The 57,671-nt window shown below is 45.1% G+C and carries 53 protein-coding genes, 1 tRNA gene and 3 pseudogenes (2 of these 57 running past the window's edge); 34 read left to right on the forward strand and 23 right to left on the reverse strand.

Features of this window, described 5'->3' with window-relative positions; all coding sequences use genetic code 11:
• A protein-coding gene (gene torD / locus ACWYU8_RS14950) for a molecular chaperone TorD (RefSeq protein WP_457520445.1) crosses the window boundary here: on the reverse strand, positions 1 to 520 show its 5' portion. 128 nt of this gene lie to the left of the window's left edge; only the first 520 of its 648 coding nucleotides appear in the window; it begins with the start codon at positions 518 to 520; the stop codon falls past the left edge of the window.
• Between the two features lie 253 nt (positions 521 to 773).
• Here torD and torR point away from each other — a divergent pair, with 253 nt between their 5' ends.
• On the forward strand, positions 774 to 1,481 hold the full coding sequence (torR, locus tag ACWYU8_RS14955; protein WP_457520446.1) for a two-component system response regulator TorR: 708 nt from the start codon (positions 774 to 776) through the stop codon (positions 1,479 to 1,481).
• Positions 1,482 to 1,578: 97 nt separating this feature from the next.
• Here the strand turns inward: torR and elyC are convergent, their stop codons facing one another.
• On the reverse strand, positions 1,579 to 2,364 hold the full coding sequence (gene elyC, locus ACWYU8_RS14960; protein ID WP_457520448.1) for an envelope biogenesis factor ElyC: 786 nt from the start codon (positions 2,362 to 2,364) through the stop codon (positions 1,579 to 1,581).
• Between the two features lie 114 nt (positions 2,365 to 2,478).
• Here elyC and cmoM point away from each other — a divergent pair, with 114 nt between their 5' ends.
• From cmoM to mukB, 4 genes are read left to right on the forward strand one after another with little or no spacing between them, the layout of a single operon-like run.
• A complete protein-coding gene (gene cmoM, locus ACWYU8_RS14965; RefSeq protein WP_457520450.1) occupies positions 2,479 to 3,270 on the forward strand; it encodes a tRNA uridine 5-oxyacetic acid(34) methyltransferase CmoM in 792 nt (263 codons plus the stop codon).
• Positions 3,271 to 3,272: 2 nt separating this feature from the next.
• Positions 3,273 to 4,610 (forward strand): chromosome partition protein MukF, encoded by a 1,338-nt coding sequence (gene mukF, locus ACWYU8_RS14970; protein WP_457520451.1) that lies wholly within the window; start codon positions 3,273 to 3,275, stop codon positions 4,608 to 4,610.
• Complete coding sequence (gene mukE / locus ACWYU8_RS14975) at positions 4,591 to 5,316, forward strand: chromosome partition protein MukE (RefSeq protein ID WP_457520453.1); 726 nt, start codon at positions 4,591 to 4,593, stop codon at positions 5,314 to 5,316. Before mukF ends, mukE begins: the two co-directional genes overlap by 20 nt.
• A 2-nt stretch (positions 5,317 to 5,318) precedes the next feature.
• Positions 5,319 to 9,782 (forward strand): chromosome partition protein MukB, encoded by a 4,464-nt coding sequence (mukB, locus tag ACWYU8_RS14980; RefSeq protein WP_457520564.1) that lies wholly within the window; start codon positions 5,319 to 5,321, stop codon positions 9,780 to 9,782.
• Between the two features lie 70 nt (positions 9,783 to 9,852).
• Here mukB and ACWYU8_RS14985 read toward each other — a convergent pair whose 3' ends face one another.
• Positions 9,853 to 10,896 (reverse strand): AraC family transcriptional regulator, encoded by a 1,044-nt coding sequence (locus ACWYU8_RS14985; protein WP_457520455.1) that lies wholly within the window; start codon positions 10,894 to 10,896, stop codon positions 9,853 to 9,855.
• Between the two features lie 166 nt (positions 10,897 to 11,062).
• Between ACWYU8_RS14985 and ACWYU8_RS14990 the strand changes: the two genes are divergently transcribed.
• A complete protein-coding gene (locus tag ACWYU8_RS14990) occupies positions 11,063 to 12,550 on the forward strand; it encodes a coniferyl aldehyde dehydrogenase (protein ID WP_457520457.1) in 1,488 nt (495 codons plus the stop codon).
• A 273-nt stretch (positions 12,551 to 12,823) separates the two neighbouring features.
• Positions 12,824 to 14,464, forward strand: coding sequence for a GMC family oxidoreductase (locus ACWYU8_RS14995; RefSeq protein ID WP_457520565.1), 1,641 nt, complete (start codon positions 12,824 to 12,826; stop codon positions 14,462 to 14,464).
• 93 nt (positions 14,465 to 14,557) lie between these two features.
• Here ACWYU8_RS14995 and ACWYU8_RS15000 read toward each other — a convergent pair whose 3' ends face one another.
• From ACWYU8_RS15000 to ACWYU8_RS15030, 7 genes are all read right to left on the reverse strand, one after another.
• Entirely contained in the window at positions 14,558 to 14,710 is a 153-nt protein-coding gene (locus ACWYU8_RS15000) for a hypothetical protein (protein WP_457520459.1), read from the reverse strand.
• Between the two features lie 211 nt (positions 14,711 to 14,921).
• Complete coding sequence (locus tag ACWYU8_RS15005; RefSeq protein ID WP_457520460.1) at positions 14,922 to 15,890, reverse strand: alpha-L-glutamate ligase-like protein; 969 nt, start codon at positions 15,888 to 15,890, stop codon at positions 14,922 to 14,924.
• A gap of 3 nt (positions 15,891 to 15,893) precedes the next feature.
• Positions 15,894 to 17,399, reverse strand: coding sequence for an inactive transglutaminase family protein (locus ACWYU8_RS15010; protein WP_457520462.1), 1,506 nt, complete (start codon positions 17,397 to 17,399; stop codon positions 15,894 to 15,896).
• An 18-nt stretch (positions 17,400 to 17,417) separates the two neighbouring features.
• Positions 17,418 to 18,158 carry a putative ATP-dependent zinc protease gene (locus ACWYU8_RS15015; protein WP_457520464.1) on the reverse strand — a complete coding sequence of 247 codons (741 nt, stop codon included), beginning with the start codon at positions 18,156 to 18,158 and terminating at the stop codon, positions 17,418 to 17,420.
• A gap of 225 nt (positions 18,159 to 18,383) precedes the next feature.
• A complete protein-coding gene (gene cmoB, locus ACWYU8_RS15020) occupies positions 18,384 to 19,355 on the reverse strand; it encodes a tRNA 5-methoxyuridine(34)/uridine 5-oxyacetic acid(34) synthase CmoB (protein WP_457520466.1) in 972 nt (323 codons plus the stop codon).
• Between the two features lie 90 nt (positions 19,356 to 19,445).
• Positions 19,446 to 20,183, reverse strand: a complete 738-nt coding sequence (gene cmoA / locus ACWYU8_RS15025; RefSeq protein ID WP_457520468.1) for a carboxy-S-adenosyl-L-methionine synthase CmoA — start codon at positions 20,181 to 20,183, stop codon at positions 19,446 to 19,448.
• A gap of 136 nt (positions 20,184 to 20,319) precedes the next feature.
• Entirely contained in the window at positions 20,320 to 21,186 is an 867-nt protein-coding gene (locus ACWYU8_RS15030; RefSeq protein WP_457520470.1) for a DUF72 domain-containing protein, read from the reverse strand.
• 271 nt (positions 21,187 to 21,457) lie between these two features.
• Between ACWYU8_RS15030 and aspS the strand changes: the two genes are divergently transcribed.
• From aspS to ACWYU8_RS15130, 20 genes are all read left to right on the forward strand, one after another.
• On the forward strand, positions 21,458 to 23,236 hold the full coding sequence (gene aspS, locus ACWYU8_RS15035) for an aspartate--tRNA ligase (protein ID WP_457520472.1): 1,779 nt from the start codon (positions 21,458 to 21,460) through the stop codon (positions 23,234 to 23,236).
• A gap of 103 nt (positions 23,237 to 23,339) precedes the next feature.
• The gene (ruvC, locus tag ACWYU8_RS15040; RefSeq protein WP_444495685.1) at positions 23,340 to 23,861 is read left to right on the forward strand and encodes a crossover junction endodeoxyribonuclease RuvC; all 522 of its coding nucleotides are present in this window, start codon (positions 23,340 to 23,342) and stop codon (positions 23,859 to 23,861) included.
• 67 nt (positions 23,862 to 23,928) lie between these two features.
• Positions 23,929 to 24,543 carry a Holliday junction branch migration protein RuvA gene (gene ruvA / locus ACWYU8_RS15045; protein ID WP_457520474.1) on the forward strand — a complete coding sequence of 205 codons (615 nt, stop codon included), beginning with the start codon at positions 23,929 to 23,931 and terminating at the stop codon, positions 24,541 to 24,543.
• An 88-nt stretch (positions 24,544 to 24,631) separates the two neighbouring features.
• Complete coding sequence (gene ruvB, locus ACWYU8_RS15050) at positions 24,632 to 25,636, forward strand: Holliday junction branch migration DNA helicase RuvB (protein WP_457520476.1); 1,005 nt, start codon at positions 24,632 to 24,634, stop codon at positions 25,634 to 25,636.
• 667 nt (positions 25,637 to 26,303) lie between these two features.
• The gene (gene cydA, locus ACWYU8_RS15055) at positions 26,304 to 27,890 is read left to right on the forward strand and encodes a cytochrome ubiquinol oxidase subunit I (RefSeq protein WP_457520478.1); all 1,587 of its coding nucleotides are present in this window, start codon (positions 26,304 to 26,306) and stop codon (positions 27,888 to 27,890) included.
• 17 nt (positions 27,891 to 27,907) lie between these two features.
• A complete protein-coding gene (cydB, locus tag ACWYU8_RS15060) occupies positions 27,908 to 29,044 on the forward strand; it encodes a cytochrome d ubiquinol oxidase subunit II (RefSeq protein ID WP_457520480.1) in 1,137 nt (378 codons plus the stop codon).
• 12 nt (positions 29,045 to 29,056) lie between these two features.
• The gene (gene cydX / locus ACWYU8_RS15065; protein WP_000270284.1) at positions 29,057 to 29,164 is read left to right on the forward strand and encodes a cytochrome bd-I oxidase subunit CydX; all 108 of its coding nucleotides are present in this window, start codon (positions 29,057 to 29,059) and stop codon (positions 29,162 to 29,164) included.
• A complete protein-coding gene (ybgE, locus tag ACWYU8_RS15070; protein ID WP_457520483.1) occupies positions 29,157 to 29,459 on the forward strand; it encodes a cyd operon protein YbgE in 303 nt (100 codons plus the stop codon). The genes cydX and ybgE overlap by 8 nt, the downstream gene beginning before the upstream one ends.
• 173 nt (positions 29,460 to 29,632) lie before the next feature.
• On the forward strand, positions 29,633 to 30,052 hold the full coding sequence (ybgC, locus tag ACWYU8_RS15075) for a tol-pal system-associated acyl-CoA thioesterase (RefSeq protein WP_457520485.1): 420 nt from the start codon (positions 29,633 to 29,635) through the stop codon (positions 30,050 to 30,052).
• Positions 30,042 to 30,740, forward strand: a complete 699-nt coding sequence (tolQ, locus tag ACWYU8_RS15080; RefSeq protein WP_457520487.1) for a protein TolQ — start codon at positions 30,042 to 30,044, stop codon at positions 30,738 to 30,740. The genes ybgC and tolQ overlap by 11 nt, the downstream gene beginning before the upstream one ends.
• Before the next feature lie 3 nt (positions 30,741 to 30,743).
• Positions 30,744 to 31,187 carry an ExbD/TolR family protein gene (locus tag ACWYU8_RS15085; protein ID WP_457520489.1) on the forward strand — a complete coding sequence of 148 codons (444 nt, stop codon included), beginning with the start codon at positions 30,744 to 30,746 and terminating at the stop codon, positions 31,185 to 31,187.
• 13 nt (positions 31,188 to 31,200) lie between these two features.
• Positions 31,201 to 32,268, forward strand: a complete 1,068-nt coding sequence (gene tolA, locus ACWYU8_RS15090) for a cell envelope integrity protein TolA (RefSeq protein WP_457520491.1) — start codon at positions 31,201 to 31,203, stop codon at positions 32,266 to 32,268.
• Between the two features lie 12 nt (positions 32,269 to 32,280).
• Entirely contained in the window at positions 32,281 to 33,633 is a 1,353-nt protein-coding gene (tolB, locus tag ACWYU8_RS15095; RefSeq protein ID WP_457520493.1) for a Tol-Pal system beta propeller repeat protein TolB, read from the forward strand.
• A gap of 30 nt (positions 33,634 to 33,663) precedes the next feature.
• Complete coding sequence (pal, locus tag ACWYU8_RS15100; protein WP_457520495.1) at positions 33,664 to 34,188, forward strand: peptidoglycan-associated lipoprotein Pal; 525 nt, start codon at positions 33,664 to 33,666, stop codon at positions 34,186 to 34,188.
• Positions 34,189 to 34,206: 18 nt separating this feature from the next.
• Positions 34,207 to 34,968, forward strand: coding sequence for a tol-pal system protein YbgF (gene ybgF / locus ACWYU8_RS15105; protein WP_457520567.1), 762 nt, complete (start codon positions 34,207 to 34,209; stop codon positions 34,966 to 34,968).
• A gap of 246 nt (positions 34,969 to 35,214) precedes the next feature.
• A complete protein-coding gene (gene nadA / locus ACWYU8_RS15110) occupies positions 35,215 to 36,276 on the forward strand; it encodes a quinolinate synthase NadA (protein ID WP_457520496.1) in 1,062 nt (353 codons plus the stop codon).
• Between the two features lie 117 nt (positions 36,277 to 36,393).
• Complete coding sequence (locus tag ACWYU8_RS15115; RefSeq protein WP_457520498.1) at positions 36,394 to 37,437, forward strand: potassium channel family protein; 1,044 nt, start codon at positions 36,394 to 36,396, stop codon at positions 37,435 to 37,437.
• Positions 37,437 to 37,853 carry a DUF350 domain-containing protein gene (locus tag ACWYU8_RS15120; RefSeq protein ID WP_457520500.1) on the forward strand — a complete coding sequence of 139 codons (417 nt, stop codon included), beginning with the start codon at positions 37,437 to 37,439 and terminating at the stop codon, positions 37,851 to 37,853. Before ACWYU8_RS15115 ends, ACWYU8_RS15120 begins: the two co-directional genes overlap by 1 nt.
• An 8-nt stretch (positions 37,854 to 37,861) precedes the next feature.
• Positions 37,862 to 38,431 carry a DUF1190 domain-containing protein gene (locus ACWYU8_RS15125; protein WP_457520502.1) on the forward strand — a complete coding sequence of 190 codons (570 nt, stop codon included), beginning with the start codon at positions 37,862 to 37,864 and terminating at the stop codon, positions 38,429 to 38,431.
• An 8-nt stretch (positions 38,432 to 38,439) separates the two neighbouring features.
• Positions 38,440 to 39,603 (forward strand): glutathionylspermidine synthase family protein, encoded by a 1,164-nt coding sequence (locus ACWYU8_RS15130; protein WP_457520504.1) that lies wholly within the window; start codon positions 38,440 to 38,442, stop codon positions 39,601 to 39,603.
• An 85-nt stretch (positions 39,604 to 39,688) separates the two neighbouring features.
• On the opposite strand, the pseudogene ACWYU8_RS15135 reads toward ACWYU8_RS15130, so the two are convergent.
• From ACWYU8_RS15135 to ACWYU8_RS15160, 6 genes and pseudogenes are all read right to left on the reverse strand, one after another.
• Positions 39,689 to 40,144: pseudogene (locus tag ACWYU8_RS15135) on the reverse strand (copper chaperone PCu(A)C).
• A gap of 17 nt (positions 40,145 to 40,161) precedes the next feature.
• Complete coding sequence (locus ACWYU8_RS15140; RefSeq protein WP_457520506.1) at positions 40,162 to 41,307, reverse strand: hypothetical protein; 1,146 nt, start codon at positions 41,305 to 41,307, stop codon at positions 40,162 to 40,164.
• Positions 41,304 to 42,467: an MbnH family di-heme enzyme gene (locus tag ACWYU8_RS15145; protein WP_457520508.1), complete on the reverse strand. Its 1,164-nt coding sequence runs from the start codon at positions 42,465 to 42,467 to the stop codon at positions 41,304 to 41,306. Before ACWYU8_RS15145 ends, ACWYU8_RS15140 begins: the two co-directional genes overlap by 4 nt.
• A 5-nt stretch (positions 42,468 to 42,472) precedes the next feature.
• Positions 42,473 to 43,369, reverse strand: a complete 897-nt coding sequence (locus tag ACWYU8_RS15150) for an MbnP family copper-binding protein (protein ID WP_457520510.1) — start codon at positions 43,367 to 43,369, stop codon at positions 42,473 to 42,475.
• A 138-nt stretch (positions 43,370 to 43,507) separates the two neighbouring features.
• Complete coding sequence (locus tag ACWYU8_RS15155; protein ID WP_457520512.1) at positions 43,508 to 43,921, reverse strand: hypothetical protein; 414 nt, start codon at positions 43,919 to 43,921, stop codon at positions 43,508 to 43,510.
• 242 nt (positions 43,922 to 44,163) lie between these two features.
• Positions 44,164 to 44,775: a YecA/YgfB family protein gene (locus ACWYU8_RS15160; RefSeq protein ID WP_457520514.1), complete on the reverse strand. Its 612-nt coding sequence runs from the start codon at positions 44,773 to 44,775 to the stop codon at positions 44,164 to 44,166.
• 52 nt (positions 44,776 to 44,827) lie between these two features.
• On the opposite strand from ACWYU8_RS15160, the pseudogene ACWYU8_RS15165 reads away from it, so the two are divergent.
• From ACWYU8_RS15165 to ACWYU8_RS15180, 4 genes and pseudogenes are all read left to right on the forward strand, one after another.
• Positions 44,828 to 46,996, forward strand: a pseudogene (locus ACWYU8_RS15165) (ATP-binding protein); the annotation flags it as partial.
• 431 nt (positions 46,997 to 47,427) lie between these two features.
• Positions 47,428 to 47,877, forward strand: coding sequence for an L-alanine exporter AlaE (locus ACWYU8_RS15170; RefSeq protein WP_457520516.1), 450 nt, complete (start codon positions 47,428 to 47,430; stop codon positions 47,875 to 47,877).
• Between the two features lie 144 nt (positions 47,878 to 48,021).
• Positions 48,022 to 48,109: transfer RNA gene (locus ACWYU8_RS15175), tRNA-Ser, on the forward strand.
• 313 nt (positions 48,110 to 48,422) lie between these two features.
• Entirely contained in the window at positions 48,423 to 49,646 is a 1,224-nt protein-coding gene (locus ACWYU8_RS15180; protein WP_457520518.1) for a tyrosine-type recombinase/integrase, read from the forward strand.
• Positions 49,647 to 49,691: 45 nt separating this feature from the next.
• Here the strand turns inward: ACWYU8_RS15180 and ACWYU8_RS15185 are convergent, their stop codons facing one another.
• Positions 49,692 to 50,075, reverse strand: coding sequence for a helix-turn-helix transcriptional regulator (locus ACWYU8_RS15185; RefSeq protein ID WP_457520520.1), 384 nt, complete (start codon positions 50,073 to 50,075; stop codon positions 49,692 to 49,694).
• A gap of 108 nt (positions 50,076 to 50,183) precedes the next feature.
• A complete protein-coding gene (locus ACWYU8_RS15190) occupies positions 50,184 to 51,449 on the reverse strand; it encodes a tyrosine-type recombinase/integrase (protein WP_457520521.1) in 1,266 nt (421 codons plus the stop codon).
• Positions 51,450 to 51,795: 346 nt separating this feature from the next.
• Between ACWYU8_RS15190 and ACWYU8_RS15195 the strand changes: the two genes are divergently transcribed.
• Positions 51,796 to 52,170: a hypothetical protein gene (locus ACWYU8_RS15195; protein WP_457520523.1), complete on the forward strand. Its 375-nt coding sequence runs from the start codon at positions 51,796 to 51,798 to the stop codon at positions 52,168 to 52,170.
• A gap of 251 nt (positions 52,171 to 52,421) precedes the next feature.
• On the opposite strand, the gene ACWYU8_RS15200 is transcribed toward ACWYU8_RS15195, so the two are convergent.
• Positions 52,422 to 52,595 carry a hypothetical protein gene (locus tag ACWYU8_RS15200; protein WP_457520525.1) on the reverse strand — a complete coding sequence of 58 codons (174 nt, stop codon included), beginning with the start codon at positions 52,593 to 52,595 and terminating at the stop codon, positions 52,422 to 52,424.
• 256 nt (positions 52,596 to 52,851) lie between these two features.
• Here ACWYU8_RS15200 and ACWYU8_RS15205 point away from each other — a divergent pair, with 256 nt between their 5' ends.
• Positions 52,852 to 53,187, forward strand: coding sequence for a hypothetical protein (locus ACWYU8_RS15205; protein WP_203499831.1), 336 nt, complete (start codon positions 52,852 to 52,854; stop codon positions 53,185 to 53,187).
• A gap of 125 nt (positions 53,188 to 53,312) precedes the next feature.
• Here ACWYU8_RS15205 and ACWYU8_RS15210 read toward each other — a convergent pair.
• Positions 53,313 to 54,355: pseudogene (locus ACWYU8_RS15210) on the reverse strand (DDE-type integrase/transposase/recombinase).
• Positions 54,356 to 54,484: 129 nt separating this feature from the next.
• Complete coding sequence (locus tag ACWYU8_RS15215; RefSeq protein ID WP_457520527.1) at positions 54,485 to 55,363, reverse strand: 6-pyruvoyl trahydropterin synthase family protein; 879 nt, start codon at positions 55,361 to 55,363, stop codon at positions 54,485 to 54,487.
• A gap of 350 nt (positions 55,364 to 55,713) precedes the next feature.
• On the opposite strand from ACWYU8_RS15215, the gene ACWYU8_RS15220 reads away from it, so the two are divergent.
• Positions 55,714 to 55,956 carry a hypothetical protein gene (locus ACWYU8_RS15220; RefSeq protein WP_276424160.1) on the forward strand — a complete coding sequence of 81 codons (243 nt, stop codon included), beginning with the start codon at positions 55,714 to 55,716 and terminating at the stop codon, positions 55,954 to 55,956.
• Between the two features lie 30 nt (positions 55,957 to 55,986).
• Here the strand turns inward: ACWYU8_RS15220 and ACWYU8_RS15225 are convergent, their stop codons facing one another.
• Complete coding sequence (locus ACWYU8_RS15225; RefSeq protein WP_457520529.1) at positions 55,987 to 57,204, reverse strand: DGQHR domain-containing protein; 1,218 nt, start codon at positions 57,202 to 57,204, stop codon at positions 55,987 to 55,989.
• A 3-nt stretch (positions 57,205 to 57,207) separates the two neighbouring features.
• A protein-coding gene (gene dpdA / locus ACWYU8_RS15230) for a tRNA-guanine transglycosylase DpdA (RefSeq protein WP_457520531.1) crosses the window boundary here: on the reverse strand, positions 57,208 to 57,671 show its final stretch. It continues 952 nt past the right edge of the window; 464 of the gene's 1,416 nt are visible here — the last part of the coding sequence; the start codon falls outside the window, past its right edge — the gene reads right to left on this strand; the stop codon is at positions 57,208 to 57,210.

Genomic DNA, 57,671 nt, shown 5'->3' on the forward strand with positions numbered 1-57,671 from the left:
GTTGACGTTCGATGAAATCATTCTGATTTGAGAAGGCTTGTTCCATATGTTTTTCTTGTTCGAGCTCATTGGAACGGATAATCATGCTGCCTAAAAAATCGAGTTCTACGGCTAAGTGATCGGCAGGTTCGTTAAGCTTATCGTCAATTGGTACGCCGAAATCAGCCATCAACTTCTCCATCTCTTGTGTTGATTTGTTATTCAGTAAACCTGTTTCGCAAATGTACAGGGAAGCATAAGGCGGAGCCCCATACTTTTCTGTTTTTAAGAACAGTTCACAAAAGTCGGCGGCGAGTGCGAGTTGGGCATCTTTACGGTTTTGTAATCGGTTCAGTGCATCTACCAGAACGTCAATTGAAGGTTTTAGAGTGTCATTTTCACTTAAGCCAGCTAAAAAACTCCGAATTTCAACACTGTGGTAAGCTTCCAGCTCTTTGTCTGCCAGTTCTTTGACAAACAAGCTAGAAAACCACCAGTAAATTTCGGCGCGTTTTTCATTAAAAGCTTTCACTTCTTGCATTCCAGGCTCCTCAATGATGTTTTATGTGTCGCATCATAAAATCACTAACGGATGTCCTTTAAGTGTAATCAATTAATAACGACAACTATGATGTTTTCTGGCCAATTATGTCCGTTTAATAATGACGTTTCGCAAGCTTGTTTTGAATCAAAAAAAGCGTGAAATCTTGCCTTTAAATCTGCCAGTGACTAGAAATGTGAATAGTTATGAATAGAATACATCTTGGATAAGCAAATGACGGAAAGTGGTGTAAATGAGCTATCACGTATTAGTCGTAGAAGATGATGTTGTCACGCGTAGTAAGCTGGCGGGATACTTCCAAAACGAAGGCTACACCGTTAGTGAGGCAGGGAGCAGCGCAGAAATGCGTGAAACACTGCAAGCGGGTGATATTGACCTGATTATGCTGGCTATCAACTTGCCGGGTGAAGATGGCCTGATGCTTACGCGTGAATTACGTAGCCAATCCGATATTGGTATCATATTAGTCACAGCACGTACGGATAGTATCGACAAAATTGTTGGCCTTGAAATGGGGGCGGACGATTATGTCACAAAGCCTTTTGAACTCAGAGAGTTATTGGTTCGCGTTAAAAATCTGTTGTGGCGAATTTCGACCGCACAGAATGGTTCGAAGTCATGCGAAACCAACGAACAGCACATTGTCCGTTTTGGTGAGTGGACATTTGATATCCAACGCCGCGCTTTGAGTCGCAGTGGCGAGCCCGTTAAACTCACTAAAGCAGAGTATGAGCTCTTGGTGGCGTTATCCTCTTACCCGAATCAGGTCCTAAGTCGTGAACGTATTTTGAATATGATCAGTCATCGAGTGGATGCGCCTAATGACCGTACCATTGATGTCTTAATTCGGCGTATGCGCGCCAAGATGGAATATGATCCCAAGAACCCACAAATTTTTGTCACGGTTCATGGAGAAGGCTACATGTTTGCCGGTGATTAATACCAAAAAGAAAAGCTCAAGAAAAAGGAGAGCAACTGAATCTGCTCTCCTTTTTTGTTCCGCTAAATTACCTTATGTAATGCACTCTATGCATTCGCTACTGAGGCTCTACCATCGGAGTCTCACCAACGGTGTCTCGCAGGCGTTGCCAGATGCTGCCAAGATATTCATGCCAGAAAAGTTCTGTTTGCTCTAGGTAACGAGCCTTTGGTGAGTATTTATCCCAAGCTTGGTTCACTTCTTCAATCGCCAGGAAGTTGGTCGGCGCCGGGATCGGTCTAATACCTGCTGCATTAAATTCATACAGTGCGCGGCTCATATGGCTGGCAGAGGTAACCAAAACGATTTCCTTTTGCTGGACAAACGCTGCAGCCTGCCGAGCTTCTTCCCAGGTGTCTTTCGCATCTTCTAATAAAATAATGTCGGATTTCGCCACACCAAGCGCTAGAGCAACGTTCGCCATCATACGTGCATGACTGATTTCGGAACCACCGTCATAGCCAGATAAAATCAACTTTGCGCCAGGGTACATGCGCAAGATACGAATGCCTTCGCTGAGACGCATCAGTGCGGCACGACTTAACTGAGAAGTCGGTGGAATTTCGTCATCGATAACGTGGCCATTTCCCAATACCATGACGTAATCGATTGTGCCAGAGACTGGCAGAAATGCTTTGTGCTCACGCTCTAAAGGCATAAGAAGCTTAGTTGAGACAGGTTGGAAGGCTACAAGGAAAATGCCAACTAGAGAGAATAATACAACGAAGCAGCCAGTTTTACGTTTCATGGTAAAACTAATGAGAGCAAGGCCCAAGAAGCCTATCAGCAACAGTGCTGGTAGGGGCATCAGCAAGGCTGACATTACTTTTTTCAGCTCAAACATACATAAATAGTCCGAAAAAACATCAATTGATAATAAAAATGAGGGTACCCCTCTTTATTCCTGCTTTCCTTGTGCCAGAATAGCGGCACAATCCGTTATGATAACTCAGCAGAAGTGACAGAAGACCGCAATTTCGACGATATCGCCCACAAATTTGCAAAAAATATATACGGCTCCGACAAAGGAGAGATCCGCCAAATCATTGTGTGGGAAGATTTTCTACAGATTCTAAGTGAATTAGACGCCGGGCAGCAACCCCTTGAAGTATTGGATGCAGGTGGTGGTTTAGCACAAATGTCTCAAAAGCTTGCTAAGCTCGGACATCGTGTTGCTTTATGTGATCTATCTTCGGAAATGCTGCAACTAGCCAAACAGGATATTGAAAATAATGGTTTGCTTGAGCAGTATCGCCTGATTCATTCACCGGTACAGTCCATTGGCGAGCACATGGAAAACCAGGTGGATCTTGTTATGTTTCATGCTGTGATGGAGTGGCTGGTCGATCCTAAGATGGCACTCGAAACGGTATTGGAACAAGTTAAACCGGGGGGTATTGCATCAGTGATGTTCTACAACCACCATGGTTTAGTCTACAAAAACGTGGTTTGTGGCAACATTCCTCATATTTTGGACGGCATGCCTCACCGAAAAAGATTTAAACTACAGCCGCAAAAAGGATTGAAGCCAGAAGAAGTCTATCAATGGATAGAAGATGCTGGTTTCAGTATTTGTGGAAAGTCTGGTATTCGCTCATTCAGTGATTACATCGGGAATGTGCAAAATATGGGTGATTATCAGTTTGAAGATGTGTTGGCGCTAGAAAAACAACTTTGTAGACAAGAGCCATACCTCTCATTAGGCCGCTATATTCATGTGTGGGCCAAAAAGAAAGAACAACAGGAATAACAATGAGTGAGATGACTCTCAATGCTGCAGAACAACCTATTGATGAATTGGTTGGCTGGGTAAAGCAGCAAGATTTCTCGTTGAACCTGACCACAGAGCGACTGGCGTTTTTGATTGCCATCGCGGTATTAAGTAATGAAAGGTTTGACGATGAATTGGGTGAAGGTGAATTGCACGATGCATTCACTATCGTCACTCGATTTTTTGATGAGACGGGCGAAGCGTCTGCTTTTCGTGCAAACAATGCTATTAACGAGATGGTTAAGCAGCGTCTTATCAGCCGTTTTGTCAGTGAAGTGACCGACGGTGCGAGTATTTACCGCTTGTCGCCGTTAGCGATAGGTATCACGGATTATTACGTACGTCACCGTGAGTTTTCTAAGCTACGCCTTTCTATTCAGCTATCGATGGTTGCTGACGAAATGGCAAAAGCGATTGAAGCGGCACAAAAAGGTGGCACGCCGGGTCACTGGAACAAAAACGTGTATGGGGTACTTAAGTATTCTGTTGGCGAAATTTTCGACCAGATTGATCTGAACCAACGTGTTATGGATGAGCAGCAGCAATCTGTGAAACAGCAAATTGCCGATCTGCTCAACAAGGACTGGCGTGAAGCGATTAATAACTGTGAAGCGTTATTGTCCGAAACGTCCAGTACGTTGCGTGAACTTCAAGATACACTGCAAGCGGCCAGTGATGAGCTGCAAACTCAGATCCTCGATATTCAGGAGCTTGTTTATGGCGATCCTGAGCTTGAGTTTATTGAAGAAGCACTGTTTGGTCTGCAAATGAAGCTGGACCGAATCACGAGCTGGGGTCAGCAAGCGATCGACCTCTGGATTGGCTACGACCGACACGTACACAAGTTTATCCGTACCGCCATCGATATGGATAAGAACCGTGCGTTCAGTTCTCGTTTGCGTCAATCCATCAAAGATTACTTTGATATGCCTTGGTATCTGACTTATGCAGATGCTGAGCGATTATCCGACCTTCGTGATGAAGCCTTGGTACTACGTGATGACGAAGTAACCGGCCAAGTTCCGATGGAAGTGGAATACGAAGAGTTTCAACAAGTCAATGATGAGTTATCAGAGCGTATTGGTGACATGCTAAAAGCCCATAAAGAGCAGGGCACACCAATCGACTTGAGCGTGGTGCTGAGAGATTACCTAGCACAACATCCATTTACTCATCACTTTGATTTAGCTCGAATTATTGTTGATCAGGCTGTGCGTCTTGGCTATTCAGAATCGGATTATCAAGCGATTCAACCAGACTGGAAATCAATCAACGAATTTGGGGCAAAGGTACAAGCGAATGTCATCGACCGATACTAATGAATACATGCCAGATAAACTGGCTAAAGCAATTTCTAACCCTCTGTTCCCAGCGCTAGACAGCATGCTTCGAGCAGGGCGTCATATCTCAACTGAAGATCTAGACAATCACGCATTGTTGTGTGATTTCGAAGTTGAGTTGTCTTCTTTCTATCAGCGCTACAACACCGAACTGGTGAAAGCGCCTGAAGGTTTCTTCTACCTTCGTCCACGTTCTACTTCTCTGATTGGCCGTAGTGTCCTGTCTGAGCTGGACATGCTGGTAGGTAAGGTATTGTGTTTCTTATACCTCAGTCCTGAACGTCTGGCGCATGAGGGTATCTTCACTAATCAGGAACTTTACGACGAGATGCTTGCACTCGCGGATGAGAAGAAGCTGATGAAGTTGGTAACCAACCGTGCAACAGGCTCAGATCTTGATAAAGAGAAGTTATTCGAAAAAGTTCGTACCTCGCTGCGCCGTCTGCGCCGCCTTGGCATGATCATCAATATTGGTGAAACCGGTAAATTTAGTATCAGTGAAGCCGTATTTCGTTTCGGTGCTGACGTCCGTGTGGGTGATGATATGCGTGAAGCGCAGTTGCGTCTGATCCGTGATGGTGAAGCTGTGGTTCATACCAAAGAGCCAAGTCAGGGTAGCCTGCTGTCTGAAGAAGACCAAGAAGATCAAACTGAAGAAGAAATGACAGAAGAGGGCGAAGCATGAGCATGATTGAACGCGGTAAATATCAATCGCTGACCATGGTCAACTGGAACGGCTTCTTTGCCCGTACGTTTGATATCGATGGTCTGGTTACCACGCTTTCTGGTGGTAACGGTGCAGGTAAATCAACCACAATGGCGGCATTTATCACCGCTCTGATTCCTGACCAAACACTACTTCATTTCCGTAACACCACAGAAGCGGGCAGTAGCCAATCGTCTCGCGACAAAGGTCTTTACGGTAAGCTGCAACCGGGCGCGTGTTACGCCGCGCTGGATGTGGTGAACTCTCGTAACCAACGTCTGCTGTTTGTGGTAAAACTGCAGCAGGTTGCTGGCCGTGATAAAAAAGTCGATATCAAACCGTTCGTTATCCAAGGTCTTCCAAGTCATGTAAAACCAACGGATGTGCTGGTTGAAAGCGTCTCTGCGACACAAGCCCGCGTGCGTCAGATCAACGAAGTTAAAGACGTTATCTCTGAATTGGAAGGCGTCCAATTTAAAGCCTTCCCATCGATCGTCGATTATCACGCACAAATGTTTGAGTTCGGTGTGATTCCGAAGAAACTGCGTAACTCTGGTGACCGTTCTAAATTCTACCGTTTGATTGAAGCATCACTTTACGGTGGTATCTCAAGTGCGATTACCCGCTCTTTACGTGATTACCTTCTGCCACAAAACGGTGGCGTGAAGAAAGCCTTCCAGGATATGGAATCCGCACTGCGCGAAAACCGTATGACGCTGGAAGCCATCAAAACCACGCAGGCAGACCGTGATTTGTTCAAACACTTGATCACAGAGTCAACCAACTACGTGGCAGCCGACTACATGCGCCATGCGAACGATCGCCGCAATAAGCTAGAGCAAACGCTGTCGCTGCGTTCTGAGCTATTTGGTTCTCGCGAGACCTTGATTGAGCAAAATAACTTGCTCAACAGAGTACAAGAAGAGCTAGAGCTTCTGAACGAATCTGAATCAGCGTTAGAGCAAGACTACCAAGCTGCTTCGGATCACTTGCAACTGGTGCAAAACGCGCTGCGCCAACAAGAGAAGATTGAACGTTACCAAGAAGATCTTGAAGAACTCAGCGAGCGTCTTGAAGAACAAATGATGGTCGTTGAAGAAGCGCAAGAACGCGTGATGCTGGCTGAAGAACAGGCGACGGTTTCTGAAGAAGAGGTCGACAGCCTTAAGACACAACTTGCCGATTACCAGCAGGCGCTGGATGTTCAGCAAACTCGCGCCCTTCAGTACCAGCAAGCGGTTCAGGCACTTGATAAAGCAAAACTGCTACTCGGTGATGACGGTCTGACAGCTGAATCCGCGCAAGCGTTGGTGTCTGAACTGAAGAACAAAGAGTCTGAAAGTACCAACGCACTATTGTCTGTTAAGCATAAGCTGGACATGTCGTCTGCGGCGGCGGAGCAATTTGAAACGGCATTGAAGCTGGTACAAAGCATCGTTGGCCAAGTTGAGCGTAAAGACGCATCTGAACAGGCGAAAACGGCGATGACTAAAGCGCGCGAGTCACAGCAAATTGCTCAGAATGAGCAGCAGTGGCGAGCACAGCATCGTGATCTTGAGCGCAGTCTAAACCAACAGCGTCAGGCTCGTGAGCTGGTAAATGAATACCAGAAGCAGTTCCATGTTGAGCTAACGGACGAAATCACTTTCGAACAGGAACGTGAACGTCACGCGATGCAGATTGAATCGCTGGAAATGACACAGGAAGAAGTGCGTGAACAACGCAGCGAACAGCGTCGTTTAGAGCAAGATGCAGCAGCGGAAATTAACAAACTTGAAGCGATTGCCCCAAGTTGGATTGCGGCAAACGATGCGTTAGAAAAACTGCGTGAGCAAAGCGGTGCAGAGTTAGAAGATCGCCATGCTGTGATGACTCACATGCAAGTGGTTCTAGAGCAAGAGAAAGAACTGTCTCTGGCAAAAGACAAACTGGCAGAACGTCGCACCCAACTGGAAAGCGAAATTGAACGTCTGGCATCGCCGGGTGGTTCAAATGATCCACGTCTGAAAGGTCTGGCGGACACGCTGGGCGGTGTATTGCTATCTGAAATCTACGACGATATCACCATCGATGACGCGCCATACTTCAGTGCGATGTATGGGCCGGCTCGACATGCTATTGTGGTTTCTGATCTGTCTGGTATCGAAGAGAAGCTGGTAGAGCTGGATGACTGTCCTGAAGATTTGTACATCATTGAAGGTGACATTGATGCCTTTGATGACAGCTCATTCAATGCGGAAGAACTGGAAGGCGCAGTATGCGTTCGCATGAACGACCGTCAGATGCGTTACTCGCGCTTGCCAGAAATTCCATTGTTTGGCCGTGCGGCGAGAGAACAACGTTTAGAACTGCTGCGCAATGAGCGTGAAGAAGTGGTGGAGAAGCACGCGAAAGCGGCATTCGACTCACAGAAGATGCAGCGTCTGTACCAGGCGTTTAACCAGTTTGTGGCTCACCACATTCAAGTGGCGTTTGAAGCAGACCCAGAACAAGCATTGGCTAATGTGCGTGAAAAGCGCAACCAAACTGCTCGTGTACTGGCTGATTTGGAATCGAAAGAACAGCAACATCGTTCACAACTGCAAGCCAGCAAGCAAGCTTTATCGTCACTCGACAAGCTCGCTCCAAACATGGCATTGATTGAAGACGATACGCTGCAAGCGCGTTTTGATGAGTTGGAAGAAAAAATTGCCCAACTGTCAGAAGCGAAAGCGTTTCTGACCAATCATGCGAAAGCGGTGGCGGAACTTGAAAAGATTGCTTCAGCACTGGATGCGGATCCAGAGCAGTTCGACGCACTAGAAGCAGAGTACAACGCGGCAGATGAGCAACTACAAGAACTCAAAAAGCAAATCTTTGCTTTGGCTGACCTGGTGGAACGTCGTCACTACTTTACGTATTCAGATTCGGTGGATCTGCTGAACCAGAGCAGTGAATTGAGTGAGCAGCTTAAATCTAAGTTGGTTCAGGCTGAGAAAATGCGTTCTCGCTCTCGTGAAGAACTGAAACAAGCGCAAGGTCAGATGAACCAATACAACCAGGTATTGGCGTCTCTGAAGAGTTCACACCAAGCAAAACTGGAAACGGTTCAGGAGTTCAAACAAGAACTGCAAGAGTTTGGTGTTAACGCGGATGAAGGTGCAGAAGAGCGCGCAATGCGTCGCCGTGATGAACTGCACGAGCGTCTGTATACGTCTCGCAGCCGTAAGAGCGAATACGAACGTACTATCACTGCTACTGACCTGGAGATGAAAGGCTTAGCGAAACGTCTGAAGAAAGTTCAGAAAGACTACGTAGAGCTTCGTACCTTTGTGGTCGCTGCAAAAGCAGGCTGGTGCTCAGTACTTCGTCTTGCACGTGAAAACGATGTTGAGCGTCGTCTTCATAAGCGTGAGCTGGCGTACATGTCTGCAGATGAACTGCGTTCGATGTCGGATAAGTCATTGGGTGCGCTGCGTTTAGCGGTTGCGAACAATGATGATCTGCGTGACGCACTGCGCCTGTCGGAAGATAACTCTCGTCCTGAGCGTAAGGTTCTGTTCTACATTGCTGTTTACCAGCACCTGCGTGAGCGTATTCGTCAGGACATAATCCGTACTGATGACCCGGTGGAAGCGATCGAAGAGATGGAAGTGGAGCTGGCGCGTCTGACAGAAGAGCTGACTCAACGCGAAAACCGTCTGGCAATCAGTTCCGAGTCGGCTGCAAGCATCATCAAGAAAACGATTCAACGTGAGCAAAACCGTATTCGTATGCTTAACCAAGGTTTGTCGAACATTTCGTTCGGTCAGGTTAAAGGTGTGCGTCTGAATGTGAAAATCCGTGAAAGCCATGAAGTGCTACTCCACGGTTTGTCTACTCAGCAGGAACAACACAAAGACTTGTTTGAGTCTACACGCTTTACCTTCTCAGAAGCGATGGCGAAGCTGTTCCAGCGTGTGAACCCACATATCGACATGGGGCAACGCTCTCCTCAGGTTCTGGGTGAAGAGTTACTGGATTACCGTAACTACTTAGAGCTGAGTGTCGAAGTCAATCGTGGTTCTGACGGTTGGTTGCAAGCGGAATCCGGCGCGCTATCTACAGGTGAGGCGATAGGTACCGGTCAGTCAATCCTACTGATGGTGGTTCAAAGCTGGGAAGAAGAGTCGCGTCGTCTGCGTAGTAAAGACATTATTCCATGTCGTCTGTTGTTCCTTGATGAAGCGGCACGTCTGGATGCGAAATCTATCTCGACGCTATTCGAATTGTGTGACCGTCTGGACATGCAACTTCTGATTGCCGCACCAGAGAACATCAGCCCAGAGAAAGGTACCACCTACAAACTGGTACGTAAGGTGTTTAAAGATCATGAACACGTACATGTTGTAGGCCTGCGTGGTTTTGGTCAAAGCAAGAAAGCAAAGAGCGAAGCTCAGGAAATGGTTGAAGAGCTGGAATCCTAATCTCTAAAACAGACAAACGCCTACTAATAACTTTAGTGGGCGTTTTTTTAGTGCTGGATTTATCTTCAGTTTAAATCATAGAGGTTTCTGTCGATTTTGTTTGGCGGTATTGCCTTGGTGAACAGCCACTCCACTTGCGAAATGCATGACGAAAGTTTGCACTGTCCGAAAAGCCAATCCGTTCAGAAATTTCCTCAATACTAATCTGAGTTGCAGCAAGATAATGGCGCGCTAAGCGGAAGCGAACCTGGTCGAGAATTTGCTGATAGCTGGTACCTTCTGACTTAAGGTGACGGCTCAACGTTCTTGAGGACATTCCCAGCTCTGCCGATAAAGACTCACTAGACGGGTAGCATCCAGGACGTTCGACAAGCATCTGAGTTATCTTGTCTTTTAAGCTTGCACTACCAGAGACTTTCGCCAGCATTTCATCACAAGATTTCAAGCACAATTGCAATGTGCTCGGATTGGCTGCCGGTAGCGGCTCGTAGATGCTTCTGGCGTCAAATTGCCACTCAAGACACTCACTATTGAATTCAATGTCACAGTGAAACACCTCTTTATACAAGTCAGCGTATTCTGGTTCTGGATAAGGGAAGCGAATGACCGTTGAAGGGAAAGGGTGTTGCATCACTTCTTCACACAAGTTCTGAATGACCGAAAACCAGTACTCACAACAGAAAGGCAGCAGAGACTGAAGATCAATTAACTGCTCCGCACGAAAATAACCCAAGTTATCTTCAACCCACATTTTCTTTTTCAGAACCGGACCTGCAAGACGCAGATATTTAAAGCCCATCACTAAGGCATCAAGTAAGGTATTGCTACTCAAAACCGCATAGCCAAGTACGCCGAAATCGCTGAATTTTGCCTGTTGCCCGACCTTAAGCCCTAATCCTGGCTCTTTTGCGTGGGCAAGCGCGTTATTAAATATGACCAGCTTTTGTGTGAGGGTGATATGAGTATCCGGTGCATAAAGCTGAGAGGCATTGATGTCACTGCCGTCGAGCAATGTCTCAACGCTCACCTCAGGCTCTAAATATCGTTTGAGCAGCTGTAAATCTAAGATGCCAAAAGCCTGTTTGTCTGGCTCGTACACAGCGGTGTATTCCATCGTATTCCCCTCTCACATTCTGCATCATCCTAGCGCTTATTGGAGTGCTATTCTGTCACTACCTTCTCAAAGTTGTCCGAATATCACCGGTTTTTGTCAGTTTGTAACCTGTGTTTAATGTTATCAATATGTTGTAATTTAATAAATTGTACATTGGGAGACAGATATGAGTGCATTGGAATCGCACGCTGATGAAATCGTGTGCAACCAGAACATAGAGGCGGAATCCGTTCCGGTAAAGAGTGAACTGGCCGCTTGGTTTGCTGAACTTCAATCTGCCTATCACGCAGAACCGCTGGCAACATTGGAAGTCCGCAGACAGCGATTACTTTCGCTGAAAAAACAACTTTCTCGTTATCAGGATATTTTGGCTGAAGCGATGAGTGAGGATTTCGGCGGGCGTAGCCATACGGAATCGCTAATGGCAGACATACTTGCGCCGATTCTCGATATCAATCACGTCGTGCGCCATTTAAAGGGTTGGATGAAACCGAGTAAAAGACCAACCGAGTTGCTATTCAAAGGCAATAAACTGGAAGTGCGATACCAACCTAAAGGGGTGGTTGGCATCATTTGTCCCTGGAATTTCCCGATTTACCTTTCTATTGGTCCTCTGATCACGTCTTTGGCCGCAGGGAATCGCTGCATGATAAAAATGCCACCTAATTGTCCGGCTACGACAATTCAACTGCAGAAGATGTTAGCGGAAATCTATCCTGAGAACCTGGTTCGAGTGGTGGATGGCCGTCACCCCGAAGCGATGGAAATATCTCACCTCCCATTTGATCATCTTATCTTCACTGGTTCGCCAAAAAGTGGCCGAACGATCATGGCGAATGCAGCGGCAAACTTAACCCCGGTGACGCTTGAGCTTGGCGGAAAATCTCCAGCAATCGTATTTGAGGATTACGATATCACTAAAGCCGCGGATCGCATTGCACATGGGAAGGGAATGAATTCCGGTCAAATTTGCATTGCACCGGATTATGCCTTTGTACCAGAGAGTAAACAGCAGGCTTTTGTGGATGCCGTGCAGCTCGCTCATCAAGCGATGTATAAGCAAATAGGTTCGAATAAGGACTACACCTCTCTGGTGGATGAGGCGCAGCATCAACGGTTTCATGCTCTGTTGAGTGATGCCCGCGAAAAGGGGGCGACCATTATCCAATGTATGGACGAGGGGGAAGGGCGTAAAACACCGCTCTATATCGCCACCAACCTGACAACTGATATGCGTATTTGTCAGGAAGAGATCTTTGGCCCGTTGCTTCCCGTTCATACTTATCAATCCATTGATGAAGTCATTCAATACATTACCGAGCGTCCTCGTCCTCTTGCCTGTTATCTGTTTACTAACGATGAAACTCAGCGTGAAACCGTGCTAACACGCACGCACAGTGGCGGTGTTACCGTGAACGACTGGGGGTGGCACGTTCTCAATCACTCTGCGCCATTTGGCGGTGTGGGTAATTCTGGAATAGGTAATTACCACGGTGAAGAAGGTTTCAGAGAATTGAGCCATGCACGCACCGTTTTGAAAGTCAGAGACTGGTTTCCAACTCAGCTTTTTACTCCTCCGTACGGAAGAATGGTTCAAAAGCTGATATTGCGAATTTTTGTCGGCAAGCCAGATCCGACGCTAAAAAATAAATAATAAGTTTCATAACGTATTTTTTGTTGGCAGGGACGCAGAAGGCTTATTAGGCAGTAAGTCAATAAGAAGGCAATAAGGCTGCGTCTCCCTCTATTTTTGCCAATACCGTGCTTGGTTGCACCTCACTTACCAATATTGATTCAAAGGATGAAATATGACGAAATCAGCGAAAGGAATGCACACTTATGCGTCGTATGTTTTGTCGAGTGGCGTTACAGAAGGATGCCAGTGGAAAAACACTCAGATTAGTTCGCCATTTTGGGGAGGTCGATGATGGACAGTTACGATTACATCATTGTCGGCGGTGGCTCTGCGGGCTGTGTGCTAGCATCGCGTTTATCTGAAGACCCGAACGTTTCTGTTTGTTTGCTTGAAGCTGGTGGTAAGGACAACAGTGCCTTTATTCATACTCCTGTCGGCACGGTTGCTATGATGCCAACGAAATTACATAACTGGGGATTCAAAACGGTACCACAACCTGGCTTAAATGGTCGCTGCGGCTATCAACCAAGAGGTAAAACGCTAGGTGGTTCGAGCTCAATCAATGCGATGATGTATTCGAGAGGGCATCGCTATGACTACGACTTGTGGGCAAGTCTTGGCAACACGGGTTGGAGCTACGATGAATGCCTGCCATATTTCAAAAAAGCGGAAAACAACGAGGTTCACCACAACGAATATCATGGTCAGGGTGGGCCTTTGAATGTGGCGGACTTACGTTCGCCGAGTAAGCTTATCGAGCGATACTTGTCGGCATGCGAGTCCATCGGAGTCCCGCGTAGCGCTGATATCAACGGCGAACAACAATTTGGCGCAACTTACACTCAGGTGACTCAACTCGATGGTGAGAGATGCAGCGCAGCAAAAGCTTATTTAACGCCTCATTTACACCGGGAAAATCTTACGGTGCTCACCAAAGCCACCACGTACAAAGTGCTGTTTGAAAGCAAGCGTGCTATTGGCGTCGAGTACGGTTTAAAAGGGCAACGTTTTCAAATCAAATGTAATCGGGAAGTCATACTTTCTGCGGGCGCGTTCGGTTCACCGCAAATCTTGCTTTTGTCCGGCGTTGGAGCCAAAGCAAAACTCGACAAGCACGGTATTGAGCAAGTTCATGAGTTACCAGGTGTTGGCGAAAACTTACAAGATCATATCGACCTCGTACACAGCTACAAATGTCTTGATAAGAAAGAAACGTTTGGTGTGTCGTTACGTATGGCTTCTGAGATGGGTAAAGCGATACCTCAGTGGATGAGCCAGCGCAGCGGCAAAATGAGCAGTAACTTTGCTGAGGGGATTGGTTTTCTCCGCTCTGATGACAGTATCGATGTGCCTGATCTGGAGTTCGTGTTTGTGGTGGCCGTGGTTGATGATCATGCGCGTAAGGTTCATGTCAGTCATGGCTATAGCTCACATGTCACATTGCTCAGGCCCAAAAGCATAGGCACAGTCAAACTCAATAGTACTGACCCTTATGACGCACCATTGATTGACCCGGCATTTTTCAGCCACCCAGATGATATGGGAATCATGATCAAAGCATGGAAGAAACAGTATCAGATGATGGAGAGTCATGCATTTGATGAGGTTCGGGGTGAAAACTTCTATCCGGTTGACGCCAGCGATGACAAGGCCATTGAACAGGACATTCGTAACCGCGCTGATACCCAATACCATCCGGTGGGGACGTGTAAAATGGGCACAGAGGATGACCCGTCGGCTGTGGTTGATAAAGATTTGGTTGTCCACGGCTTAGAAGGACTCAGAGTCGTAGACGCATCGATCATGCCTACGCTGATAGGTGGGAACACCAATGCGCCGACCATTATGATTGCAGAAAAAATTGCAGACCGTATGAAATCAGAGAACGCATATCACGCTGAGCGGGAAGTGGTGGTCTCTCTGGTTGGGTAATCGGCAGTCGGGCGATAATTCCGTCCCCAATAAAAAAGCCGAGGCTGTAGGACGACAGTCTCGGCTTTTGCGCACTTAGATGAAGCTAAAGTGCTATTCGTCTGAAACGTCTTTAGTAACCTCGATCATTTCAGCAAGCTCTTCAAGTGCTTGGATAGAGATCTCAGACAAGCGTTGTAAATGCTGATCTAAGGTTTCCTTATCGACAAGCGATGGTTCTTTATTTTTTATTTCTTTTGTTAACATTTCTCAACCTCATAAGTTGAGTAAGGGGAGTCCTAATGATACTCAAAAGATTGAGTATAAATAAAACCATAGGTGCTTAATTGTTAGGCAGATCATCGATTTCGACAAGATTAGGGCAGGTTTACTTAGCAAATGTGGGATTGTGCCCAAATATGAAAACTAAGCTAGCAATCATGAGAATGAATGCTAGCTAGAGGTTATTTGGGTATATTTAGAACAAAGGCTTAACGCCGAACTTCTCTACCGCGTACGCAACGCGTTCATGTGGTTTAGGGTATTCTGCCGGAGTGCCAAGACTCTCGATATGTTTTAAGCGAGGAAGCAGACCCGCGCCATTGGCGATTTGGATTGCCAGACCCGGACGAGCATTGAGCTCCAATACCATTGGGCCTTCATCTTTATCCAGTACCATGTCTGTCCCCATATAGCCTAACCCAGTCATTTCCCATGCACTGGAAGCCAGTTCTAGCAGCCGTTGCCAATGGGGAACCTGTAGCGTTGAAAGGTCTTTTCCTGTATCTGGATGATGAGTGACAGGCTGGTTAAATTGCACTGCACGAATCGCTTTACCCGTCGCAATGTCGATACCTACCCCAACCGCACCTTGGTGAAGGTTTGCTTTGCCATCGGAAGCCGCGGTTGAGCAACGCATCATTGCCATAACAGGGTAGCCTTTGAACACGATGATACGGACATCTGGCACACCTTCGTAGCTAAAACCATCGAAGCAGTCATCAAACTTAATCAGGTTCTCAACAACAGCCACATCGTTTTTCCCGCCCAGAGAAAAAAGGCCAGCCAGTGCGTTACTGATATGACGTTCGACTTCTTCTTTGCCTATCGTTGCGCCGGAAGGCTTGGTGTATACCCCGTTTTTATGGGAAGTGATAACCAGAATCCCTTTACCGCCACTGCCCTGAGCTGGTTTTATTACAAAACCAGGCCAGTTGAGAACCATGTCGTGGATAGTTTTTACTTCTGCCTGGCTGTGAATAACGCCGATTAGGGCAGGGACAGTTGCCCCTGCTGCCTGCGCAATAATTTTTGTTTTCAGCTTGTCATCGACCAACGGGTATTTAGAACGATCATTGTAACGACCAATATAGCTGTGGTTACGCTTGTTCATTCCCATGATGCCTTTGTGGCGAAGTTTTGCTGGCGTGGTATAACGTTCAAACATCGTTTAATCCTCCGCTAGCGGTTTGAAACGACGAAGTTCTGTCAAGCGGTAACCAGTGTAAGTACCAAGTAGTAGAATCCCTGCCAGTACGATTAACTGCAGACCAATAAAATTAAACGTCAGGTGCTGGATGTACGAATTGGTCATCGCCAGGTAAACCAATACTGCGGTCAGTAACGAACCACCACCTTGCATCGCCACTTCTTTCGCACCTTCCTCTTCCCATAGAATCGACATACGTTCGATAGTCCATGACAAGATGATCATCGGGAAGAAGGTAATAGTCAGACCTTCTGTCAGACCAATTTTGAATGCAATGATGGTAAACACTGAAATGATCATAATAACAGTGATAATAACCGCAGATATCCTCGCAACCAGTAGTAAGTTAAGCCGCGACAAATAGCTGCGGATAATTAGACCAGTACCAACAATAAGCAAGAAGCCGATAATACCCGTTATCAGCTGTGTCTGCACGAATGCCACCGCAATAAGAACCGGCATGAAAGTACCTGATGTTTTAAGGCCGATGATCACACGCAGGAACACCACAATCAGCGCACCAATTGGGATCAGCATGATGGTCTTAAACATAGCTTGCTCTTCAAGTGGCAAACTATGAATAGAAATGTTCATCAGACCATCAGCTTCAATTTTATTGTTGGTTGCTTGTTGAGGTGTCATCTCTTGTTTGATCATTGAGAAATGAACCTGGCTATTTTTACCACCAACCAAATCTAGCAGGGATACGTTAGATTCATCCCATATCAGTAGGTTAGGCTGCACCGCTTTGCGTTCAGAGTTCGGTGAGAAAAGAACCCACTCTTTACCCGACCAAACTTGTACCATTGTCTGAATCGCCTGGCGTCGGCGTCCATCTTCAAGTTCGATAACACCGACGATTTTACTTTGTACATTAGCCGTCAGGAGAGTTTTGTGTAACGCATCGGTGCGATCGAAGTCGTTCAATAGCAGCGCAGCGTTCTGGCTGTCGGGATCGTTCAATGCTTTAATCAGTTCACGTGCGAACGTCACATTGTCCGCTGAACGGCTCATCGCTTGTTCAATCAGGGCGTTTGCTGCAGCTTGTTGTGGTGCTGAAAGTGTTGGAGGGATAATTTCTTCAGCAGGCGGGAGAGGGGTAACCTGTGCTTGCGGATCTACGAGAAATTGTGCTTTGTAGTAAATGGTCTGAGGCCCTCGGGCTTGACGGATTGACCATTCTGCGCGACGTCCGGAGTCTGAGTTAATGTAAGAGACACCGTAACCTGAAGAAGAGGCGGATTCGCCGATAAGTGTATAACCGCTTTGAGTATGGGGAGCAGCCAGTGAAGCTTTGACTTCGTTGCCGTTTGCACTAAATTCAATACGAGCTTCTACATCCCATACCTGACGTGTTTCACCCGGAGTCCATGGTACGCCATAATTTTGGTGTCTGAACACACTCAAAGCGATGCCCGCAACCACCAATAAAATGACGGATACGTAAAACGGTATTTTTGACGTCATAATCTACCTTATTATTTTTTAATCTTCTTCTGTTTGGATATATGTACGGCTAACATCCACTAACGCGATGTCGCGTATAAATTCTCTACCTAGTAAAATAGGATGGTTCATGTGAGAGCGATCTGCCAACGTAAATTGCGCTTTTTCATGGATTTTCCCAACTTTGACCCACAACTCAACCACGGCACGGCGATCAAGTTCTTCATTTGCCGATTGGCGAATTTTCACATAACGCAGTACCGGTGCTTCGATCCAAATGCTTTTTTCTTCTTCGGACTTGGTGTTGTCCGCAAGGTGGAAGCGAACCCAGTTCTTACCGTTTCGCTCAAACTCTTTGATGTCGATGGCGTTTAATGAAGAAGTGTCTGCACCAGTATCAACACGGGCATCAAAGCTCTGTTTGATAGAATCTATCGTTACTTTTTCAATAGAGCCCAGAACAATGTCATGAGTTGGGGTCGCTTCTACTGGAGGTGGTGCCGGAACAACGATAGGTTCCTTTGGTTTTTTCACCTCTGCCAGCACCTTATCACGAGCAATAAGCAGTTCACCCGTGAGCTTATCGATTTGGTCTTCAAGGCTATTAATGTGGTCTGATTGATTATTCAACCGCTGTTCCAGAGTAGTGATGCGATTATTGACATTCGCTTCTGTTGAGTGGATGGCAGCTAACGTTTCATAGTGGTATTGTTCGCCTTTGGTAAGTGCGCATCCTGATAATAAGACGATAGCAACAACCGGAGTCAATCGTAATAACATTGAAGACCTTGGAATGGATTAAGTTGTTTGATTTTTTAAGAGTTTAGCTTAGATCAATTACCCCTCACAAGTAAGAATCTTTCTCTATCTCTTATACAGTGAGGAATAGTGATGAAAAGCTTAGAATCAAGGATATGAAGTGCGCATATCCTTGATGAGAACAGAAGAAAGAGTAATGTCTTAACAGCAACAGTAAGTTATGACAATGTCAGAAATCTCAGTTAATTAAGGTTTGCGAGCAACAAGGACTGCACGGCGTGGGGCCGGATAACCTTCAACTGTTTTACTTGGGTCGTTTGGATCTAAATAGTCTGGCAATGAGTTGTGTGTCATCCAATCTGTTGAGCGCTGCTCACCGACGGAAGTGACGTTCTCATCAACGATACGAACATCTTCAAATCCAACCAACTCCAGCCACACTTTTAGTGCCTTCGCTGATGGGAAGAAATACACGTTACGCATCTGGGCATAGCGAGATGTCGGCACCAGTACCGCATTTTCATCGCCTTCGATCACCAAAGTTTCCAACAAAAGCTCACCACCTGAAACCAGCTGGTCTTTCAGTTGAATCAGGTGATCCAGAGGAGAACGACGGTGATATAGAACGCCCATGCTAAAGACCGTATCGAACGCTTCTAGTTTTGGTAGTTGCTCGATACCTAACGGTAATAGGTGCGCACGTTGATCGCCGCCCATCAGTTTGCGGATCGCTTCGAACTGGATCAGGAATAGATGGGAAGGGTCAATACCAACACACAGACGCGCCCCTTCACCTAACATGCGCCACATGTGGTAGCCATTGCCACAGCCGACATCGAGCACACTGCGGTTTTTTAGCGGTGAAATATGCGGAAGTACGCGATCCCATTTCCAGTCACTGCGCCATTCGGTATCAATGTGAATGCCGTGAACCGTATATGGACCTTTGCGCCATGGGTGGAAAGTACGCAGCAAGCTCTCTAACTTTTTCAGTTCACCTTCATGAAATGGTGTGTCATTGCTGATGGTGACCGAGTTCTTAATATCTACCTGATTCGGCGAGCCTTCAGGAATTTTATTAAGTGCTTTCAACCAGCGACCAAAGTCACCGTGCTCTGCATTTTGCCAGTCCGTTAGCTGTTGTGGTAACACGTTGAGCCACGGTTGAAGACGCGTGTCCTGGGCAATCAATTGATAGAAATTTGCAAAGTTAAACATAGTTAGTTAATCGCTGAGTTGATGGTGTAAAAGTAAAATTTATCTGAGCTCGAATGGCCACTAAACCGCAAACCTATTTGTTTGCGGACCTTATTTGATTGCAAACATAGAGCCAAAGTTAAAGCACTGGAACCAGACGTCATAGCTCGAGAACCCAATCTTTGCGAAGCGCTCTTTGTGGTCTTTCTTGGAATCCGGACGCATCACATTTTCAATCGCACTGCGTTTTTGGCTGATTTCAAGTTCGCTGTAGCCATTCGCTCTTTTGAAGTCGTGGTGGAGGTCAATCAGTAGCTCATTAGACACTTTGTCTTCAAATACGAACTTTTCAGACAGAATCAGAATGCCGCCCGGACGCAGACCCGCGTAAATTTTTTCCAATAACGAGTAGCGGTCTTCTGGAGAAAGAAACTGTAGCGTGAAGTTAAGGACGACAACCGATGCATTTTCAATTTCGATATCACGAATATCCGCCTCAACAACGTTGACTGGTGTGTCGCTGCGGTAAGCATTTACGTGTAACTTGCATCGCTCAACCATCGCTGGGGAGTTATCGACGGCGATGATTTGGCAGCCTTCTTGTTTGATGTGACGGCGCATCGAAAGCGTCGCAGCACCTAAAGAGCACCCAAGGTCATAAATATTTGAGTGAGGCTTAACAAAGCGTTCAGCCAGCATGCCAATTGCGGAAATGATGTTGCTGTAACCCGGTACCGAGCGCTGAATCATGTCAGGAAAGACTTCCGCCACGCGCTCATCAAACGTGAAATCCCCAATTTTATCGATTGGAGCCGAAAAAATAGTATCTGGATTGCTCTTAGGGTTCATAACCAAATCTCTGCATACTCGCTGACGGGACTATTAGTTTTCAAAAACGCCTAGTCTTCAAAAAACGTCAGACATCAAAAAAGGCGCGTATTTTATGAGAAATTCGCGCCCCTGTCATGTATTGCTTTAGATTGCATCAGAACATCTGTAACTGGGCATTGCCATCATTGGCAGGGAAGGAAGCCAAATCAGGGAGTGTAATGTGCTTTTGTAGATTCTTATATATGTTTGCAGCCAGTTCTGGTGCGATGATGTTGTCGGCGGTATGGATCATCACATAAGGCTGTTTACCTTCGTTAATCCACTGTGGAAGTTTGCTCAGCCAAGGCTTAAAAAAGTCATAATTCTGCTGTTCTTCCGGGTGACCGATAAAGCGGATCATCGGGTGGGAAGCAGTGGCAATCGCGTGTACTGGCACTTTGGGCTTTTTCATCTGCGCATCGATGATTGCTTCACTATTTGGTTTAGCTGCAAACACAGGTCGGCTGTCCATAATGATTCGGTCGATACCACTTTCAACTAACCACTGGTTGAGCGCTCGCTCTTCGTCGCCTTTTGAAAAAAAAGCCATATGGCGTACTTCCACACCAAGTGGGAAATTTGACGGAAAGCTGGTACAAAACTTCTTCAAACGTTCAAGGTATTCTGGGCCAAAAGCGGCAGGTAACTGAATTGTCCACTGACCGACTCGTTCATGAAGAGGCTCCATGACCTTCATAAAATCACGCAGTTGCTCGTCACAGCCTCTTAGCATGTGCTCATGAGTGATGGCTTTAGGTAGCTTAAAGGTAAACTTGAAATCGTCGTGTGTTGCTGATTTCCAGTTTTGAACAGTATTAAGTGTAGGCGTCGCATAAAACGTGGTGTTGCCTTCTACGGTATGGAATACCTGAGCGTACTTCTCTAAACGCTCTGCTGGCTTTGTGCCACTACCGTAAAAGCTTTGTTGCCACGGGTTATGTGACCACATTGTTAATCCAAGTCGAAGGGGTAACTTATCCATTATTCTTCTTTACATTTAATCCTGCGTTCACTTTACGAGAGTTTTGCTGAAATAGGTAATTTCAAGTTATAATCAGTGCCAATTTTTCGCTTTGGTGCGCTTTTGCACAGTTGTTGTACTAAAAAGCACCAAGGAATGATAAAACACACTTAATTGTACGTTGAGTAGTCGATTTTAATAGACTTTCAGCGTATAACGGAATCTTTACTCTGCTTAGCAATGAAGCTGACAGAGCGTAGTCAATAATTTTTGAGAGATTGGGAATTTCATTATGCGTACCCATTACTGTGGTCACCTGAACAAGTCCCTTGCAGGACAAACTGTAGAACTTTGCGGCTGGGTTAACCGTCGCCGTGATTTAGGCGGTCTTATTTTTATCGATATGCGAGATCGTGAAGGCATCGTTCAGGTAGTTGTAGATCCAGATATGGCAGATGCGTATGAAGTGGCTAACACCCTTCGTAATGAATTCTGTATCAAGCTGACTGGTGAAGTTCGCGCTCGTCCAGAAAGCCAAATTAACAAAGATATGACGACTGGTGAAGTTGAGATCCTTGCAAAAGGTCTTGAGATCATCAACCGCAGCGACGTTCTGCCTCTGGATTTCAACCAGAAGAACTCAGAAGAGCAACGTCTGAAATACCGTTACCTTGACCTACGTCGTCCAGAAATGAGCGACCGCATCAAGCTACGTGCTAAAGCGTCTAGCTTCGTTCGTCGCTTCTTAGACAATAACGGCTTCCTGGATATCGAAACGCCAGTACTAACGAAAGCGACGCCAGAAGGTGCACGTGACTACCTGGTACCAAGCCGTGTACACAAAGGCAGCTTCTACGCGCTACCTCAGTCTCCACAGCTATTCAAACAGCTGCTGATGATGTCTGGTTTTGACCGTTACTACCAAATCGTTAAGTGTTTCCGTGACGAAGACTTACGTGCTGACCGTCAGCCTGAATTCACTCAGATCGATATCGAAACGTCATTCATGACGGCTGATCAAGTACGTGAAGTAACTGAGAACATGGTTCGCGATATGTGGCAAGAGCTACTAAACGTAGACCTGGGTCAGTTCCCAGTAATGCCATTTAGCGAAGCAATCCGTCGTTTCGGTTCAGACAAACCAGACCTACGTAACCCACTAGAGTTAGTCGATGTTGCTGACCTGGTAAAAGACGTAGACTTTAAAGTTTTCTCTGGTCCGGCAAACGATGAGAAAGGCCGTGTTGCGGTAATCCGTGTACCAGGTGGCGCATCTCTGACTCGTAAGCAAATCGATGCGTACGCTGAGTTCGTAGGTATCTACGGTGCGAAAGGTCTGGCTTGGATGAAGGTTAACGACCGTGCTGCAGGCGTGGAAGGTATCCAGTCTCCTGTTGCTAAGTTCCTAAGCGAAGACGTGATCAACGGCATCCTTGACCGTACACAAGCAGAATCTGGCGATATCATCCTATTTGGTGCTGATAAAGCGGGTATTGTTGCAGAAGCACTAGGCGCACTACGTCTGAAGCTAGGTAAGGATCTAGAGCTAACGAACGAATCTGCATGGGCTCCACTGTGGGTTGTTGACTTCCCGATGTTCGAAGAGGATGACGAAGGCAACCTGCACGCAATGCACCACCCATTCACAGCACCTCTTGGTGTGAATGCTGAAGAGCTAAAAGCGAACCCAGCAGCAGCAAACTCTAACGCTTACGATATGGTCCTAAACGGCTACGAAGTCGGTGGCGGTTCTGTGCGTATCCACAACGCTGAGATGCAAGCAGCAGTATTCGATATCCTGGGTATCGATGCAGACGAGCAACGACTAAAATTCGGCTTCCTATTGGACGCTTTGAAATTCGGTACGCCTCCACACGCTGGTCTTGCGTTCGGTCTTGATCGTCTGGTTATGCTGCTATGTGGTACAGAGAACATCCGTGATGTTATCGCGTTCCCTAAAACGACAGCAGCCGCGTGTCTACTGACTGATGCACCAAGCCTTGCAAACCCAGCAGCACTAGAAGAGCTGGCGATTGCGGTAACGGTAGCAAAGGAAAAAGACGCAGAGTAAGCGCACAACAATTGAAGAAAACTCCCGCACCTTGCGGGAGTTTTTGTTTTAATGAATTAACTATATTCTAATAAATCTAATTAGTTGTTGATTAGGAAACTTCATGTCAATTATTTTGGGCATTGACCCAGGCTCTCGTATTACTGGTTACGGTGTCATCCGCCAACAAGGTCGCCATTTACAGTATCTTGGAAGTGGCTGTATCCGGACTTCAGAAAAGGAGCTACCGGGTCGACTCAGACAAATTTATGCAGGTGTTACTGAAATCATTACTCAGTTTCAGCCAGATGTATTCGCAATAGAACAAGTTTTTATGGCGAAGAATGCTGATTCCGCGCTGAAACTCGGACAAGCACGTGGCAGTGCTATCGTGGCTGCTGTGAACGCGGACTTACCGGTTTATGAATACGCTGCCCGCCTTATTAAACAGGCCGTCGTTGGAACTGGTGGTGCAGATAAAACCCAGGTCCAGCACATGGTTCAACATATGTTAAAGCTGCCAGCAAAACCACAAGCGGATGCGGCAGATGCCTTGGGTGTGGCAATCTGTCATGCCAATACCAATAAAACCCTTGTCGCTCTGGCTGGAAAGGCGACCAGCGCACGAAAAGGGCGCTACCGCTAAAATTAACTGGATGTCTATCCAGTTCTTTATTATCCTGTCGCAAATTCATTTCCAAAGAGTATTTATCGTGATTGGACGTCTTCGCGGCATCTTGCTTGAAAAGCAACCACCTGAAGTTTTAATAGAAGTTAATGGCATTGGCTATGAAGTTCAGATGCCAATGAGCTGTTTTTACGAGCTGCCAAACCTCGGCGAAGAAGCCATCATTTATACTCATTTTGTTGTCCGCGAAGATGCTCAGTTGCTTTATGGTTTTAACACCGTAAAAGAGCGTGCGTTGTTCCGTGAAGTGATCAAAGCGAACGGTGTGGGGCCTAAATTGGGATTGGGCATTCTTTCCGGTATGACTGCAAGTCAGTTTGTCACTTGTGTAGAGCATGAAGATGTATCGACGCTCGTGAAATTGCCGGGTGTTGGTAAGAAAACGGCCGAGCGCTTGGTTGTCGAAATGAAAGACCGTCTGAAAGGGTGGGGAGCTGGCGATCTGTTCACGCCATTTACCGATGCCGCGCCGGCGGATTCTGCTTCGGTTGCGGCTAATAACGCCGAGGAAGAAGCAATCAGTGCGCTACTTGCTCTGGGTTACAAGCCTACGCAAGCTTCCAAAGTGGTTTCTCAAATTGCTAAACCGGATATGAGCAGTGAGCAACTGATCCGTGAAGCACTAAAATCAATGGTGTAATGCTTGTCCGAAGGTAACGATTTACCCGAGATAACCATTTTCTCAAGTTAACCCATTCTTTCAGGTAACCATTTTTCAAGGTAACAAGATGATTGAAGCTGATCGTTTAATCGCTCCAGAAAACCCCGCATTTCGTGACGAAGAGGTCATCGACCGAGCTATTCGTCCTAAGAAGTTAGAAGACTATCAGGGGCAGGATCACGTGCGTGATCAGATGGAAATCTTCATTAAAGCGGCACAGTTGCGCAATGAAGCGCTGGATCACCTGCTCATCTTTGGACCGCCAGGTTTGGGTAAAACCACACTTGCCAACATCGTTGCGAATGAAATGGAAGTGAATATTCGCACCACCTCTGGCCCGGTACTGGAAAAAGCGGGTGACTTAGCGGCGCTGCTCACCAACTTAGAAGAAAACGATGTGCTCTTTATCGATGAGATTCATCGTTTAAGCCCGATGGTAGAAGAAGTGCTTTATCCAGCGATGGAAGACTACCAGTTGGACATCATGATTGGTGAAGGTCCGGCTGCTCGCTCTATTAAAATTGATTTGCCGCCGTTTACTTTGATTGGTGCGACAACCCGTGCAGGTTCATTGACGTCACCGCTGCGTGACCGCTTTGGTATTACGCAGCGTCTTGAGTTTTATAAAGTGAAGGACTTGCAGGACATCGTTCAGCGTAGTGCGAATTGTTTAGGCCTCTCTATGGAGCCTGAAGGTGCGTTAGAAATCGCACGTCGAGCTCGCGGTACTCCACGTATCGCAAACCGCTTACTGCGTCGCGTGCGTGATTACGCCGAAGTGAAAGGAAATGGTCATATCTGTTCTGATGTCGCAGATAAAGCGCTCAACATGCTTGATGTTGATGCTCAGGGCTTCGACTACATGGACCGCAAGCTGCTTCTGGCGATTATGGAGAAGTTTGGTGGCGGTCCGGTTGGATTAGATAACATGGCCGCAGCGATTGGTGAAGAAAAAGACACCATAGAAGATGTGTTAGAGCCTTATCTTATTCAGCAAGGTTATTTACAACGCACCCCTCGTGGAAGAATTGCCACTGATAGAGCTTATCTCCACTTTGGTATCGAAAAGTAGCAAGCTTCATTTATCTATCAAAAATTCGCTATTGCTGCTCGCTTAATCGCGAGTGGCACATTCAATTCATCCCCTTGATTCAGAATCTACTTCCGACCCTCATATCTCTTAGCACGCTTGTCGTCGATTTCTGGTCTCGCTTAAGCAATCTGGAAATGACGGCGCTGGGTAAAAGACAGTTCACACACAATCTATAACTCTCTTTAGACGAATATCATTAGTGCAAAATGCTCAGCCTTTTTACTTTAGTGATCTACATCTCATTATTAGGATTTCTCTAAATTTCATTTAGTTAATTAAAAAGTGTTATTTGTTGCGCTAGTGTTTGCCTGTGACCCGAAAAATTCTCCTACGATTACTCAGTATTAACATTTGCGTCAGCTATTGTTTGATTTGCGTCAAGGTGATGGATTTTCGTCCAGGTTCTGTGCATAAATATTGATGTGCATCAAAGCGGAATCTGGCTATAAATCTTTTGAAACAATCGGCTTTTACAAGTAATATTAGCCGCAGCTATATTAGCTGATGCTTAACAATTAACTAACCAACGAAGTACATTTTTGCAACAAAAAGTTGTGACAATTCAACATATTTCATGTGTGAATAACACATGATTACGGATTGCAATATGTAGAGCGTGTCATTCAGCCGACACATAGGAGTTATCATGATTGACGTAGTTGATCTATCGCGGTTGCAGTTTGCAATGACAGCGATGTATCACTTCCTATTCGTACCATTGACCCTTGGTATGGCCTTTCTTTTGGCCATTATGGAGTCGTTGTACGTAATGACGAACAAGCAGATCTATAAGGACATGACCAAGTTCTGGGGTAAACTGTTTGGTATTAACTTTGCACTTGGTGTAGCAACTGGCCTTACCATGGAGTTCCAGTTTGGTACGAACTGGTCATATTACTCCCACTATGTCGGCGACATCTTTGGCGCACCACTAGCGATAGAAGCACTTGTCGCGTTCTTCCTGGAGTCAACTTTTGTTGGTCTATTCTTCTTCGGGTGGGATCGTCTATCTAAACGCCAACACTTAGCCGTAACATGGTTGGTGGCGTTAGGTTCAAATTTCTCGGCACTGTGGATTCTGATTGCGAACGGTTGGATGCAAAACCCTGTGGGTGCAGAGTTCAACTTCGAAACTATGCGAATGGAAATGGTGAGCTTCGCTGAAGTTGTGTTTAACCCGGTAGCTCAGGTTAAATTCGTTCACACTGTGGCTTCTGGTTACACGTGTGGTGCGATGTTTGTTCTAGGCATCAGTTCATACTACCTACTGAAAGGTCGTGATATTGCGTTCGCTCGTCGTTCATTTGCAATTGCTGCGTCTTTTGGTATGGCTGCTATCCTTTCTACCATCGTTCTTGGTGACGAATCAGGCTATGAGCTTGGTGAAGTACAAAAAGTGAAGTTGGCTGCAGTAGAAGCAGAATGGCACACCGAACCAGCACCTGCGGCGTTCACGCTGTTTGGTATTCCGAACCAAGAAGACATGCATACTGACTACGCAATTAAGATCCCTTACGTAATGGGTATTATTGCAACTCGTTCTATCGATAAGGAAGTAACGGGTTTACGTGACCTGCATGATCAACACTTAGAGCGTATTCGTACCGGTATGTACGCATACGAGTTGCTAGAGAAGCTTCGTGCGGGTGATAAGTCTGCAGAGAACATGGCGGCGTTCGATGAAGTGAAAGGTGACTTAGGTTACGGTCTGCTTCTAAAACGCTACACAGAGAATGTAGTTGATGCGACCGAAGAGCAGATTCAAGCGGCAGCAGATGATTCTATCCCAACCGTGTGGCCGCTATTTTGGTCATTCCGTATCATGGTTGCTTGTGGCTTCATCATGCTATTTGTCTTTGGCTTGTCTTTCTTCCAAACATGTCGTCAGAAAATTACTCAGAAACGTTGGTTGCTTAAAGCTGCATTCTTCAGCATTCCACTTCCTTGGATCGCTATCGAAGCAGGTTGGTTTGTCGCGGAGTTTGGTCGTCAGCCATGGGCGGTTGGTGAAATCTTGCCGGTACATGTTGCCGCTTCAGCTCTGAGCGCTGGCGAAATCTTAACTTCGCTATTTGCAATTCTGGCGCTTTACACAGCATTCCTGATTGCAGAAGTTTACCTGATGGTGAAATTCGCTCGTAAGGGTCCAAGCAGCCTAAAAACTGGTCGCTACCACTTTGAGCAAAACGCTAACTCTGTTGAAGACAAAGTTAGTCGCCAAGTAGAAGCGTAAGACAAGGAGACAACAAGATGTTTGATTACGAAATCTTGCGATTCATCTGGTGGGTACTGATCGGTGTTCTACTAGTTGGTTTTGCAGTGACTGATGGATTCGATATGGGTGTGGGCGCGCTTGTACCTATTATCGGTAAAAGCGACACACAACGTCGCGTAATGATTAACTCAATTGCCCCACACTGGGACGGCAACCAAGTTTGGCTTATCACTGCTGGTGGTGCATTGTTCGCAGCATGGCCTCTAGTCTACGCAACGTCATTTTCAGGGTTCTACCTGGCCATGATCCTGACGCTTGCGGCGCTATGGCTGCGTCCTCTCGGTCTGGATTACCGTTCAAAGATTGAAGAGCCAAAATGGCGTAGAAACTGGGATATTTGTATCTCAATCAGTGGCTTTGTTCCGCCAATTATCTTTGGTGTAGCGTTTGGTAACCTTTTGCAAGGTGTTCCATTCCAGTTAAGCGATTTTCTGATGCCAACGTATCACGGTTCATTCTTTGGGCTGCTAAACCCATTCGCTCTGCTATGTGGTCTGGTAAGTCTGTTCATGATCCTGATGCAAGGTTCAAGCTGGCTACAAATGAAAACCACGGGTGAAGTTCATACTCGTGCGCGTAACGTTGCTCAGTTGACCGGTCTGTTAACGGTGGTTGCTTTTGTTATCGCTGGTTTCTGGGTTCAGAACATTGAAGGCTACGTCATTGTCGGTGGTATTGACACCAACGCTGCATCTAACCCGCTGAACAAAGAGGTGATTCGCGAAGCAGGTGCGTGGATGAAGAACTTTGAAACCTACCCACTGCTATGGGCTGCACCAGCACTAGGTGTTGTGATGCCACTTCTTACTGTATTGGCTTCACGCTTTGAAAAGTGCGCAACTTCGTTCATCACTTCAAGTCTTGGTGTTGCAGGTATTATCTTCACGGCTGGCTTTGCGATGTTCCCATTCATCATGCCATCAGACCTAGTGCCTAACCATAGCCTGACGATGTGGGATGCGACTTCATCTGAACTGACTCTGAACCTAATGACAGGTGTGGCATTTGTTATGGTACCAATCATCCTTGGTTACACGTCTTGGACTTACTACAAGATGTTCGGTCGCTTGGATGACAAGTACATAGAAGACAACAAAAACTCACTTTACTAAGGAGCTATTACTATGTGGTATTTCGCATGGATTCTAGGTGTACTACTAGCTTGTGCATTCGGTATCATCAATGCTCTTTGGTTAGAGCACTCAGAAATGATGGATAAAGACAGTGAGTGATCTCGCTGATAAGGTAGCGAAGTTACACCAACCAACCGATAAGACTCTGTTGAGGGTCTTATCTCTCATCCTCGGCTTTATGCATGTAGGATTGGTGATGTGGGATCCAGAAGCGTATCATCAGGCAATTGGTGGTTTTAACGCAGTGATCGCGCCAGCACTGATTTGGGCAGTATGTTCAAGTATGGTATTTGGCGTGGGATTCAAACCGAGAAGCTGGTATTGGCAAGTGTGGTTTAGTCCTTACATTTCTCTCGCTATCTTATTTTACTTAACCGCTCGTTATTTCATGTAGCTTGAAATAAGTTGAAATAAAGTCGGTTATTAAATCATCAAGTAAAAGCCAGGCAAGTTGTCTGGCTTTTATTTTTTCAACAAAAATCAAAAAATTTTCTGCTCACTCAGTATCAATTACATTTGCTTCAGTTATAGTAACTACTTTAAAGAATTGAATATATTGGTACTCTCTTGCAAGGCACATCTAACTCATTCTGCTGGCCGATCACTGTGTACTATGAAGACACGGATGCGGGTGGCGTTGTATATCATTCAAATTACCTGAAATTCTTTGAGCGTGCCCGTACAGAAATGTTGCGCGCGAAAGGTATTTCTCAACACGTGTTGCTGGAACAAAGCATTGGATTCGTTGTCCGACACATGGAGATCGATTTCAAGCAAGGAGCAAGACTGGACGAACAGTTGACAGTTGTAACCCGAGTGTCAGAAATCAAACGTGCGTCTTTACAATTCTGTCAAGAGTTGGTCAATGATGATGGGGGCATATTGTGCAAGGCCCTTGTTAAGGTAGCATGTATCGATAATAAAAAAATGAAACCAATAGCTATTCCAGCATTTATTAATTCGGAGCTAACAAATAGTGACTGCTGATATTTCCATTTTAGACCTCTTTCTAGAGGCGAGTCTGTTAGTAAAACTTGTGATGCTGACTCTGCTTGGTATGTCGATTGCTTCATGGGCGATGATCATCAAGCGCAGCAAAGTGCTTTCGCACGCAACAAAAGATGCAGAATCATTTGAAGACAAGTTCTGGTCAGGCACCGACCTTTCTCAGCTATACCAAAATGTGAAAGGCCGTAAAGAAGAAATCATCGGTACAGAAGAGATCTTCTATGCCGGTTTTACCGAGTTTGCTCGTCTGCGTAAGAGCAACGCAAACTCTCCAGCTTACATTATGGAAGGCACAGGCCGGGCAATGCGTGTTGCCGTTGCTCGTGAAGTGGATGAATTAGAGACCAGCTTGCCTTTCCTGGCGACTGTCGGTTCTATCAGTCCATACATCGGCCTGTTCGGTACCGTTTGGGGTATCATGCACTCGTTTGTCGCGCTGGGTGAAGTAAAACAGGCAACGCTTTCTATGGTTGCACCAGGTATCGCCGAAGCGCTAATCGCAACGGCAATGGGTCTGTTTGCTGCAATCCCTGCGGTAATGGCCTACAACCGACTAAGCAACAAAGTAAGTAAGCTTGAACACACTTACGCGACTTTCTCAGAAGAATTCCACAGCATCCTTCATCGCCAGGCGATGGCTGGCAGAGACAGCGCAGATAAGGAATAAAGCATGGCGGGTTACCAACCTAAAAAGCGAAAAATGACAGCAGAGATTAACGTTGTTCCTTATATCGACGTAATGCTTGTATTGTTGATCATTTTTATGGCTACCGCTCCATTTGTGACACAAGGTGTTGATGTAGAACTGCCGAAAACGTCGAACGCAACACCAGCACAAGATCTAGCGGGCGATACTGACAGCAGTTTTATCATTATCGAAATTGATCGCGATGGTAACTTAGGTTTGAGTGTCAACGATGAAGAAGTTCAACGTGGTTTAACGCTGCAAGATGTCATTGTACGTGTTAAAGCAGAACGCTCACTTAAGCCTGATTCGCCTGTTGCGGTAGGCGGTGATGCAGCTACGCCTTATGCGGATGTAGTCCTTTTACTTGATGAATTGAGTCGTGCTGGTATCCCTAAAGTAGGGCTCCTGACCGATATCCGGGAATAGACGCCAAGCATTCATGAAAGAAAGAAAGAATCAGACGAAAGAGTACTCCAAGCCGGTAATGATATCGGTGGGTTTGCACGCCCTTTTGGTAGTCGCATTGCTTTGGGGTACTGATTTAACAATGTCAAAACCTGAACCATCCGGACAGATGGTTCAGGCTGTTGTTATTGATCCTAAGGCTGTGCAACAGCAAGCGAAAGAGATTCGTCAGCAGCGCGAAAAAGCCGCTAAGAAAGAGGAAGAACGTCTTGATAAATTAAGACGTGAAGCTGAGCAGCTGGAAAAAAATCGCAAAGCGGAAGAAGAGCAAATTCGTAAGCTAAAAGAGCAGCAAGCGAAAGATGCGCAAGCGGCACGTGAAGCAGAAGCGGACCGCAAGAAAAAAGAGCAGGAGCGTAAAACGGAAGAAGAACGCGTTCGCAAAGAAAAAGAACGAGCTGCTAAGCTTGAAGAAGAACGTAAAGTCAAAGAAGAGGCTGTACGTAAAGCGGAGCAGGAGCGTGTAGCGAAAGAAGCAGCGATTGCAAAAGCAGAACAAGAACGTGTAGCTCGTGAGAAAGCAGCGAAAGAGGCTGAAGACAAAGCTAAACGTGAACGTGAAGCCGCGCAAAAAGCAGAGCAAGATCGCATCGCCAAAGAAAAAGCAGCCAAAGAGGCAGCTGAGCGAGAGCGTAAAGCAAAAGAAGCTGCAGAAAAAGCTGAACGCGAACGCAAACAACAAGAAGCGGCATTGGATGACATTTTTGCTGGACTGGAAAATGAAGCCAGTAAAAACAGCGCGGCACGTAACCAATTTATTAACGACGAGCTTTCTCGTATGTCATCCATTTATACTCAGAGCATTCAGCAAAAGTTGATTAAAGATGACTATTTGCTGGGCAAGGAGTGTAAGGTAAACATCAAACTGATTCCTACCGGATCGGATATGATGGTTTCTGGTGTTACCGTGCTGGGTGGCGATACGCGAGTTTGTGCAGCAGCCAAAAGAGCGATTGCACAAGTTGGGACGTTCCCTAAATCGTCAGAAGCTGCGGTCAATGAAAAACTGAAAGACATCAACTTAACGGTTGCTTTGGACTAAAAGGAATAAGACGTGATTAGACGCCTTTTACTAGGAATGTTTGTACTGCTCAGCAGTATGACGAATGTAGCGCACGCTGCATTGGAGCTGGTTATTACTGATGGTATTGATTCAGCAAGACCAATCGCTGTAGTTCCATTTAAATGGGAAGGTGCCAAGGCTCTTCCTACGGATATTTCGGCTGTGATTGCTTCTGACTTGCAACGCAGCGGAAAATTCAGCCCGGTACCAACCAACAAGATGCCGCAAACGCCTTTTAATGAGTCAGAAGTGAACTTTGATTCATGGACCAGTCTTGGTGTGGACGCACTGCTGACGGGTTCTATCACACAGAACGAGCAAGGTAACTACGTGGTTAATTACCAACTGGTTGATATTGCTCGTGGTCAGTTGACTGGCGGTAAGGGACAGGCATTAGGAACTGATGGCGAATTAGTGCTATCGAAAGACCATGTCTTGTTTAATAAAGTTGCCACCGTCGAGGCATCGCGTATGCGTGAATATGCTCACCGAATTTCTGATTTGGTTTATGAGCAACTTACGGGTGACCGAGGCGCATTCATGACGCGTATTGCTTATGTGGTGGTTAACGATACTGATCGTTTCCCTTACCAACTGCGTGTTTCTGATTATGATGGTTTCAATGAGCGTTTAGTGCTTCGTTCTAAGCAGCCATTGATGTCTCCATCGTGGTCTCCGGATGGTCAGAAGTTGGCTTACGTTAGCTTCCAGAATGGCCAGTCTGAGATTTACATTATGAACATCTACACGGGTGAGCGTGAAAAGATTACGTCATACCCTCGCCATAATGGTGCGCCAAAATTCTCGCCAGATGGCAGTAAACTGGCGCTGGTTCTGTCTAAGACGGGGTCACTTCAGGTATATACTTTTGACTTGAAATCTCGTCAGCTCACAGAAATTACGAGTGGTAGATCAAATAATACAGAACCGTTCTGGTATCCGGATGGAAAATCGCTAATTTTCACATCGGATAGGGGTGGTAAACCTCAGATTTATAAAGTAGATTTGGGCAGCGGTACAACTGATCGATTAACTTGGCAAGGTAGCCAGAATCTGAGTGGTCAAATCACTCCTGATGGTCGATTCCTAGTGATGGTGAATCGAAGTGATTCGGGTTTTAACTTGGCAAAACAAGATTTAGAAACGGGTGCTCTTCAAGTACTAACTAAGACTTTACTTGATGAGTCTCCGAGTATTGCCCCAAATGGTGGCATGGTTGTGTATAGCTCGATGTACAATAAACAAAACGTTCTATCGATGGTTTCAATTGACGGCCGATTCAAAGCGCGATTACCAGCGACAAACGGGCGCGTTCGAGCACCTGCATGGTCACCATTTTTGTAATAATAAGATTGATTAATAAAGGAAAATAAGATGCAACTTAACAAGGTTCTAAAAGGGCTTCTAATCGCTCTTCCTGTAATGGCTATGACAGCGTGTAGTTCAAGTGACGACGCTGCTTCTAACACAGGCGCGGCGACTAACGGAAGTGGTGTAGTGGAATCTACAGTAGTTTCACCTATCGACCAAGCTGGCCAGCTAACTGAGCAAGAGCTAAAAGAGCAAGCACTTCGCGAAACTCAAACTATTTACTTCGCATTTGATAACTCTACTATTGCTGGTGATTACGAAGAGATGCTAGCTGCTCACGCTGCATACCTAAGCAAGAACCCTGCTCTACGAGTTACTGTCGAAGGTCACGCGGACGAGCGTGGTACTCCTGAGTACAACATCGCTCTAGGCGAGCGTCGTGCTCAAGCGGTTGCTAACTACCTACAAGCACTAGGTGTTCAAGCAGGCCAAATCTCAATCGTTAGCTACGGTGAAGAGAAGCCACTTCTTCTGGGTCAATCAGACGATGTGTACGCTAAAAACCGTCGTGCGGTTCTAGTATACTAATTCGAGGAAATCCTCATGTTGTTCAGTAACACTAAGCGCGCTGTTGCGCTTACGTTACTGGCAAGTGCAGCGAACTTCGCGTTCGCTGCACCAGCTCCAGTATCCGATCTCAACAGCACATCTTCAGTCTCTAAAAGTCGTTCATCCGAAACGGATGTCGAGCGTCTAGAGCGTCTGCTACAAAGCCGAAACCGTCTTCAGTTCCAGATGCAAGAGCAAATTGACCAAATGTCACGAGAGATCAGTGATCTAAGAGGTCAGTTGGAACGAAATAACCACGAAATGCAGCAAATGTTACAGCGTCAACGAGAGCTGTTCGTCGAGCTTGATCGCATGCGTGGTGATATGAAGTCTGCGCCAGTATCTCAACAAGACTCTGAGCCGACCGATATCGGCGGACAATACACACCTAATGCGGATGAGCAAACGGCCTATCAAAACGCTGTAGACCTTATCCTCAAGAAGCGTGACTACGCAGGTGCTATCGCTGCCTTTCAGCAGTTCCAGAAGGATTATCCTGATTCCACTTATTCAGCAAATACACACTATTGGTTAGGCCAGTTGTATTTTGCTAAGAAGCAGGATAAAGAAGCGGCTCAAAGTTTTGTCGCGGTGGTTTCTTACAAAGATTCCAACAAGCGCGCAGACGCATTGGTTAAGTTAGGCGATATCGCTGAGCGTAACAATAATGCTGAGCAAGCAAAGAAATTCTATCAGCAAGTCGTTGATGAGTACCCAGATAGTGCCTCTGCGAAAATCGCGGGCCCTAAGCTGAAATAGTCATCTTAGGTTTATAGATCTTAGGGTTATAAAAAGGAGCTTCGCGGCTCCTTTGCCTTTCTTGGCTAAATACTTTTGATCGAGTGTTTCTATTTGACTGGATAGAAGTGTTCATTTTCCAATATTCAGGTTATGAATATCAAAGATATACGTCTAGACCGCTAGAAATTCTAGTTACAGGTTGGTTTTTGAAAATCAACGAGGTTACAATACGCGGATTAAAGGAAGTTGCGTAGAGCAAGAGCAATGAGCCATATACTAGATAAAATAGACACTGTTTACCCATTCCCTCCAAAACCAGTTCCGTTGAGCGCTGAAGAAAAAGCGTCTTACATCGAGCGCATAAAAAAGCTGCTTAAGGAAAAAGACGCTGTACTGATCGCCCATTATTACACTGACCCTGAAATTCAGGCGTTGGCGGAAGAAACCGGCGGTTTTGTTGGTGACTCGCTGGAAATGGCGAAGTTTGGTAACCGTCACCCGGCCAGCACACTGATCATCGGTGGTGTTCGCTTTATGGGTGAATCAGCTAAGATACTAACGCCCGAGAAACGCATTCTTATGCCAACTCTGGAGGCTGAGTGTTCACTCGATCTTGGTTGTCCTGCTGATAAATTTAGTGAGTTCTGTGATGCTCATCCTGACCATACGGTTGTGGTTTACGCCAATACTTCGGCTGCGGTCAAAGCTCGTGCAGACTGGGTGGTGACATCTAGTATTGCTCTTGAGATTGTCGAACATCTGGATGCAGAAGATAAGCCAATTATCTGGGGGCCAGATCGTCACCTTGGCTCTTACATTGCGAACAAAACTGGCGCTGACATGCTGCTATGGCAGGGTGAGTGTGTGGTTCACGATGAGTTTTCTGCTGATGCACTACGTAAGATGAAGAGCGTTTATCCTGATGCGGCGATTCTTGTTCACCCTGAATCTCCAGCGAGCGTTGTAGAACTGGCAGATGCTGTTGGTTCAACGAGTCAGCTGATCAAGGCAGCAAAAGAGCTTCCTCATAAGCAAATGATTGTTGCGACTGATAAAGGTATCTTCTTTAAGATGCAGCAGCTAGTTCCTGAGAAAGAACTTATCGAAGCGCCAACAGCGGGTGCAGGCGCAACATGTCGCAGCTGTGCACACTGTCCTTGGATGGCAATGAACGGTTTGAAAGCGATTGAACAAGCACTGCGTGAAGGTGGAGAACAGCATGAGATCTTCGTTGATGAAGCGCTGCGTGTTAAGTCTCTTATCCCATTGAACCGCATGTTAGATTTCGCTGAGCAATTAAACGTGCAGGTAAAAGGTAATGCGTAATATTTCGCATTATCTAAGACGAATCTCAAAAACCAGCCTAATATGGCTGGTTTTTTTGTGTCTTACAATCAATCGGTTACTATTAAACAACGTAATACATTTAGGAACTGAATACTTATGGCAGTGTGGCTGGTCGTTAAAAAGTGGCTAACTTCGCACGTTTTTAAGTTAAGCACCCGCAATCTCTTCGTTCTTAGCCTGTTCTATATTAGCCTCTCTTGGGTGTTACTGGTTCTGGCAGGCGAGAAAGAACTCACCGATAACTTTTCCAGCTTTATTTACTATCTGATGGTAACGGCGAGTACGGTTGGTTACGGTGACCATTCTCCAGTGACAGACTTGGGTAAATGGGTTGTTGTATTGTTCGTTATTCCCGGAGGCTTAAGCCTGTTTGCTGCGCTTTTAGGACGAGTAGCTGGGGCGGCAGTGGATTATTGGCGAGCGGGTATTATCGGTAAACGGAGAGTGAGAGTGGAAAACCATATTGTTTTGTTAGGCTGGAACGGGTCAAGAACGATGCACCTTATCCGCATGTTACAGCACGAAGAGGCAGGTAAACGTCCAATTGTTCTGTGTAGTCGTTCGGATATTGAAAACCCTTTACCGGGTGAGATTCACTTTATCAAAGTGACCAGTTATACCGATTCACAGGAGATGACCAATGCCAACATAACAGAGGCAAGCTGTATCATTGTTGATAATCTTTCTGATGACATCACTCTCTCTGCGGCGCTTTATTGTGCCTCAGTAAATCCTGATGCACACTTACTCGCCTATTTTAAGGACGAGGCGTTAGGTCGTTTACTGAGTCAGCATTGTCCGAAAGCGGAGTGTATTCCGGCTGTGGGCGCAGAGATGTTGGCTAAGGCTGCTGTGGATCCTGGCTCGAGTGCATTACATCAGGAATTACTTGCCTCAACTCGCGGCATGACCCAATACTCGGTGATTTATCCAGAACACCAACCAATGACGAAGATCGAAAACATCTTTAGTTTTATTAAAATGCGTCATCATGCAACGCTTATCGCTTTGGATTCCGGTAATGGTATACAGCTTAACCCTGATTTAATGACCGACGTCCCCCCTAATACCAAACTGTTCTATATCGCAGATGAGCGAATTACAAACTTTGCATGGAATGAAATGAATAAGGACAAGTAATGCACATTATCGCAGACCTGTTGGCGGGTTTTCCCAATTTTTTACTCTATTTTTCAGTGTCGATTGTCTTTGTTCTGGCATTCAAATTTGTCTATATCAAGTTAACGCCTTATGACGAATGGCACCTGATCAAAGAAGAGCAAAATACAGCGGCAGCCGTGGCGTTAAGTGGTGCTTTTCTGGGGTACTGTCTGGCAATTTCGGGTGCGGCGAAAAATTCCGTCAGCATTATCGATTTTATGGTGTGGGGAGTGGTTGCGCTGCTCGCACAGCTCATCGCGTTCGGTATTGTCCGCTTCATTCTGATGCCAAAAGTCTCCGAACAAATTGAGAACAATGAATTACCCGCAGGTATCGTGCTTGCCGCAGTATCGGTGTCCGTCGGTCTGCTTAATGCCGCTTGCATGACCTACTAGGAGGAACGATGAAACGCAGCTCTAACGTTAAACGTTCTTCTATGGATAAAAGCTTTAAAATCGCTCGGATCATCCCATTTGCTGCATTTGGGGGGATTTTTTACCTTGCTACTCAGGAATCGACAACCGAAGGTGCGATTTACCTTGATGCCAGCGAGTGTCAATCCGCTGAGCCCGGATTCAGCGAGCAGTGTGACATCGCGTATCAGGAAGCAATGGCGAGGGCAGAACAAAACGCGCCACGTTATACCAGTGAATACGAGTGTAAGAATGATTTCTACCAAGACGACTGTTACTACAGTTCGAGCTATCACTCCTATGTTCCTTTCGTCAGTGGTTTCTTTTTCAGCCGTGCTCTTAGTAACCTGAAAGGCTATAACAAGAGTTACTACTCAGAGCCAATGTATCGTTACAAGTCGAAATACTACAATGGAGCGGGGCAGTTTTATGGCTCATATCGAAATCAGTCCACCAAAGTCGCGACCAGTAGATTAAACAAAAGTGGTGGCGGTACGATTGGGCGAGCCATGTCTCGTGGTGGTTTCGGCAAAGCCGTTTCAGTCAGTCATGGTGGTTAACAGACATTATGTTTCGACGAGAAATACAAGAACGAGAAAACTGGCGTGAATTAGCACGTCAGTTTGGTTTTGGGTTTCATTCTATGTACGACCAGCCTTACTGGGATGAGTCGGCTTACTATCAGTTTACCCTTGAGCAAATCGAACAGGATCTTGAAGCTCCGACAGAAGAGTTGCATCAGATGTGCCTTGAAATCGTTGATGAGGTAGTACGTAGCGAGCAGTTACTGACTCAGTGTGCGATTCCCGAAGCAATGTGGTCACAAGTGGCCTCTTCATGGCAACGTAAAGAGCCGTCGCTCTATTCACGCATGGATTTTGCCTACAACGGATCTGAGCCAGCTAAATTGCTGGAGAACAATGCGGATACGCCGACGTCATTGTTTGAAACCGGATTCTGGCAATGGGTGTGGTTAGAAGATGTCGTCAACAAAGGACGCATTCACCAAAGCGCGGATCAATTCAATATACTGCAAGACTTTCTTATCGAGCGATTTGCTGAAATCGCTAAGTTTCAACCGGGACAAACCCTGCATTTTAGTTGCTGTAAATATACCGAAGAAGACAAAGGCACCGTGCAATATTTAGAGGATTGTGCGCGAGAAGCAGGCCTGTCGACCGCTTTTGTTTATATTGAAGATATTGGTGTAACGGAAGAGGGATTATTTGTCGACGCTGATGACCGGGCCATTCGCTGGATGTTCAAACTCTATCCATGGGAGTTTATGTTTGACGACGAATTCAGCCATTATTTGCCGACCGCGAACGTCAATTGGCTGGAGCCGATGTGGAAATCGATTCTTTCGAATAAAGCGCTGCTGCCGTTACTTTGGCAACGCTTCCCTAATCATCCCAATTTACTACCAGCGTATTTTGCCGATGATCCCAAAGCGTCCAGTATAAAAGACTATGTGATTAAGCCGCTGTTTTCCCGTGAAGGGGCGAACATTGAGATCGTCAAAAATGGTCAATGCGTGGTGAAAACGCCGGGGCCGTATGCATCAAGTAAAAGGATCATTCAGCAGTATCATCCTTTACCAAAGTTTGGCTCAAGCCATACGTTAATTGGAAGCTGGCTGGTTAATGACAGAGCAGCAGGTATTTCGATTCGTGAGGATAGCAATTTAGTGACTCAAGATATGGCCCGTTATATTCCCCACGTGATTCTGTAGCTCCGGACTCTTTCTCCGGGTTGCAATAGGCGGATTCGCGAAGTTGAAGATAAGGAGCCTCCCCAATCGAGAGGCTCCTTTAATGTTAATGAATATGATTATTTGCTTCGACAGCGAGTTCTATTGCTACTTTTCCTGCGTATTTAAATTCAAGCGTCATAGGAAACCGCTAGCCCTGTTTGAATGATTGCTTGGGATTGAAGATCATCAAGTGATAGCCGCCCGGCTCAAACATCACACTTTTCATTGTACTTACACGGACATTATCGATTTTCTTCATTTTCATCATGCCATCACTCATTTCATGCTGATGAATTTCCACTCGCTCAGCAACTGGTGTTGTCGCGCTGATCAAAAAATCATCTCTGGTGGATAGGTTCTTTAGCTGAAAGAAACCAGCGAGAACGGTTGCATTGGGTGGCGCTTCCCGGCTCCAAGGATGGTCGATTTTAATGCTGTTTGTCGTGTATTCATGGGCACTGGCTGCGGAAGTGAGCAGTGCTGCGATACATAACGTGAAGCGGCTGAGGTACTTTTTCATAACTGTCTCTATTGTATCTATTGAGTTGACCATGTCACGCCGCCTTGATACACAAGCCAAAACGCGGTGTGTTCGCTTTGTAAAATGGATTCGTAGCTGCTTTGCAATCGCAACAGTTGATAAGGGGCAAAACGCCAGTTAGCGATAGCACTGAATCGCTGTGGAGTATGGCCTGTTGCATTTAATACTGTTTCGATCGCTTCGCTTGTATTGGTGACGTCGTTATCGGTCAGAAGCCAGTCATAGCGAGCGCCGAGCTCAAGATTGTTGTACTGCCAACTTACTTGTGTGGTAATACCATGTTGAAATGCATCGAGTTCTGTTGTGATTTGTTGCGAGTCGATTAGCTTAGAATCAATAGATTGGCCCATCCATTCAAGCTCCCAATTAAAGTCATTCCACTCCAGGCTGCCGCCAATACTGACCAACGTGGTATCACCATCAAAAATGAGTGTGTCAGATGCTTGAAGAGAGTGCGAATGCCCGTTGGTGTCTTGCTGGTTTCTCTGCGCTGCTTCAAAGTAGGCGGCACTAGAGACGACTTTCAGTTGGTAATCATTGCGAAAACGGAACCATTGATAATGAAACCCGTAAGCGGAAGGTGACGCGGAAATCTCATCAAATTGAGCAGGGAAGTTGTTTCCCCGTCCAATCCAGAAGGTGAGATCGTAACTATTCTGAGCATAAGTTATTTGCACGCTGTCATCGGTGTATTGGCTACCCAGAAAAGCCTGCTGAGTCAATGACGTATCTAAAAATCGCCAATCATGCTCATGAGTACTGTTGTACAGACCAATTTGACTGAGTTGGCGACCGACGCGTAACGTCCAATCCTGATGAAGATAAGGCTGAAGCCATAGCTCTTCTAACTCGATAGATTCGCCGTGATGACTGCCTATGATCAGTTTTGTCGCCAGAATGTTATCTAAGCTGGCTAAAAAACCGAGTTCACCATGCATAAACTGTAAGCCTTCTTCATAGTGGAAAGCACTGTTGTCCGTTATGACACCGGGAATTGTGTAGGCGGACTCACTGTCCGTTTGATAGTAACCAACCTGAGCAAAAATATTCGTCTGGAGATTCACTTTGTCCAATAGGCCAGGCTCTGCCCGCAGAGGATTTACGATAAATATTAAGGCGAACAAGATGAGTGAACGAATCATTGCGCATCCTCCTCAATAAATGGGTTGGCATAACGGGGATTAGAGATGAATACCTCATCGCTTAACGCATTTAAAAACGCCAGCATGTCTTCTTTTTCCTCATGGCTCAAAGTGAAGCCCTTAACAAATTCACTTTTATTCGGGTTATTGCGCCCGTCTCCCTGATTTTCTCCTGAAGTGATGTTTCTTCCGCCACTGGCGTAGAAATCCAATACTTCACCAAGAGACGCGATGCTTCCATCGTGCATATACGGTGCGGTGTAAGCGACATTTCGCAGCGTTGGTGGTCGGAACTTACCTTTGTCTTTCGTATCTTGTGTTACGGTGAACAGACCATTGTCATCTACGGGATAACTCCCTTCCGAATCAAGGCTGTATAACCCCGTATTGAAGAAAGGCCGAGAGACAAACACAGAATCATCGTGCAGAGTCGAATCACTAAAATTGAATCCGCTGTGACAATGGAAACATTCCGTTTTCTCGCTGTTGAAGAGATCTTGCCCACGTATCGCAGCGCTGCTCATCGTACCGCGATCAAAATCAGAGTCTTTTGAAATCAATGCACGAGTAAACACACCAAGTGCTTTGATGATGTTAGGGAAAGTCACCGTATCCTGTTGGTCGGGAAACGCGGCATTAAATAAATTTTGATAGCTGACATCAGTCTCAAAGCGTTGCAGAATCTCTGTTCGATTTGAGTCGTTAATACCCAGTTCGACAGGGAACTCTCCAAAAAGTGGAATCACCAACTGTTGCTCAATCTCTTTTAAGACTGGGTTTGCCCAGGTGTAAGACGCGTTATAGGCAACGTTGGTTAATGTTTGAGAGTTTCTATGCAGCACTTCACCCGTTGAACCGGTTGGTAGCTTTGCCCCATCGGAAAACGCCAGTGCCTGCTGGTGGCAGGACTCGCACGACATTGTCTGATTGCCAGAAAGTTTGGTGTCGTAAAACAGATGTCTGCCAAGTTGAAACTTTTCCTCCGTTGCCGGGTTATCTTCCGGTTCTTTAGGGTGAGGAAGAGAGCCGGTTTGAAAGTCAAAACCAGATTCATTCACTGAGCTTGATGGTGTAGCGTCATAACTCGATTCGCTGTCACAGCCTACGATCGTGAATATCGTGAGCGATGCCAGCAAACCGAACTTGTGGCTTGCTGACATAAGACTTACTCCACCGATACCCAGGATTGAGAACTACTGCAATCACCCGCAGTACATTCACCGGTGACTACATCCAGTCCGAGGTTTGCGAACACTTCCTGACATTCCGGATCGACACTTGATGACATACAGCCGAGCGGAGTGTCAGCGGTGTTAAATGTGATATCACTATTCGCGACTAGGCGTTGGTAATCAAACACAATAACGTTGGTCGATGGCTTGAAATCATCGAACTGGTAGTGAGGACGATTCGGGCGAGATGAATCACAGTCAACAGTTTCTGTATTCGCGTCAATCACCTCACATCCCGTTGTTCCCAGGTGAATATTCCAGCCAGCTACATCCATGCGCAGGTGTTTATGTCCGTTCTGCCAGCTCCAGTTCATGCCCATCACATCGAGCGGAGAGATTGCGTCATCACCGTCTATACCGACGTGGTTCAACTCAGCAGGAACACCAAGAGTAAAGCGAACACCGGTGTAGTTTCCTTGTGGTACTTGCCCTGTGATCTGATGATTCAGTGCCTCGTTACCATTTGCACAGCTATCCGTTCCCGTCTCAAAATCCAACAGCGCGACATTCTTATACTGCCACTTACCATCTTGGATGAGCTTGAGTGGAGTTGCGATACCATTGTCATCGATCAGTTCAATTTCAGAGATGTACATACGCACATCGGTAAATTCAGGCTGAGTGTTATTGACTCCCGCGATTGCCGTGTCCATTAACTGACACTGAATATCTTGCTCGCCAACTCGCGCCGCAAATTCGAGGGTAACATTCTGAATGGCCGGCTCAGCTGTTGCGGCAGAACTGGAACCAGATCCACCGTTACATGCGGCAAGTAGGCCAACGCTAAGTGCAGTAAAAAGTGCTTTTGGAGTTTGTTTTTTGTTGAACATGGACTTTCCTTTCTAATTATTTTCCTTGGACGTCAATAATCATTCAGACGTACAAATACCTCCCGCAGCTTTATAAACAAAGGCGGGTATCGTGGTTTGTTTATTTAGATAAATTAGGCGAGCGGCATCAGGGCCAAACTACGCAAGGAAAGTCTGAGGTGGTGACTGTTTAGGTGCTAATGAGAGATAGATTTTGCGCTGGCAATGGATATGCGAATAGTCGACATAGCGTATCGAAACACGACACAGCCAAAGAGCAATAGCAGCAATAACCATCGCAAGAACTGATATTGAAAACTGACATACGTCTAACAGCGGGCAACTGAATTTAAGTGGATCATGAAATTCAGCGTTGGATGGTGAGCTGATGGTGTTATCTTCAATCAGCTCTTTGATGTCTACCCACTTAAAACCTTCTGCAGTACAGAGAAGGATCTTTTCTCCCTGTGCTCCAGACAGCCAGTTTTTGTTATGAACTTGTGATGGGTTGAGTGCCATCGTCGCCAGCAAATAGATCTGAAACAGCAAAGCGGCAATGACGTATAACGCCATTACTTTTTGTTTTATTTGCCGATTTGTCGCTATTTGCATCACAACATTCAATTAACCAAAATTGGGCGCAGATACTAACAAAGAAAGTAAGGGATTGTAATATTGTTTTTACAAAATAGTGACATGTGTAATTGGCACGAATCATTTATCTCAGTAAATGTCGACGCAGTGAATGTTTTTTTTGGGGGGGGGAATTGAAATGTAAAAAAGCCGCTAATGGGCAGCGGCTTAGTGAGAAATGATTACTGATCTTCCGCGAGCGCCATGCCACGTTGAGTCAGACCACAGAGCATCATTGGCATCGCGTTGAAGATTTCTTCAAACTGCTCTAACCCTACCATGCCTTGTTCAGCTAGTGCCTCAATGGTCGTTTCTGGATCATAAAGCATAGTCAGAGAAAGCAGCACGCCACCAAGTAGGGCATTATCTTCACTCTCTTCTGGCATCAAGGTTTCCCAATCGTCACGGGCTAATTGCCAACCCTGTAAGACACCTTCACAGAAATCACGAGTGGTGGCCGTCACGATATCTTGTTCATCCAGTGCACAACCAGCAGGCCACTCCCAGCTACCTTCTAGCAGCGCAGGGCGAGTCAGATTCCACATTTGTACAATCTCATCAATGTACTGTTCTAGCTGCTCACCATCACTGAAAGGTGCGGTTTCTTCTCCACCCCAAAGGAATGGTAGCCACTCTTGCGGCATCAAAAGATTTGGTGCAGAGGCCATCGCGGTGATAAAGCCTTGAGTTTTCGCTAGATTTAATAGTTTTTCATCGAGTTCTGGAAGAGAAAGAATGTCTTGTAGTTTCAAAATAGAATACCATTTGTTCATGGACTGGTTTGTTGCGGTCATCTTACCAATCAATTAGCGATAAATCGATATTAGGGAAAATTTGTTAACGCTCATGGAAATACGCTCATCACTCCGAAGAAAAAGCATTCTCGCACTCACATTCTATCTGTGCTTCTTTATCGCAACAGTTGGTTCGGTGGTGTACTTCGTGCTGGAGCCGCCTGTCCGTGAAAAATTAGAAAGAAATCTAGAGCTAAGAACGCAGCTTTTAGCCTCCCAAATCAAAGAGCCGTTACTTACCTCAACCAGTGTTCTCAATAGTCTGGTTGGGATTGCTCAGACTCCAGACCAAAGTAACGCTCTCAGTACGATCATTCCGCAGATATTGCGTTTAAGCGATGACATGATTGTCAGTGGAGGTGTGTGGCCAAAACCTCAGCACCAAGAGGACAAACCGAAGTATGCCAGTCATTTCTTCAACAAGAATTATGAAGGTGGCATCGATCAAATTCATTCTTATAACAACCCTGAATCCCGGGGGTATGATAAGGAGGACTGGTATGTTGCCGCCGCTGACCAGCCATCAGGTTCTATTCAATGGTCTTCAGTCTATATCGATACTTTTACCCAAGTTCAAATGATTACCGCGTCCGCACCTTATTACCGAGATGGTGAGTTTGCGGGAGTGGCAACGGTCGATCTCTCCTTAGAGGCATTATTCGAGTTTATTCGTGAGCATACTAGCCAATACTCGTTGGGCGTGACTATCCGTGACGCTAATTTAAACGTGATAATCGAGCACAATTTCCAACTGCGAAAAAATATGCACATCAGTGAACTCCTGTTTGAAGAGTTCAACTGGGAAATGGAAGTGGTGAACGCAAAAGCTCGCGTTGCGGATCAGGTTTTCTCTCAGGTCATGAGTGTCGAGAGTGGCATCATCCCGTTTTTGCTGCTGTGCGTACTGGTCGGCTATTACCTACTTAATCGTTATATTGTGAATCCAATAGTAAGGATCGCAGCCGAAGTTGACGACTCAAAAACAGGCGGGATCATCGACATAAATTATGACAGTGACGATGAAATAGGCCACCTCATCAACAAATTTAATGAGAAAACAATCTATCTGGAACAAGAGAAAGTTAAAGCTTTGGCCTCAACCAATGCGAAATCAGCGTTTCTGGCGACGTTGTCTCATGAAATCCGCACGCCAATGAACGGGGTTTTAGGTACAGCGCAGCTTTTACTGAAAACCGAGTTAACTGATGATCAAAGAAAGCAGCTCATTATGCTGTATGAATCTGGGGATCATATGATGACGCTGCTTAATGAGATTTTGGATTATTCCAAGATTGAGCATGGTCACGTGGAGTTTTCTAACTCACCGTTTCCAGTCGCGTCCATCATTGGAAGCATCAAAAGTGTTTACCACACATTGTGTACAGAGAAAGGATTGCAGTTACGCCTAGTCTCAAGAGTGCCTTCAGACCGCTGGTATAACAACGACAAAGCCAGATTACGCCAAATCCTTTTCAATTTGCTCAATAACGCGGTCAAGTTTACTGAGCATGGTGAAATAGAGGTGACGTTAAGCGAGCGTGTCAGCCAAAATGCAGCAACACTAACCATGGCAATTAAAGATACGGGTATCGGCATTTCTCAAGAGGCGCAGAAGCGCATTTTCCGTCCATTTGAGCAAGCCGAGTCATCGACGACCAGAAGATTTGGCGGCACAGGGCTTGGACTGGCGATTGTCAAAGAGATTGCCGAGCATATGGGTGGCAGTGTTTGCGTTGAAAGCCGCCCTAACGTCGGTTCCACGTTCACTGTAGAGATTGAATTGAGTCCATGTGAACCGGGCACAGTGGAATCCGCTATTCAGTATAAGTTGGATTGTCGCGGGTTAAGAGCTCTGATTGCTGACGATAACACCACGAATGCCATGATCATGGAAGCCTTTTTAACAGCGAAAGGCTTTGAATGTACGAGAGTTGAAAATGGTCAGTTAGCGGTCGAGCAAGTAAAAGCTCAGCAATTTGATTTGGTTGTGATGGACAATCATATGCCAGTTTTAGACGGCATTGGTGCCACAGCCGCCATTAGAGCGATGGACTCTCCAGCGAACTCTGTACTTATCTTTGGTTGTACTGCAGATGTGTTTAAAGAAACACAAGACCTCATGATGGAAGTGGGAGTGAACCACATCATTGCTAAGCCTGTTGTCGAAACTGAGCTCGATAATGCTTTGTACCAACACGCAGACTTACTCTATCAATACCAATAACGACGGCAAAAAACACGGTGTCTCACCATGCCCTGAACATGGACTCCCTGTTCAGCAACTTCTTCTAAACTCCAGTTAACTCTGAATTTTTACCTGTTAGTAGCAGAAGCGATCTATTCGGACGTTTGGAGTTGACATTTTATTCTAAAAAACTGTCATTTCTCATGTTCTAACCTCTTTATATATTAAAGAAATCTGGTTTTTTACTCCAATTTTGAGCAAAAAATAGCAATTTTCAGCCGAGTAGGTGAAATAAACTACTTTCATTTCAATTTTTGGTTATTAATTTACTACTGCATTTTAAAATCAGATACATAAACTACAATTGTTGTGTTCTAATAGCGTCATTATCTGGATGATTGGCCGATATATAGTTAATCATCTCTAATTGTTAATTAATTGTAGTATTTGATTTTAGAGGTTGATAAATGAAGTCTCGCGGACCATTTTGTATTCGTCATGCCGCAGCGGATACTTTTGCTATGGTGGTTTTTTGCTTTGTCACAGGGATGATTATCGAGATTTTGATTTCAGGGATGACCTTTGAACAGTCTCTGGCATCACGTACGTTATCCATCCCCGTAAACATTGCTATCGCTTGGCCATATGGTGTTTTTCGTGATTGGGTGTTACGCCAGGGCCATAAAGTTTCGCCGTCTTCATTTATGAAAAACGTGTCTGACCTAGTTGCGTATGTGCTGTTTCAATCACCGGTATACGCGGGCATTCTACTTGCCGTAGGCGCATCTACTGATCAGATCATCACTGCGGTTGCAAGTAACGCTGCTGTATCTTGCGGAATGGGCATTCTGTACGGCCACTTCTTAGACATGTGCCGCCGTTGGTTCCGAGTTCCTGGTTACTACCAAGGCGTTTAATTGCCCCTGTTTTGTTCAATTTAGTTACTTAGTGAGCAAACAACAGAAAAACAGGGCTTTTTTTCATGTTTAGCCTTGACCATAGGGCTCATAATCATTAAATTAGCGCCTCGTTAGCCAATGATGCTAACCACAATTTGATTCGGTGAGTTGTCCGAGTGGCTGAAGGAGCACGCCTGGAAAGTGTGTATACGGCAACGTATCGAGAGTTCGAATCTCTCACTCACCGCCACATTTGCTGAAAAAGACGTCCTAGGACGTCTTTTTTGGGTTATAAATCAAGAAATTACCTCTCATTAACGTCCACGCGCCTCACTAAAATCCACGCATTTGATGTATAAGACAATGTATAGTTTACTTTCCTTGTCGACAGCGTTATACATTTTTTTACGAGAAATCTTATACCAAACGTATACTCCGATAGGGCGAGTTAGAATACGGTAACTTTTTGGTTTACATCTCGTTTCTTCGAAAAAACGTATAACGAAAATTGAGCTCAATGAAGTCAGAAAAAGTTATACATTTTTGATAGAAATGAGGCGGCTATGAAGCGAAAGTTAACAAGTAAATTTGTTGAAAATGCCAAGGTCACAAACGGCAAAGATTTTCAAAGATTCAGCGACGGTGATGGACTGACTCTGGTTGTGAGGGCCTCGGGAACCAAAACGTGGCAATTTCGGTTTGTTAAGCCCGACGGGCGGGATGCAAATCTAGGGCTAGGGCGGTACCCAGAGATCACGTTGTTGGATGCACGCAAAACCGTAGCGGAATTTAGAAAACTCAGAGCACAAGGCTTAGATCCAAGTGTGGTGCAGCGCAATCGAAAAATAGAATTAAAACGTAGCGCCAGTAATACGGTTAAACAAATAGGTGAGATGTGGCTAGAAAAAGCGGCTACACGCGTAGTGCACAAGACCGCAGAGGGTTATCGGCAAAAGCTCAATAAACATATTTACCCTAAATTAGGCTCTATCCCGGTTTCCGAAATCAAGGCTGCGATGCTGATTGATGCGATGCGACCGCTGGAAAAGAAAGGGAAGTTGGAGACAGTGACTCGTACTATCGCGCTGTTTCGTCGGCTCATGAACTATGCCGTTAATAATGAATACATTGACCATAATCCGATAGGTAGCATGGCTGACGTATTTGAGAAGCCCAAGCGGGGTAATTTTGCTTGTATTGATATCAGCGAGTTGCCCGACTTATTGACCATGGTCGTACAATCGACGATGCGACCCGCCAATAAGTTGCTTTTCGAGTTCCAATTGCACACGCTCACTCGCTCTAAAGAAGCTACCGGCACTCGTTGGGAAGAAATCTCTTTTGAGGAGCAAATATGGTACTTGCCAGCGGAGCGTGCGAAAAATAGGTTAATGCATAAAATTCCTCTTACACCCGAGGTTATCGCTATTCTGAAAGCTGCTAAGCATCTATGTCGCGGCAGCGAGTACGTGTTTCCTTCAAGAAATTGTCTTAGAAAGCCCGTACATAGTGAGACGGTAAATGCTGCTTTTAAAAGGATGGGGCTGGGAGGGAAGATGACATCCCACGGTACGCGTTCGCTCGGCAGTACAACACTCTATGAGCGCACAGACTTTGAGTCGGTAGTCATAGAAGCCCTGCTTTCTCATACTGACAGAGATGGTATTCGGGATGCCTATAACCGCAACAAGTTTTTTCAGAAAAGAAAGCGGGCGTTAGAGTGGTGGAGCAAGCATGTTGTCGGTTTGACACATGGATTAACAAGTTACTCAACAATCGAGTTATAGGTATTAAGGAAAGGGCACTAGAGAGACAGTGCCCTAGGTTTTTTATCAATCTATCTCGTCTAAGCCACTTTGCAAAAGAACCTCGTTAATTTCACTCAATAGCCAGCCGGAAGCCCTCTTACCCAGTTTTATAGGCTGGGGCAAGCGGCCTTTCTCTATTTGAGCGTAAATATGTGACTTGGAGACGTTTAAGATACCGGTCAGCTCTGACAGTCTGATCACGCGTTCTTTCTCAATTTCACCTTGATACTGGTTACAACCCTTTCTCTTGTTTATCACATCACACAACCAAGTAAATACATCGTCTTTTCTGTAAAGCACTAGGTTACTTAGATACTGACTGTCAATTTTTTCTGGGAAATTGGGCAACTGAGGTATCGTGGCTTCAGAAACAGACAATATTTCGCAAATTTGATGCTTTTTGAACATATAAATAAATTCCGATTTCATTAATAAGAGAGTGATGAAATAAATGAGAGCTAAACACAAAAGCTCATGCTAGCTCTTTGTAAGAGATTTGAGGTTGAGGAAGTTAAGCTACTTTTCTGATGCTGGTAAAAGTTTTAGGCGTATAAGTTCATTTTCAACAGCGTCAGTGCAACTACAATCCTTAGTGATTTCTTCGTACATGTTTCCCCAACGCTCGAGGACAACGCGGCGCTTGCTTATAAACTTACTGCGATTGTAGATTTCTCGAATGTGATCTTTATCTGTGTGAGAAAGTATCATTTCGATGATCAATGATTCAGTGATGTCGAGCTCTTCATGCATTTCGCTACTAAAAATAGAACGAATACCGTGCGCTGACATTTTGCCTTTTAGTCCCTTGCTTCGAAGCAATTTTCCTATCGCATCTTTGCTGATCGGTTGATTAAAACTTTGGCGAGGCGAAGGAAAAATATAAGGACTTCCATTCGATACTACTTTAGCCAATTTCAATACTCGGTGAGCTTGTTGCGACATCGGGATAATGTTCTCAAGACCATTTTTTGAAAGCGAAGCTGGGATTGTGATAGTCATATCGTCAAAGTTGATATTGTTCCACGTGTTTTGCGTTGCTTCTTGAACACGCTGCGACGTTAAAAACAAGTAATCCCAGACTAGTTTGATCTGTAATGAGCATTCTGAGTCAGCTATAAGTGCGCTAAGAGCTGAGATCTCTTTGAACTCCACTGAGGCATGTGCTTTAGTTTTATGCCTGATGAGAAAGTGCCCAATCGTACTGAAGTCAATCTCATCGATTCCGTAGCGCAAGTTACCGATATAAAAAGCGCGACTGAGTAGTGAAATTACTTTGCGGTGTTGGGATTTATATCCTTTCCGATCTAGAGTTCTTGCGAAGTCGTACGCATGCTCTGCAGTAAAGGATGCAATGGGTATCGCTCCGATAGATGAATTCAAGAGGTATTTTTTAGCGCGGTTAAGCTCACCTTTATAAGTATTTTCTTTCCAAGTCGGACGCTTTTCTCTCAGGTACTCAGCGATTAATTCAGCGACAGTTGTCGAACTTTTGCCAAGGATCTTATTTAGAACATACTTCGGTTCTTTGCCTTGGTGTCTTTTTTCAGTCAGTGTCTCACGTAGTTTTCTGGCTTCTTTCAGACTGACAGAATCAAGCGAACCAAAAGTTAGAAGGGTTTCTTTACTGTTCAAGCCTTTAATCCTCATATGCCAAACCTTACGGCCAGTCGGGTACAGCATTAAAGCGAGACCACCCCCATCGTATAACCGTCGGGATTTGCCCCCCGGAGGACATGATGCATTTTTAATAGTGATAGCAGTAAGCAAATTTTTTTTAGACATGAGGCTCCCTTTTTTTGTGTTTTGATCGTTGACATATGTACACGTAAAGAGATTCGGGAACTTATCGGGGTCATATTTTTGCGTGATTTCTCGAGAAAATAGTGTTTTGAGAACTTGACTGGACGGATGTGTTTAGGTTTGGTGAAGGCCGCATGAACAGAGCTAATGCTTATTGTCAGATGTAAACAGATATACAACCCAGTGCAATGGGCCTGATATGATGATCGTCTTTTTTTGTGTTTCAACAGATTTTAAAAACTATTCATATCGACTTATTACAAGAGTCCAACGACGCACATCGCGCGATGTGACGAAACATGAATTTTAAATCTTGAAGGAGAAGATCATGGAAAAAGACTCAAAAGACCAACAAGGCTTGGTCAATGCCACACAACAAGCAGAGCAAAGGCCTTATGGTATTGCTGAACCATTAACAGATGACGCTGCGGTGAAAGCAGAGCCTGATGTGAACGAGGAGTTTTTACGATTCTATTCAACTTATCCCGAACACCGCCGAATGGATGTATTAGATGCGGAAAGATCATGGCATAACGCTGCATTGACTAATGAAGAAGTCATTGTATTACTTGAGTGGTTGAGAGAACGTCAGGAAGAAGATCCATCGTGGCACCCTCGAGCGACGGGGATGTTTGTACCCAAACTGGACAGTTTTCTAAAACAGCGCTGGTGGTTAAGTCCTAAGGCTCGCAGAAGACCATAGATAACATTTGTTCTCGATTTTTGCTTTATTTACGAACGGACGCCATTTGCCTAGGAGAGCGGTGGCGGTCCATTCGTTTGTCGTAAGCAATGCTTAATGACCGAAATCACAAAGCGAAGTAGCTAACTTTGTTGTTCGAGGAGGATTGGCTGCTGATGTTGTCAAAGAGTGCCTTTCTTTTTGGCGTAACTCCGTATTAAGCTCTTTGATTTCAAGCTTATCAGCTTTGACCTGTTTCCCCGCGCTTTACTCTACATAAACCCTTGCAAACATTCTCTGTGCCAGCTTTTGACTGGCTCAGGAAATAGACCTTTTTCACAACAATATTGGCAGAGTTCACTCTCGGTCATCGAGTAAGTCTCGGCGACGATGGCGAGTTTAGTTTGAGCAGACCAATGCTCTGATGAAGTGTTGCTGTTTGGCACAGTTACTCCTGAACATCTGTGCTCCAGCCGCCAATGATACAGGGTCACGGTGCTAATGTTTTCTTCTTCTGATCGTTTGCTCACTGATATTGACTTTGATTAGCTTAGTATAAAACCGTTAACGATAGTGCCGAATTTGTTGTAACTAGTTGGATTTGTTGTCTTTTATTGTTGTGCGGTCTGTTGTACTATGTCGCGCCTATCTAACATGTAAAAGAATCGAATCAATACATCTGTAATCTATAAAAGAGGCGCTATGGGTTTAGCTGAGGTAATAAGTGCGATTGCATTAGTCGTCGCATGTTGGGCATTAAAGCTTCAAAGGAATGAAATAATTAAAAATGGCAGAATTAGTGCATTGAGTCATACATCTAACTTGCTTCAACAAAAAATCGATTTCCATTCAAAGATAATTGATGCCCTTAAAAAGCAAGGAAAAGACTTTAAAGGTCATTCACAGAGAGTGAATGACGAATTACGTCCTTTAAAAGAAAAAGTAGATTGTGAGTTGTTAGACCTAATGGGACGTCACGAAGGAGTAATTAAATCAGAGGAAATTAAGAGTGCGATAAGTGCTAAAAAGCGAAATTGATTTCTAATTTTATAGACCTCATGTCTATACCAATATTTAAATATAATTGTTGTAATTTTTAGATAAAGGACGATGAATGGAGTTTTTTCCTAAACAATATTCTACAAAAAATCGAGGTGTAGTGGTCAACAAATTCCGGACACTATCTTAAGCCGATTTTCGGCACTTACTGGTCAACTGCCCTTCATTTACTTGATGAGGCTGTTGCCGGTTGTAGTAGTCCATCAAGTAATAGCTGATGTCTTTCTTAGCTTGGGTTTGAGTCAAATAACCTGTTGCTGGTATCCACTCGGTTTTCAAGCTTCTAAATAACCTTCCCATTGGTACATTATCCCAGCCGTTACCACGACAACTCATGCTTTGAGTTTACGATATCTCCAGAGTATTTGACGAAATTTACGACTGCTGTATTGGCATCCTTGGTCTGAATGGAACATTACGTTCATAGGTCTACCTCGTTGTTCCCAGGCCATATCTAAGGCTTTAGAAGCCAATTCAGCGTCAGGTTTATCCGATAAAGACCACCCCACGACGCTTCAACAGATTCGGGATATCTAGTCGCTCTGATTTGGCATGCTTATATCGAAGCGAGCCTGGTTGATTGCTCATCAGTCCGGCTTCTCGCATTATGTCTCTCATCTTGAATCGCCCGATTTCGATGTTTTCTGAACGCAACATAGATACGATAGTACGACTACAAGCAGAACCTCGACTTATGCTGAAGAGTGCTTTAATTCGGCTAGCGAGCCGAATGCGATTGGCATCCGGCTTTCTCTGCTTAAATTCGAACAGGACGAAGCGACATTGAACAGTTCACACAGCGTCTTAACCGATTCATGCTCCCTCAACTGGTCAATTACCGAGAACGTTCGAGTTCGTCCGACATTAAGAGAGCTGTGGCCTTTTTGAGTATGGATTTTTATCTTTCCAGCTGACTAATACAGGCTTCTAACTGCTGGATTTTCTGTTGTTCAGGCGTGAGAGCTTTGACTGGTGGAGTCGTGCCATCACGCTCAATCCTGAGTTGATCGACCCAGTGTCGTACAGTTGTTTCACCAACATCCATAGAGCGGTCTGCTTCTGGTATTGAGTATCCTTGATCAAGAACCAAGCTTGCAGCATCCATTTCGGATTCAGTAGAAAATGTACGTCGTTGTCGTTTTGTCATTGAACACCTCATTTATGGTGGAGACTTTACCACCTAATTTGGTGTCCGGGATCATTAAACCACTACACTTTTTAATCTTGCTGAAGAGTTCGGCAATTTATTAAAACTATATGATGCTATATGCATATTTTATCGAACTACAATAGCACCCTTACCAACACCCTCGTAAGCCACCACTTTCAAAGTTTGAACGCTACTCATAGACTTTTGGACTTCGTCTGCAATGTAGTTAGCTAACAACTCTATCGTGGTATCACTGTTTATTAATTCAGTTTCGCATTTGGCTATAGCAAGCTCGAATTTACCTTGAGGTGCGGTATAGCAAAAGCCAAAATGGCTATCGTCTGTGATTTTAATAGCACGTTTATTCAGAGTTAACATTTCCACACTAACTTGGTCTTCTACTGAGCCCAGGTAGATATCTTTCCAACGTTTAGCAAAAGCTGATTCGCGTTGATGATCTCTCTTTCCGTTAACGATAAGCTCTATTGGTGAACGGTGTCCGTGAGCAATTCGTTGACAATTGCCGTCATGCTTTTTTAGCCCATGTGAGTAATGGTAGAAGGCTCCGTCGATATTTTCGTGTCTGAGTGTTATTTCTATGCCACTTATATTGTCTGGTAAGTGTGACTTCAATAGTTGATATAAATGCTTTGTTACGGTTTCAACTGTAACGGCATTGCTATCGATCAAACAGTAAGCTTCTTCAGGGCAGCATAGGTGGATACTTTTTTCACCACGCATTAAGTCTAGCGTTAAATAGCCAGAATCAGATGGTTCATAGTGAATAGCGGCGTTTCGCATCGGTACTATTAGACGGTGGTCTACATACTGGTCTACAAGATGTTTAATCTGTTTTTTAACCTGTCCAAAATCAAGCACCATGCTCATTTCGTTTAGTGCGCCAGATAGAGATATGTCTAGAATCCAACTTTCTCCAACCATTCCTCGCGTTTCACATAGATATGAAGCATCGATCACAGTTAGGGCTTTGACAAATAGATTCAAAATAAAACCTTAATGATATTGATAGTCTTTTTTGTAAATGCTTATTATACCTTAAGATGGTCCACATGCATGGCTCATTGATACAAACTCTCGATAACGAACAGTCTTTTCTTGTTTAAAAGTTACGCTTCGGGTGAGTTCCCTGTCAATTATGGGCTTGTTTTAACTATGTTTTATTGGTTGAGTTAGAATTATTTTACACCATAATTATGAATCATAAAGCTAGGACCTACCGTCAATAAAGTGGTAGCCTAAAAGACAGATATCAATACTAGGCCTTTGGGACCTGGTTGCTAAAAGCGGTCAGTGAGTAGCACTCACAAAGAAGGACACGTCATGGAGAAATGTTAATGGATGCGTATAAGTTAAGCTTGATAGGTTCTCGTTTATTTCAATACGAGGTTAAGCCATTTTTAATAGGTGTGTCTAGCGGTCAGATTGCACCAGAGACTGATTCTGGTGATTGGAATGAATTGAAAAAGAAAGCACAGAACAATCGTGTGTCTGATGATGAATTGAGAGCTATGGTGGATATGTGTGGCTACGAAAAGCTCGGATTATTATATGAACTGATGGATGAGTTAGAACGATAAGAGAAGGCAGGTGCCTTCTCTTTCTTAAGCTTAATCAATATAGATCGGATAGTCGTTACGCCATCCTTTTTGGATCTCATACAATCTCAGTATATTCGTTGCGAACAGTTGCTTTTCCGAGGTTGTGTTCTGAAAATCATTCCATCTACGAGTATACTTTATCTCAAGTTGTTCTCCATTACTCCCTTCTTGGTTTGTGCGTAGCAAACCAAGTTCCCAATGCTCGCGGCTAAAGTGGCATTGATCCTTAATCAAAGATAGTTCCTTGATAAAGAAAGTCGGAGATGGTAATTCAGACGTAAGAATTGATTCGTTGCTTACGTTTTTTGATGGAGTCATAAATACTCGAAGCATATGACGGCAAAGGTAGGAAAAGCCGACGATCGAAGTACCATGCGTAATGTAGGTACGTTTCATATCGCGAGATTTTTTAGCCCAATCTTCGTGGAATACGGTACTAACAGCTACCCAAAAGTTTTTAAGCACTTGAATGAACTTTTCACGAGAAGGTTCCTCTAGTTCTTGATATACGCGTACGCCAATAGTATTCAATATCTGGCGTTGAACATTGGTAACAAACTCGGTAATAGATGACTCTGCAATCATTCCGTCTTTGTTGCCGTTTGACTTTATCAAACCATACAGTGGTGATTCTAGGTCGCGGAAACCTAACTCTTCACACATCGAAAGTGGGAATGCTTTTTCCGCAAGGGCTGGTGGCTTGTAAATATCATCGTATAGTGCAAGAGCATTTAACTGAACAGAGGTCAGGGGTTTGCCTAAATTTAGGATCAGGAACTGCTGAATATAGTCAGACTCATTCTCTGAAATAAAGATAGAAACCGGTAAAGGGTAGCTCTCATGATGACTGTTTTTGACACCGCCTGAACGTTGTTGACCGTCAACAATCGCACCTGGTAGTTCACTAGATGGTTTATCTGGGTCATACGGTACAACTAAGTGCCCGAACTCTGAACCTTCCGCGATAGGCTCAAATTTTACTGAATGATCAAAACCAATAACTAGGTTTGCTAAAATTGTGGAGTTTTTAGATTCAACATAATCGGTGATGGATTCGATATGTTTAGGCAGTTCGCTACGCTGATAGCCATGAATATACTCACCTTCACGAGTGATATGCACAATCTTAGCGACGTCACGAACTTTTTTACCTTCAACCCAGCCAGTATAAACAGTAACTCCGTTTACAACTTCTTGGATTACTTTAATTCTTAATACTTCTGACATGGGTTATTTTACTTCTGACTCAAGTGATTTAATAACGCGATTCTTGTACTTAGTTACAATCGCTAAGTTGTGGATACCGCGGCGGCGGTTTGTTTGGTTTGAACGGAATATAATATTCATAAGCCCACCTTCACAGATCCCACAAGTACATTGACGCCACTCACGCTGCTTTAGGAAAGTACGATACTTTTCTTCGCTATTGGCAAAGGTTGCCACTTTCGATGGAGTGAACTTTGATGGCAGGTAGGCTTCATTGGTCACTTTTTCATAAGCGATGAGTGCTTTTAGTGTACCTTCCAAATCAAGCGCGGTCTCATCATAGTGCTGGAGTTTTTTCAGACAGTCTTGCTCTAGACGCTTTACACACTCATTTACTGATAACGCCGTATTCGACAGGTTAATATCGTACTCGTTATTCTCACCCATAGCTCTAATGTGGTTATGAAGTTCGTCACGATATTTTTCTA

The organism is Vibrio limimangrovi, assembly GCF_054064025.1.

Coding starts and splice junctions, on each gene's coding strand:
- ruvC (WP_444495685.1), top strand. CDS start 23,340: ATGTCAATTATTTTGGGCATTGACCCAGGCTCTCGTATTACTGGTTAC.
- cydA (WP_457520478.1), top strand. CDS start 26,304: ATGATTGACGTAGTTGATCTATCGCGGTTGCAGTTTGCAATGACAGCG.
- cydB (WP_457520480.1), top strand. CDS start 27,908: ATGTTTGATTACGAAATCTTGCGATTCATCTGGTGGGTACTGATCGGT.
- nadA (WP_457520496.1), top strand. CDS start 35,215: ATGAGCCATATACTAGATAAAATAGACACTGTTTACCCATTCCCTCCA.
- ACWYU8_RS15030 (WP_457520470.1), bottom strand. CDS start 21,186: ATGGATAAGTTACCCCTTCGACTTGGATTAACAATGTGGTCACATAAC.
- cmoA (WP_457520468.1), bottom strand. CDS start 20,183: ATGAACCCTAAGAGCAATCCAGATACTATTTTTTCGGCTCCAATCGAT.
- mukF (WP_457520451.1), top strand. CDS start 3,273: ATGAGTGAGATGACTCTCAATGCTGCAGAACAACCTATTGATGAATTG.
- mukE (WP_457520453.1), top strand. CDS start 4,591: ATGTCATCGACCGATACTAATGAATACATGCCAGATAAACTGGCTAAA.
- ACWYU8_RS14990 (WP_457520457.1), top strand. CDS start 11,063: ATGAGTGCATTGGAATCGCACGCTGATGAAATCGTGTGCAACCAGAAC.
- ACWYU8_RS15000 (WP_457520459.1), bottom strand. CDS start 14,710: ATGTTAACAAAAGAAATAAAAAATAAAGAACCATCGCTTGTCGATAAG.
- mukB (WP_457520564.1), top strand. CDS start 5,319: ATGATTGAACGCGGTAAATATCAATCGCTGACCATGGTCAACTGGAAC.
- ACWYU8_RS15150 (WP_457520510.1), bottom strand. CDS start 43,369: ATGTTCAACAAAAAACAAACTCCAAAAGCACTTTTTACTGCACTTAGC.
- aspS (WP_457520472.1), top strand. CDS start 21,458: ATGCGTACCCATTACTGTGGTCACCTGAACAAGTCCCTTGCAGGACAA.
- ACWYU8_RS15180 (WP_457520518.1), top strand. CDS start 48,423: ATGAAGCGAAAGTTAACAAGTAAATTTGTTGAAAATGCCAAGGTCACA.
- ACWYU8_RS15190 (WP_457520521.1), bottom strand. CDS start 51,449: ATGTCTAAAAAAAATTTGCTTACTGCTATCACTATTAAAAATGCATCA.
- ACWYU8_RS15220 (WP_276424160.1), top strand. CDS start 55,714: ATGGATGCGTATAAGTTAAGCTTGATAGGTTCTCGTTTATTTCAATAC.
- ACWYU8_RS15015 (WP_457520464.1), bottom strand. CDS start 18,158: ATGTTATTACGATTGACTCCGGTTGTTGCTATCGTCTTATTATCAGGA.
- ACWYU8_RS15155 (WP_457520512.1), bottom strand. CDS start 43,921: ATGGCGTTATACGTCATTGCCGCTTTGCTGTTTCAGATCTATTTGCTG.
- ACWYU8_RS15115 (WP_457520498.1), top strand. CDS start 36,394: ATGGCAGTGTGGCTGGTCGTTAAAAAGTGGCTAACTTCGCACGTTTTT.
- torR (WP_457520446.1), top strand. CDS start 774: ATGAGCTATCACGTATTAGTCGTAGAAGATGATGTTGTCACGCGTAGT.
- ACWYU8_RS15145 (WP_457520508.1), bottom strand. CDS start 42,467: ATGTCAGCAAGCCACAAGTTCGGTTTGCTGGCATCGCTCACGATATTC.
- cmoB (WP_457520466.1), bottom strand. CDS start 19,355: ATGTTTAACTTTGCAAATTTCTATCAATTGATTGCCCAGGACACGCGT.
- ACWYU8_RS15185 (WP_457520520.1), bottom strand. CDS start 50,075: ATGTTCAAAAAGCATCAAATTTGCGAAATATTGTCTGTTTCTGAAGCC.
- tolA (WP_457520491.1), top strand. CDS start 31,201: ATGAAAGAAAGAAAGAATCAGACGAAAGAGTACTCCAAGCCGGTAATG.
- pal (WP_457520495.1), top strand. CDS start 33,664: ATGCAACTTAACAAGGTTCTAAAAGGGCTTCTAATCGCTCTTCCTGTA.
- ACWYU8_RS15195 (WP_457520523.1), top strand. CDS start 51,796: ATGGAAAAAGACTCAAAAGACCAACAAGGCTTGGTCAATGCCACACAA.
- ACWYU8_RS15125 (WP_457520502.1), top strand. CDS start 37,862: ATGAAACGCAGCTCTAACGTTAAACGTTCTTCTATGGATAAAAGCTTT.
- ACWYU8_RS15085 (WP_457520489.1), top strand. CDS start 30,744: ATGGCGGGTTACCAACCTAAAAAGCGAAAAATGACAGCAGAGATTAAC.
- elyC (WP_457520448.1), bottom strand. CDS start 2,364: ATGTTTGAGCTGAAAAAAGTAATGTCAGCCTTGCTGATGCCCCTACCA.
- ACWYU8_RS15170 (WP_457520516.1), top strand. CDS start 47,428: ATGAAGTCTCGCGGACCATTTTGTATTCGTCATGCCGCAGCGGATACT.
- ACWYU8_RS15205 (WP_203499831.1), top strand. CDS start 52,852: ATGGGTTTAGCTGAGGTAATAAGTGCGATTGCATTAGTCGTCGCATGT.
- cydX (WP_000270284.1), top strand. CDS start 29,057: ATGTGGTATTTCGCATGGATTCTAGGTGTACTACTAGCTTGTGCATTC.
- ACWYU8_RS14985 (WP_457520455.1), bottom strand. CDS start 10,896: ATGGAATACACCGCTGTGTACGAGCCAGACAAACAGGCTTTTGGCATC.
- ACWYU8_RS15130 (WP_457520504.1), top strand. CDS start 38,440: ATGTTTCGACGAGAAATACAAGAACGAGAAAACTGGCGTGAATTAGCA.
- ACWYU8_RS15010 (WP_457520462.1), bottom strand. CDS start 17,399: ATGACGTCAAAAATACCGTTTTACGTATCCGTCATTTTATTGGTGGTT.
- ACWYU8_RS15140 (WP_457520506.1), bottom strand. CDS start 41,307: ATGATTCGTTCACTCATCTTGTTCGCCTTAATATTTATCGTAAATCCT.
- ruvB (WP_457520476.1), top strand. CDS start 24,632: ATGATTGAAGCTGATCGTTTAATCGCTCCAGAAAACCCCGCATTTCGT.
- ACWYU8_RS15225 (WP_457520529.1), bottom strand. CDS start 57,204: ATGTCAGAAGTATTAAGAATTAAAGTAATCCAAGAAGTTGTAAACGGA.
- ACWYU8_RS15005 (WP_457520460.1), bottom strand. CDS start 15,890: ATGTTTGAACGTTATACCACGCCAGCAAAACTTCGCCACAAAGGCATC.
- ACWYU8_RS15120 (WP_457520500.1), top strand. CDS start 37,437: ATGCACATTATCGCAGACCTGTTGGCGGGTTTTCCCAATTTTTTACTC.
- ACWYU8_RS15160 (WP_457520514.1), bottom strand. CDS start 44,775: ATGACCGCAACAAACCAGTCCATGAACAAATGGTATTCTATTTTGAAA.
- ACWYU8_RS14995 (WP_457520565.1), top strand. CDS start 12,824: ATGGACAGTTACGATTACATCATTGTCGGCGGTGGCTCTGCGGGCTGT.